The organism is Pedobacter frigoris, from assembly GCF_005116445.1.
In the GTDB taxonomy this organism is placed as follows: domain Bacteria; phylum Bacteroidota; class Bacteroidia; order Sphingobacteriales; family Sphingobacteriaceae; genus Pedobacter; species Pedobacter frigoris.
In genome coordinates, this window is the sequence record NZ_SWBQ01000005.1 from 1 (window position 1) to 57,671 (window position 57,671).

Below are 57,671 nucleotides of genomic sequence, written 5' to 3' on the forward strand. Positions count from 1 at the left end.
TCGAGCTTTTTGCAAAATACAGCGTATGCTTATAATGAGCGTGGCTGGCTGAAAGGTAGCAGTTCAGATCAGTTTAGTATGAAGCTGAAATATGATGATGTCACTGTTCCGCAATACAATGGTAATATTGCAAATCAGGATTGGGGCTCAGGAGTAAGTTTCACAAATGTTTATACGTATGGGTATGATAAATTGAACCGTTTGTTGAGCGGCAGCAGTACCGGCGTTGCGATGGCAGAGGTGCTTACGTATGACGTGATGGGGAATATCAAGACGATGAACAGGGATGCAGGAGGTGCTGGAACTTACAATTATACTGGTAACCAGTTGACCAGCATTACGAGCGGGCCGCTGGCAACAGGTACATATGTATACAATGGAAATGGAAATGCGACTACGGATGGAAGAACGGGTGTGGTATTGACCTACAATGTGCTGAATCTTCCTGCTACGGCGACCAAATCTGGATTAAGTTTGGCTTATACCTATGATGCATCTGGAAATAAGCTGAAGAAAGTAAGCAATGGAGTAACGCGGGAATATGTAAGTGGTATAGAATATAATGGAAGTACAATCGACATTATCCACACTGAGGAAGGTATTGCCAGGAATAACAGCGGCACTTACAGCTATGAATATAATCTTTCAGACCATTTAGGTAATGTGAGGTATAGTTTCCATAAGAATCCTTCGAGCGGCTTACTTGAACGCTTACAGAGTGATGATTACTATGCTTTTGGAAAAAGAAATTCAGGTTCTCCAGTTTCTGTAAATAATAAATATCTTTATAATGGCAAAGAGGTTCAGGATGAACTTGGTGAGCAATATGATTACGGGGCGAGATTCTACGATCCTATAATTGGAAGGTGGAATGTGGTGGATCCGTTGGCAGAGAAAATGCGGAGGCACTCTCCTTATAATTATGGGTTTAATAATCCGATAAGGTTTGTGGATCCGGATGGGCGAAGTCCTGAAGATAGTACTGATGATCCAGGAAAAAGAGTAATAGTAACTATCACAGCAGTTAGCACAATAAAGTTAAATAATGATTTAAAGAAAGCAACTGGCGTACCGGCAGCTTTATTACGTGAAGCCACTGGTGACAAGCTTGTCAGTTCTACTACATTTAGCGCAACTGTTGGAGACGGAAAAGTTTCTGATGCATCGATAAGTAGAGAACATTCAGTTTTGCCAACACATCCTGGTGGGCATAAAGTGCCATTTGGACTTGGAGAGGGATTGGACCCCACGAAAAGCAATCAGGGTAATGTTATTCAAGGAGAAAACGGAGTTGTCGGATCAGTTTCCAAATATGAAGCCCAGATAGGTACTGCAGGTCAAATAGTAGGAAAGACTTTTGTGCAGATGCAGTTACCATAACTCAAACTATAGGTATAGCCCTAGATCCAAGTGGCAACGTAAAAATATCAACCAATGCGAGTACCTTTCCTTCAACGAATTATAATATATCAATAACTACAATTAATGAAGATGGTACCAGTTCGAATAAAGCATTTACAACTACATTTACACAGTCTCCTGTTGACAAAGCAACTAAGCATTCTACGTTTTCAACTGCTCAAAAGCCTCAGGTTATCGATTATAATATTAATAGGCAAAAAAAATGAAAAGACTTAACCTTATAGCAGTAACAATTATGAGCCTGCTGTTCTCGTGTTCTAATAAAAATATTAAGGAAATTATAAGTGAAAATCTAAAAAAAACTGAAAATTGGAAATTAGGTGACGATATTCCTTCTTTCCTTTTAGAAAATGAGTATTCCAACACCTATTATCATGAACTCTATGAGTATGGTGGATTAGCAAATGTTGCATTAATTAATCAAATTAAAGACAAAGATCTTTTGCTATCGATAATCGGATCTTGTAATCAAATTATTGATAGCAAACCCAGGATGCAAGTACTGGAAGACATTGACTTTGGAGAAAATCGACTTTTTGATATGCTGTATAATTATTCGACCCGTCAAATCGCAATATTACGGTATAAGATTTTATATGGTCCAAAAGAGCTAGCAACACAAATAGAAAATTTGAATCCTGTTTGTAAAGGATTGAACTTAGACACAATGAGATTAATAAACAGTATTAAATATTCCGAAAATCAGCAGGCATCTCTTGGGTTTATTATTGATATTGAGCGGACAAAATTAAATAAACCATTAAAAGTGGATACGTTAAAAATGGAGAAAATAGCATCTCAGGTTTTGTTTGATGCCTCAGCAAAGTTGACATTTAAGAAAATAGATTTGATTTCTAAAGAGATGATTAATTCAATAGTGGAGTTAAATCCAAATGATACTTTTAAGATTGATTACACGGGGCCATATATTTTCGATACGGATATCGATCGGCTCACGATTAGTAAAGGAACCAGAAGTGTAAAACTATCTTTTCGAATACGCAAAGTTTATTAATGATTGCCGAGTAGCTATTTGAAAAAGGGAGTTTTAAGAGAATTGGAAATTGTGAAATAGGACAATATCAAATTATAGAAAACATCGCCCGTTATGATGAGGTCGATTTTTAAACAAAAATGTTCATTTAAAAAATATAATTGAATTGTGAAGCCCGGGCAGATATCCGGGCTTATTCATTTGATTTTATCTTCTTGGAGATCCTGACAGAGTTGCCAATGGCAGATGTTTATAGCGGTTTCATATCTTGATTCCGGATCCATTACCAACAACGTTAACTTTAGTGTGAGATCCTAATAAATTTGCTTCTCAATTTTTTGAGGTCAAGGTGACGCGCACGAGTTCATGAAGGAGTATTAATTATGCGTATTTGTCAAAAAGATAAGCGTTTTTGGCTTACTTAAAGGCGGTTTTCAGATAAATCTCACCTCTGTTTCCTCAGCTCCTTCAGCCCAATTACTGCGTTTATTACTCATTTAAAACGTTTGCATAAAATAAATAATTCTGATTTTTTGTGGTTATATCAGTTTAGTTTACTTAATTTCGGGCGATTAATTTTTTAACTATAAAATATGTGTGGAATAGTTGGTTACATCGGCCATAGGGATGCCTGGCCTATAGTACTAAAAGGACTTAAACGATTAGAATATCGCGGATACGACAGTGCTGGTATTGCACTCATCACCGATGAGGGCCTGAATATTTACAAGAAAGCAGGTAAGGTACAGGAACTGGAAAACTTTGCCGAAGGTAAAAACCTGTCTGGTACAGCAGGGATAGGTCACACGCGCTGGGCTACCCATGGGGCTCCGTCTGACAGGAATTCACATCCTCATACTTCCAACAATGGAAAATTATCCATCATCCACAATGGAATCATAGAAAACTATGCTACGCTTAAAGAAGAACTTCAAAGTCGCGGTCATGAGTTTAAAAGCGATACCGACACAGAGGTATTGGTTCACCTGATCGAAGACATTTATATCTCTGAACAGATCGATCTTTTTGAAGCAGTAAGGTTAGCGCTCAATGAAGTTACCGGAGCTTATGCCATTGTGTTGATGGATGCAGAACAACCTGACCAGCTGATCGCTGCAAGGAAAGGCAGTCCGATGGTGATCGGTGTGGGCGACGGTGAATATTTTATCGCCTCGGATGCAACGCCGATTGTTGAGTATACGAAAAACGTAATCTACCTGAATGATAACGAAATCGCTTATGTAAGGCGTGACGAACTGGTGATCAAGCGCCTCGATAACGTAGTGCAGACCCCTTATATCCATGAACTGGAATTGAAGCTGGAGATGCTGGAGAAAGGTGGATATGAGCATTTCATGCTGAAAGAGATCTTTGAGCAGTCACGTTCTATCCGTGATTGTATGCGTGGCCGTATCTATCCCAATGAAGGAAAAGTACAACTGGGCGGAATCAAGGAATATGCAGATAAACTGAAAAATATAGACCGCATCATCATCGTTGCATGCGGTACTTCGTGGCATGCGGGACTGGTTGGGGAGTACCTGATCGAAGAATATGCAAGAATCCCCGTAGAGGTGGAGTATGCTTCTGAGTTCAGATACAGGAACCCGATCATTACTGAGAAAGATGTCGTGATCGCCATTTCTCAATCGGGAGAAACAGCAGATACCATGGCAGCTATAGAAATGGCTAAGGAAAGAGGAGCAACTATATTTGGCGTTTGTAATGTGGTTGGTGCCTCTATTCCGAGGCTTACTCATGCCGGTGTTTATACCCATGCCGGTCCTGAGATAGGCGTAGCCTCTACCAAAGCTTTTACTGCGCAGGTGACTGTGCTTACGCTGATGGCATTTTATATGGCGCAGCAAAAAGGTACGCTGACCAATTCAAAACTGGTTGAGCTACTTACTGAGCTGGACCTTATTCCTGAGAAAATAGAGAAGGCACTGAAGTCGGACACAATGATCAGGGAGATCTCTGAGAAATTTAAAGATTCGAGAAACTGTCTTTTCCTTGGAAGGGGCAGTGGATTTCCGGTAGCACTGGAAGGTGCATTGAAACTGAAAGAAATCTCCTATATCCATGCAGAAGGATATCCTGCGGCAGAAATGAAACACGGGCCAATTGCCCTAATCGATGAGGAAATGCCTGTTGTAGTGATCGCGACCAAGAATTCTTCTTATGAGAAGGTAATCAGCAATATTCAGGAGGTGAAAGCCAGAAAGGGTATTGTGTTGGCTATTGTCACTGAAGGCGATACTGAAGTGAGAAAAATGGCAGATTATTGTATTGAAATCCCAGATGCAAGCGAGGCATTTTTGCCTTTGCTGGCTACCATCCCCCTACAATTATTATCGTACCACATTGCAGTACTGAGAGGCTGTAACGTAGATCAGCCAAGAAATCTGGCAAAGTCGGTTACAGTGGAATAAAAAATAAAAATAAGCAGCAGCCTGAAATAGGGCTGCTGCTTATTCAAATGGTACTTGTGCAAGCCAAAATCACTGAATGTTTTGGTGAAGTATTGAGCAAACAGACCAGATAGGAGGGTTATGTGCTGAAAGTATCTCAAAAAAGTATCGACATCAAGGCCAATACCAAGGCGGGGATCGTTTACGCCATGCAATCGCTGCTGCAAACGCTTCCTCAGGTGAGAACTAATGCCGCCCTGACGGTTCCGGTAATGGAGATTACAGATTATCCGAGGTTCAAATGGAGAGGGATGCACCTGGATGTGAGCCGTCATTTTTTTACGGCAGATATGGCACCTTGTTGATGATTAGGGCTGGAGAATAGAAATAAAAAAATACCCTGAACTGACGAAAACCGGAGCCTGGCGGGTAGATCAAAATGACAAAGTATGGGGCGACAGACCTCAGGCAAAAGCAGGGGAAATACCTTCTTATGGAGGATATTATACAAAGGATCAAATCAAAGAAATTGTGGCTTATGCTGCGACAAGGAATGTAACTGTGGTTCCAGAAATAGAAATGCCCGGGCATGTGGCGTCAGCTATCGCTGCTTATCCTTCTTTGAGCTGTAGCCAGAAGCATTAACTACCGATGACAGGAGGTAACTATACCGGTATGTCATCCAATTACTGTGCGGGCAATGAGGAGGTATTTAGTTTTCTGACCAATGTGCTGGATGAAGTTCTTGAATGTCAGGCCAGGATAAAAGATGAGCACCTTAAAGATGAAAATGAGCTGCAAAGTTATTTCATCACAAGAATGGGAAAGTACCTGATCGGTAAAAAAAGAAAGATGATCGGTTGGGATGAAATCCTGGAGGGTGGACTGGCTCCTGAAGCGACTGTGATGAGTTGGAGGGGGGAAGCTGGCGGTATAGAAGCGGCTAAAATGAAGCATGATGTGATCATGACTCCCGGTAATCCGGTTTATTTTGATACCTATCAGGCTGGGCCTGCCGGGGAGCCTGTAGCCATCGGCGGCTTCAATACTCTAAAGAAAGTATACGATTATGAGCCGATACCAAAGGAATTAAATAAAGACGATGAAAAGTATGTATTGGGCGCACAGGCGAATGTTTGGACAGAGTTTATCACCACTACAGAGCATCTTGAATATATGGTTTTGCCGAGGATGCTTGCCCTTGCGGAAGTAGTATGGTCTCCTAAAGAGAACAAGGACTTCGTAGATTTCAGCAAGCGCCTTCCTTATCATTTCAGAGGTTTTGAGCAGAAAGGGTTTCATTACAGTCCGGGTAATTATACCGTGGTTATAAAACCTTTTTCGCAAAATGGTAAGTTGCTCGTAGATCTTTCCTCAGAAATGCTGAATGCAGGTATCTACTACACTTTGGATGGTTCTGAGCCAACATTGGAAAGCAATAAATACAGCAGTCCATTCCCTATAAATTCTTCCGCGCTATTGAAAGCCTCGATAGTTTTGAATGGAAAAGTGATGGGCTACAAGCCCGCCGAGCAATCATTCGTGATGCATAAAGCGGTAGGTAAGGATGTGAAATATGCAAATCCTGTAAACAGGTATTATCTGGCAGATGGACCCAATTCGTTAACCGATGGTGTAAAAGGAACTAGTGCGGTAGGTAAATATTGGCATGGCTTTAATGGGACTGACCTGGTTGCTACTATAGATTTGGGTACAGACCAGAGGATTAAAACCGTTAGTTTGGGTTGCCTGCAAAATTACAACGACTGGATTTTCCTGCCTCAGCAAGTGAAATTTGAAATGTCTATAGATGGTGTAAACTACACCGAACTTGCCATCGTCAATAACACAATACCTGTGGATCAAAAATTCTCTATCAAAGATTTTAAAGCCGAGTTTCCGGAAAGAAAAGCGAGGTTTGTGCGGGTAACTGCTAAAAATCTTGGTGTTTGTCCTCCAGGTCACAGCGGTGCAGGAAAACCAGCCTGGTTATTCGCCGATGAGATCGTTGTGAATTAAGATTATAGAATATTTCCGGAAAGTTATATCTATTGTGTTGGTTTTTAGTAGATTGTCGAAAAATTGAACCGAACGATGGAAAAGGAATGGAATGATGAGGATTGGCATGAGCTGGCCAGTCAGTTAAGTGAACCACAAGGTGATGCAGGAATAAAAACCGGAGAAATGATGGCCTCATCAAACGAAAATATGATCTTTCGAACGATAGATTTGCTTGGACTGAGAGCGAATGAAGAGGTCTTGGAGATAGGACATGGTAGTGCCAGCCATTTGAGCACCCTGATGCGTAAAGCATCTGGTCTTGAATATACTGGTATCGATATATCGCTGACCATGATCGAAGAAGCAAAACGCATCAATACAGCTTTTATTGAATCCGGCTCAGTATCTTTTTATCTTTCCGACGGTTTGCATATCGACTTTTCCGATAACCAGTTTGACAAGATCTTCACCGTAAATACATTGTATTTTTGGAAAGATCCAGAGGCTTACGCAAAAGAGATCTATAGGGTGTTAAAACCAGGAGGACGTTTCTGCCTGGCTATCGCAACTAAAGACTTTATGGAAAAGCTGCCATTTACTAAATGGATCTTTCAATTGTACGACAGGCCGATGGTAGAAGAACTGTTAAGTGCCGCAGGTTTTTCTATTCAATCTGTTGCAGAAGAGAAGGACTTCGCAGTCAGCAAAACAGGAGAACAGGTAGAAAGAGACATCATCATTGTCACAGCCGGTAAATGATACACTGCTACAAACGCGGAGTAAACATAAACCCGAACCCAACAAAATCTGCTTCTGTTTTATGCACGTAGATCTTGGCCTGCACTGCAGCCCAGTCCAGCAGGTTATACTTCATGCCGGCGGTCCAGTAAGTATGGTTATCGCGGTAACTGTTGTAATGTAAATAGTAACCATACTTTACCATCAGGGCAAGTTTACCCATCCAGATGTCAGGTCCGAGGGCCATTCCGACACGCCAATGGTCGTAGGAAGTGGCGTAGGACTGATAAGTTTGTCCGAAATTAGCAGGGTCGAAAACAGAATGGTAATAGACTGCGTCAACACCGGTGCTCAGTGCCAGGATAGGATTTAAGCGGTAGTTGTATCCGGTGTAAAGCCCTGTTCTGAAGTAACCATCTTTACTTTGATATACCCCTCTTCTTCCTATATTGACTCCAATGTCTACACTATGTTTCTTATAGCTTTCTTCTGCACTGCTGATATTTTCAGAAGGCTTAGCGGGAGTATTTAGATATTGTATGATGCCAAGGCTCAGACTTGAGGAGTTGATCCCGTTGTTAGGTACACGAAATGCCGCGTTGGAATAGTGGAGCACATCGATCCCTGCAGCTAATTGTGTGGCAGGACTGAGGGCTGTTGTTACTTTTAACGATGCCCTTGAAGTAAAATTGATGTGGCCACCTATAAGCGGGTTCTGATTGGTGAAGAACGTTTCCCCGGCATAACCCAATCCAAACGCTGGAGAGAACAGGAATTCAGTTTTACCTGCTTTTAATAAGGAAATATTTAACCCGCCCAGTAAGGCATATGAATCTCCAAAAAGGCCTTTCCTGGCATCCCCGTCTATTTTAATATTGCTCATATTCTTGTAATTGAATACGACATCTATGCTTTTGAGGTGCATGGCTTTCATCCATGCTGTGGGATTATTTTCGGTGTTGATGTGGTACAATAACTCTCCGCCGTAGGCCGTTCCGGTCAATTTATGCTGTGCTGTAAAAACTCCTACAGAAAACTGCGGACTAAACTCTATGCTGTTTTTGGGTTCTTCCTGCGCTTTAATTGTAAAAGCAGTTGTCAATAGAATGAATACTGTTGATAAAGGTTTAAACATGGATAAAAATAAATAATATTGCAGTTCTTTTAGTAACTTAAGTTGAATTTAAATCCGCTCATAGAATGAAAAAATTTTATACTCTTTCATTTGCCTGCTTAATGGCATGTTTTTGTTTAAATGCAATGGCACAAGAACAGCCGGGCTTACGTGAGCGGGCTGATCAGTTGTACAGAGAATATAAATATGCAAATGCCTCAAAAATTTATCTGAAACTTACGGATAATAAAAAGCCAAGGCTTCAGGATATGGAAAGACTGGCGGAGTGTTACCGAAAGATGAACAATTATGAGGATGCAGAGAATTGGTATTCGCGGGTAGTCGCTGTGCCGGAAAGCAAGCCTGAAAACTTGTTGTATTACGGGGAAGTCCTAAAAACCAACTCGAGGTATGATCAGGCGAAAAAAGTGCTTCAGGATTATGCAGCAAAAACAGGCGACATGAAACGTGTAGCGAATGATATTTCAGGATGTGATTCAGCCCAGGTGTGGATGGCATATCCAACACCACACAGCATAAAAAATGAGGCTACTGTAAATACCACCAATGCAGAATTCTCTGCTTTTCCGATCGGTGATAAGATCTATTATACCGCAGAGCCTAATGAAAGCATTTTAAGTAAAACCTATGGCTGGACCGGCAATTCTTTTCTTAAAGTTTATACAGCCGGGCGTGCTGCCGATAATACACTTTCTTCAGCTGCGGTTGCGGGAAATGACATCAATAGCGAAACTTACCATGTAGGTCCGGTCGTTAGCAATAAAGCAGGTGATGTATTGTTCATTACCAGGACATATCCCGGAAAAAATGGAGAACTGAGCAAGGAAAACAACAACAAGTACAAAACCAATAAACTGGAGTTATATATTCAGAAAAAAGTAAATGGAGCGTGGTCGAAGCCGGAAGCTTTTGCCTATAATGATGTAAAAAAATACTCCGTCGGACATGCTTCTTTGTCTCCGGATGAAAAGATACTTTATTTTGTTTCGGATATGCCCGGCGGACAAGGTGGTACGGATATATGGTATGCCCAACTTGGTGCCGATAGTAAGTGGGGAACTCCGGTAAATGCCGGGAATCTAATCAATACGCCAGATAACGAAATGTTCCCCTCTTTCGGTACTGATGGGACATTATTCTATTCAACAAACGGGTTGCCTGGTATGGGTGGACTCGATGTTTTTAGCTCGAAAGGAAAAGCTGCTCAATGGAGCAAACCACAGAATCTAAGGTATCCTGTAAATTCCGCGGGGGATGACTTTGCTTTTATTGCTAATGAAAGTTATACTTCAGGTTACCTTTCTTCCAACAGAAAAGGGGGGAAAGGGAATGATGACATTTATTCCTACAGTTATGTGAAACCACGCATAGTTCTGGCATTAGCCGGAATAACCTATAACAAAAAGACTGGCGAAAAACTTCCTGATGCTGCGGTAACCTTGTATAGCGGAGGTCGGACCATCGTAGCAAAACAAACGAGCCAAAGTGACGGCACTTTTTTCTTTGAACTGGAAAAAGCTGCTGACTATAATGTTTTGGCTTCTAAGACTGGTTTCTATGCAGATTCAGCAAAGGTTAGCACCAGAGGTATCGAAAAATCGGATACCCTGCATGTATCTTTATACCTGAACCCACTATTTGAGAAAGGAAAGATCCTGGCCCTTGAAAACATTCACTATGATTTTGACAAGGACAATATTCGTCCTGATGCAGCAAAAATATTGAATGAACTGGTGCGTACGATGCGGGATAATCCAACCCTTAGCATCGAGTTGGGCAGTCATACTGATTCACGTGGCGTGGATATCTACAATCTTGACCTTTCTCAGCGTAGAGCAAGGTCTGTTGTCAATTACCTGGTTTCCCGTGGTATTGCGCGCGACAGGATGGTTGCTAAAGGATATGGTGAGACGATGCTGCTTAACCGTTGTGCAAATGGTGTGAAGTGTTCAGGAGCAGAGCATCAGGCTAACCGGAGGACAGAATTTAAGATTCTTGAATACTAAAAACTCAAATAGGCTATAAATGAAAAAGGGGAATGTGATTAAACATTCCCCTTTTTTATGGGATTGACTTGCTTATGAAGCAATAGTCGCGGTAGTTCTGCCTACAGCAATCTTCTTAATGGTCGCAATAATTGCATTGGTATCATAACCACAAAGGTTCCAGAGTTCCGCTTGCTCACCATGTTCTACAAATTCATCAGGAATACCTAAACGGATTACCTGAGCATTATATTTGTGATCTGCCATGAATTCCAATACTGCACTACCCATACCGCCCTGCAAGCAGCCATCTTCAACGGTGATGACATTCTTGTAGCGGGTAAATACGTCGTGCAATAGCGCTTCATCAAGAGGTTTTACAAATCTAAGGTCGTAATGAGCCGGATGTATGCCTTCGCTGTTTAGTTCTTTACAAGCTTCTACAGCAAAATTACCGACATGACCGATGGTCACTATCGCTACATCCTCTCCGTCACATATCTTCCGGCCTTTACCAACCTCGAGAACTTTTAGCGGACGTTTCCAATCTACCAACACCCCGTTTCCTCTTGGATAACGAATAGAAAAAGGCCCCATATTTTCCGTCTGCGCTGTGTACATCAGATTTCTGAGTTCTTCCTCATTCATCGGTGCTGCCACTTTCATATTCGGGATACTGCGCATGTAGGCCAGGTCGTAAGCGCCATGGTGCGTAGCGCCATCGGCTCCTGCGAGACCTGCACGGTCAAGACAAAAAACAACGTTTAAGTTTTGTATGGCTACATCGTGGATCACTTGATCATAAGCCCTTTGCATGAAGCTGGAATAGATGTTGCAAAATGGAACGAGCCCTTGCGTGGCCAATCCCGCAGAAAAGGTAACCGCATGTTGCTCCGCAATGCCCACATCAAAAGCGCGGTTTGGCATCGCTTTCATCATGATGTTCATAGATGAACCCGAGGGCATCGCAGGTGTTACACCCACAATCTTTTTGTTTGCCTCAGCCAGTTCCACAAGGGTATGGCCGAAGACATCCTGATATTTAGGGGGCTGTGGCTTCTCTACAGGAGATTTTTTGATTTCGCCTGTAATTTTATCGAACAAACCAGGGGCATGCCACTTGGTCTGGTCTTTTTCTGCCAGCGCAAAGCCTTTGCCTTTTACTGTTACACAATGCAGCAGTTTAGGGCCGGGAATATCTTTAAGGTCTTTGATTACCTGGGCAAGACGTACTACATCATGGCCGTCAACGGGACCAAAATACCTGAAGTTTAAAGCTTCGAAAAGGTTGCTCTGCTTCAATAAAGTACCTTTAATGCTCTTCTCAATCTTCTTCACAAACTTGTGCGCGTTAGGCCCAAGCTCCGAAAGTTTGATCAATACGTTAGAGATGTCATCCCTAAAGCGGTTATAGGATTTTGAAGTGGTAATGTTTGTTAAATATTCTTTCAGTGCACCGACATTAGGGTCGATGGACATGCAATTGTCGTTCAGGATGACCAACAGGTTTGAATTCTCAATTCCCGCATGGTTCAATCCTTCAAATGCCAATCCGGCCGTCATCGCACCATCACCAATTACTGCGACGTGCTGACGATCTGTTTCTCCCTTGTAGTGAGAAGCAACAGCCATGCCCAATGCAGCTGAGATAGAGGTTGAAGAGTGGCCTACGCCAAAGGTATCGTACTCGCTTTCGCTGATTTTAGGGAATCCGCTGATTCCGTTTAATATCCGGTTTGTATGGAAAACAGATTTGCGTCCGGTGAGTATTTTATGTCCGTACGCCTGGTGGCCAACATCCCATACCAATTTGTCATAAGGTGTGTTTAATGCGTAATGAAGTGCTACAGTGAGCTCAACAACACCGAGACTAGCCGCAAAATGTCCACCATTTACACTCACAACATCAATGATGTACTGACGCAGTTCTTTACAGATTTGCTCCAGATCTTGTTCCTTATACTGCTTTAAATCAGTAGGATAGTTGATGTTTGTTAGTAATGGACCATTAATGTCTTCCATGCAGTAATTTATCGAATAGAAGTACAAAGTAAGGTATTTTGTTGCCAAACTAAGAAGGAAAATCGTTAATTTTACAAAAATATACTTCGATAAATGACTAGAGATACTTTAATTTTTGATTTGATTGACAGGGAATTGGACCGTCAGGAAAATGGACTAGAACTGATAGCTTCAGAAAATTTTGTAAGCAAGCAGGTAATGGAAGCTGCAGGTTCTTGTTTAACTAACAAATATGCTGAAGGCCTTCCGGGCAAGAGATATTATGGCGGATGCCAGGTAGTTGATGAGGTGGAAACCATTGCTATTGAGCGTGCAAAGCAGCTTTTTGGTGCAGAATGGGTAAATGTACAGCCGCATTCAGGAGCACAGGCAAATGCAGCAGTGATGCTGGCAGTAATTCAGCCTGGCGACAAAATACTAGGTTTTGACCTGTCACACGGCGGTCATTTAACTCACGGATCTCCGGTTAACTTTTCAGGAAAACTGTATCACCCCTTGTTTTACGGAGTAAAAAAAGAAGATGGATTAATTGACTATGCAAAACTTGAAGAAGTAGCATTGGCTGAGCGTCCAAAACTGATCATTTGCGGTGCATCTGCTTATTCGAGAGAATGGGACTATGCATTTATCCGCAGTGTGGCAGATAAGATAGGTGCATTGGTGCTTGCAGATATCTCTCACCCGGCAGGTATGATTGCAAGAGGTTTATTGAATAACCCGCTTCCTCATTGCCATATTGTGACTACTACTACTCACAAAACCCTTCGCGGTCCACGTGGTGGTATGATCATGATGGGTAAAGATTTTGAAAACCCATTTGGATTAAAAACTCCTAAAGGAGAAACCAGAATGATGTCGTCAGTATTGGATATGGCAGTTTTCCCTGGTACTCAGGGTGGCCCTCTGGAGCACATCATAGCTGCAAAGGCGATTGCTTTTGGAGAAGCATTGAGCGATGAATACCTGACCTACATTACACAAGTTAAAGTCAATGCCCAGGCGATGGCTAAAGCTTTTGTTGCAAGAGGTTATGGCATCATTTCAGGAGGTACAGATAACCACCTGATGCTGATCGATCTCCGCAATAAAAATATAACAGGAAAACTTGCTGAAAATGCGCTTGAAAAAGCAGATATTACGGTAAATAAAAACATGGTGCCTTTCGACGATAAGTCGCCTTTTGTAACTTCAGGTATCCGTGTTGGTACAGCCGCTATCACATCAAGAGGCTTTAAGGAAACAGAAATGGAAACTATTGTTGATCTAATTGACCAGGTAATTACCAATGCCGAGGATGAAGAGAATTTAAAACAAGTGAAAGCGAAGGTAATTGAGCTGGTAAACCGTTTCCCATTATACAAATAAACCGGGGTTTACTAAAAAATAAATGTCATCAGAGAGCAGGAATTCATCAGCCAATGAGGATGAGCGTATTAAAGCTTTGCACAGGTATGGTATATTGGACACGCCGAAAGAAAACGAGTTCGATAACATTACCAAGCTGGCCACGTTAATCTGTAATACGCCCATCGCCTTAATCACAATGGTTGATGAAGACCGGCTCTTTTTTAAATCCATTACGGGAACCCAGGAACAGGAGATCTTACCTGAACAGTCATTCAGCTGGTTTACCATACTTGGAGACGACGTCCTCGAGATACCTGATATTTCAAAGGATGAGCGGTTTAAAAACCATCCCGGAGTAATCGGTAGTCCCAATGCCCGGTTTTATGCTGGCGCACCATTAATTGATGAGCATGGACATAAACTTGGTGTAATTGGCGTCTTTGATGTTGTGCCCAGACAACTTACAAATGATCAGAAGGAGGGGCTGAAAACACTTTCCCGGGAAATCATTACTCATATTTCACTAAAGCAAAAAAGTGCGGAGTTAGCGGCCAAAACGCAGCGCTTTGAAGACCTGCTCAATATTTCTACCGTATCTCCCGAGATCCATTGTATCCTTGATTATTTTGGCAACATATTGTTCATCAATGATGCGGTAACTACCATACTGGAATATACTGCAGAAGAGGCTACGGGGCTAAGCATATGGAATTTCTGCAATAAAGAGGACATCAATAGCGTTGTAAAATACATTGAAGATGGGCTTAGAAATAAGCAGAAGCAGTTTAATGTAGACTTTAGAATCGTTAGCAAGACAGGAATAATCCGTTGGCTGAGTTGGAGTATGGTCGCTAAAAACGGCAGGTGGTATGCTTACGGAAGAGACATTACAGACAGCAAGAGGGTAGAAAATGACCTGATGAAGCTATCTTTTGTGGCCAGTAAAATTGATAGTGGTGTAGTACTCAGTGATTCCAATAACCATGTAACCTGGGTCAATGCCGCATTCGAAAAGATCACTGGTTTTACCCTAAAGGATCTGAAAGGCAAGCGCCTTGGCGATCTTATAGCCGGGCCTAAAACAGATGCTCAACTGCTTGAAAGAGCGAGACAGCTGTCTAAACAGAATCAATCCTTTACAGTAGATCTTCTTGCTTATAGAAAAGATAAGAAACCCATCTGGCTCTCAGTGTACAATACCGTGGTATTGAATGAGAAAGGCAGCCTTGAGATGGAAGTGGAGATCATCATTGACATCACTGATAAAAAGAAAGTAGAAGAAGAACTTCAGGTGCTTTCGCTTGTTGCCAGTAAGACCAATACCAGTGTCAACATTTCTAACCGTTATGGCAATACCACCTGGGTCAACCAATCGCTGGAAAAACTAACCGGATACACGCTATCAGAGCTGCAAGGTAAAAAGCTAGGCGATATTTTGTCGACGGATGCATCCGAACATGCCATTATTGAAGCCTCCAGGAATAAAGCTCAGAATAATGAATCCTATTCAATAGAAGTAAAGGCAACTACAAAGGAAGGAAACCATGTATGGTTGTCGGTTTCGAACACCCCTATTGTCAATGAAAAAGGAGAGCTGGAGAGACAGATTGATTTAATTACAGACATCACCCAGCGTAAACAGGTAGAACAGGAGCTGATCACTGCTAAGGAGCAGGCTTTGCAGCTAAGTGAGGCAAAGGAAATGTTCCTTTCGGTAATGAGCCATGAGATCAGAACTCCGCTCAATGCGGTGATAGGGATGACACACCTGCTCCTGGACAATGATCCTAAAGCATCCCAGATAGATGACCTTAATATTCTTAAGTTCTCTTCCGAAAACCTGCTCAATATTATCAATGACATTCTTGATTTTACGAAGATCGAAACCGGTAATATGGTGCTTGAATCTATTCCTTTCAGCGTAAAGGCTTTAACCGGGGATATCGTAAATTCATTACAGGTAAATGCTGCAATTAAGGAAAATAGGCTAAGGCTTGACTTTGACGACCATGTTCCGGAAACCATAATGGGCGATAAGACAAGGCTGTACCAGGTTTTGATGAATTTGCTCGGTAATGCTATTAAGTTTACTGATCATGGTGAGATTACGCTAAAGGTTGGGCTTGCCACGGCAGCCTGTGAAAAATATGCGCCTATATATTTTGAAGTTAGTGATACCGGAATTGGTATTCCACAGGATAAGCAATCTTATATCTTTGAGACCTTCACCCAGGCAAAAACGGATATTTCAAGAAAGTATGGCGGCACGGGGCTTGGCCTGGCGATTACTAAGAAACTTCTAAAACTATACAATTCGGACATCGAGGTACAGAGCCAGGAAGGCAAAGGGACCACGTTTTCTTTTGCAATCAATTTTGATAGAGTGGCAGTTGTAGATGCAGCTCAAAAGGTAGTTGATACTGCCGACATTTTTGCAGGCAAAAAGATACTCGTGGTGGATGACAACGAGATCAATACACTGATTGCAGGTCGTGTACTGGGCAAGTGGGGGTTTGTGCTGGATTTTGCTGCCAGCGGGCATGAGGCTATTGAGAAAGTAATGAAAAACACCTATGATCTGATATTTATGGATATTAAGATGCCGGGGATTGATGGTTTTGAGACTACTGGTATCATCAGGGAATTACCCGGGCATTATTTCAAGTCGGTTCCGATTATTGCGCTGACAGCTTCGACTCTGCAGGATGAAAACAGCAAATTTAAAGCTTCGGGAATGAATGGACATATTCTGAAGCCTTTTAAACCTGAAGAAATCAGAAATATCATCACAGCCTACTTTTCTTAGTAGTATGGCAATCAATAAGTTTTATGGGTTTTAACGTATTTAAAGCGTCTTTTTGCCTGGGAAATCTTTAAATGATAAAGGGCCGATGTCCCACGAGAGTGGAAGTATCGACCCTTAAATTAACGCTCTCGGAACAAAGGAAAGAAAAATATTTGAATTGGCAAAATAATCTAGTTTTATTTTTGCTGATCGGGAAGAATATTTTTGTAATGCCTTTCCTTGGAATTTAAAGGGGCATAAAGTAGCTGAATAAATACACTTAAAAAGTAAAGGGCCGATACCTCTTCAAGAAAATATCGACCCTTACCATCTAAATTAACGCTCTCATCAATATAAACGAGCTTATTCTAAAAATGTTTTATTCAGGTGTATATTTTTTAAAAAATTATTGCTCATAACACCCTAACGTGGGTGTCTGATTTCGTAGCAGGCCATTTAAATCCTTATTTAAGTAGAGATTAAAATAAGGGTCGGCAGTTAAATCTGCACCTTTTTTCAAGGCAGTGCCATGGTTTGACAATCCGAATTCATATTTGCCGGAGTTGATAAAGCCGGGGTCAGTATTCAGCTGGTTATTATTGCCACTGTAAGCCTGCAGACTTGTTCTGATGATGTTGTTCCTGATGTCAGTATCAATGGAGCCCGTAGCTTTTTTGTCTATCAAAAACTCCTCCGTCAGGCTGCCCCAGATAATGTTATTCACAAATACTGCCTTTAAGTCTCCGGATTGACTGTTTTTCCCGAGATCACTCAGATAAACAGCAGGTGTTTTACGGGCAACTACGGGATTATAGCCCCCAAATGTATTTTGTTTGAAGTTGTAATTACCACCTGATGCGCCATAAAGTAAGTATTGTCCACAATTAAAGAAAAGGTTGTTGAAAGCAGCAACAGATGTTCCATATCCGGCTATTGCAGTGATGCTCATATTCTTTACCACACTGTTGCTAAGCAGTAATTTTGGTCCGCCATCCTTGCTTAGAGAATCTGCCGTGATGCCGACGATGGCATTTTTTATCGTGCTGTTGAGAATTCTGGAATTGATACTGCTGCTGTAAAATTGAATGCCTATCCATTGACCAGGTTCCTCAGCATAACTGTTTTCCATGCGGTCTCCTGCAAATAAAATAGGTTGTGTCACCTTCCCTTGCGCGTTGAGTGATCCACGGACTAACATCGCAGCTCCATTGTGAAACAGGACTTTAGTTCCCGATTGTATACTTAAGGTGACATGGGGGGCGACCGTGACAGATTTGTAAATAATGTAAGGCAATGTACTTGTCCAGGTAGTATTACTGCTAATCACCTGCCCGTTTATAAAAACGGCATTCTGTCCATAGGCTATTAGCTGCACTGTCTGTTCATTCCCATTTGTATTAAAGAGGATAGAATCCTGGACGATGAATGGCTGACTCTGATTGTTTGGATTGATGGATACCTTGATGAAAATATTGATAGAATCTTTACTGCCGATTTCAATATTGTCCCTTTGATTTACAGGCTGCCCATTAATGATCAGGCTGAAAGGAGAATTATCGCCACCGCTCAATCTGATATTACTGATGTTGATGCCTTTGTGGTGTATATTATAGATTTTTATCCTTTTATTCGTAGAACCAACCGCAGTAAACACGGTATCAAATAGAACGGTATCCGATGAGAAGGCCAGTTTTGCGTCTTTATCTGTCGTGATGTCATCAGACTTGCGGCAGCCTGTAAGCGCTATGATGATCAGGAAGATGAATGTCAGAAGTATCCGCATAAGACAAACTTATCGAAAAGTATTCAATCTGCAAATGCGATGGTTGCAATACTCAGCTTGCCGATCCCGTGTCTATACAATTCCATTGCACAGGCTTCTATGGTCGCGCCTGTTGTGATCACATCGTCAACCAGTAAAACATGCTTCCCCGCTAGAATAGCTGGGTCCGAGATGCCAAATACCTCTTTCATATTCTCATATCTCTTGTACCTGCTTTTCCTGGTCTGGGAGCTGGTGGCTACTTTTCTGATCAGACAGCCTTTAGCGACAGGGATATTCAGTGCTGCTGATAATCCATCTGCAATGCACATACTTTGGTTATAGCCGCGCTCTTGTTCTTTCTTTTTGTGCAACGGTATGGGAATGATCAGATCTATTCCCTGGTAATGAGGATTGCTTATTAGTTGTCCGGCCAGTATAGTACCCAGCTTAACACCCAGGCCTTTTTTTCCTTTGTATTTTAAATGGTGTATGAGATTCTGAACTGAATTGCCTTTCCTGAAATGCAATAATGCCATTGCCTGATGGAAAGGGATTCTTCCCCAGAGCTTTCTGGCTACTTTATTGTCTTTGTAAATGTGGTGGTCGGTATAGGGAAGGTTGTGTATACAAGAAGTACAGATGTCGCCCTCGCCATGGTGCAAAAGCGTGCTGCAGGCACAACATAGTTCAGGGAATAACAGCCCTGTAAGATCCTGTAACAGGATTAAAATTGCATTGAAGAATTTCACCCGCTAATTTAGTCCATTTTATCAGCAGGGTGGTTGAAATCGGGAAACTAATTTTGGTTTTTTACAGCAAGTTGTCCGCAGGCCGCGTCAATATCCTTACCGCGGCTTCTTCTGATATTGGTATTGATGCCCTGGCTTTTCAGGTAATTTGAAAACGCATCAATTTTATCCTCTTCAGCATTGATGAAATCAGCGAATTGAATGGGATTATATTCAATCAGGTTCACTTTACATGGTACATGCTTACAGAATTTGGCCAGCTCCATTGCATCCTCAATTTCATCGTTGAAATTATTGAAAACAATGTATTCGTACGTGATCGGATTCTTTGTTTTTGAGAAATAGTACTTTAAAGATTCAGCGAGTGCCTTTAATGAATTCTGCTCGTTGATCGGCATGATCTCATTGCGCTTTTTGTCATTTGCAGCGTGGAGGGAAACCGCCAGATTGAATTTTACGCCATCATCACCAAGTTTTTTGATCATCTTAGAAATGCCGGCTGTAGAAACAGTAATGCGTTTGTACGACATGTTCAGTCCATCGGGTGCAGTAATGCGTTCAATAGACTTCAAAACATTGGCATAATTGAGCAAGGGTTCTCCCATGCCCATATATACAATATTTGTCAGCGGGGCTTTGTAATTAAGCTTTGCCTGCTGATCTATCAGGACTACCTGATCATAAATCTCATCAGCATTTAAGTTCCGCTTGCGGTCCATATAACCCGTAGCGCAAAACTTGCAGGTCAGGCTGCAGCCTACCTGGGAGCTTACACAGGCAGTCATACGCTCTTCCATGGGAATCAATACTCCCTCTACAATGTTGCCATCGTAGAGCCTGAACGTGTTTTTTATCGTATGATCATTACTGAACTGAGAATTATTTACCTCTACCACATTGATGGAATAGTTTTCATTTAGCTTGGCACGCAGCTCTTTAGAAAGATTACTCATTTCTTCAAAACTACGGGCAGACTTTTCCCAAAGCCACTGGTAAACCTGTTTGGCTCTGTAGGAAGGTTCTTTCATGGCAGTAAAGTGCTGTTGCAGTTGTGCCAGGTCAAGCGAACGGATATCGGTTTTCTTTGTAGGAAGCATTTCGCTGCAAAGTTACCAAAAAAAGATTATTTAGTTGCAGGATTGATATTCCTGACTTAAGCATGAGTTATTAGCGCTTTGGACTCTTCACTTTTGCTCCCGGAGCGCCAGATCTGCCATTGCCTGGTCTTACCGATCTTTTGCTTGGTCCGCCGGCTTTAAACCAGTCTCCGCTACCTGAAGCAGCTTTTGATCCACCCGCCGCTCTTCCTCCTGAAGCTGATTTAGGTGCAGACTTACCTTTTCCTCCAGCTGGGCGGTCGGCACGGCTAACCGTAGCATTTTTTCCTGCAGCTCTTGATCCAGCACTTTTACCAGCAACTTTGGGTCCTGATGCTCTGCCTGAAGACCTACCAGGTGTTACGTTCTCCATGAAGTCATCTTCTTTTGGAGCTTTGGCTTTTTTGACTACTCTTTTTGGTGCTGCGGAGGCCGACTCAGAACTCGATTTGGCTACCATGTTGTAGATTTCAGTTTGCTCTTCGGGGGTTAGCTCACGCCATTCACCCACAGGAATCCCTTTGACGCTCACGTTCATGATGCGTACACGTTCCAGTTTAACCACCTCAAAACCAAAGTGCTCACACATGCGTCTGATCTGCCTGTTCAATCCCTGGATCAGGGTTATTTTAAATACAGAAGGACCTTCTTTGGTCACTTTGCATTTTTTGGTCATCACCCCAAGTACGGGAACACCTTTGGCCATCCCCGTTAGAAACGATTCTGTTACCGGCTTGTTTACCGTGACGATGTATTCCTTTTCGTGATTATTACCAGCCCTGAGGATTTTATTAACCAGATCTCCATTGTTCGTTAGGAAGATTAATCCCTGAGAATCTTTATCCAAACGACCGATAGGAAACACCCTTTCGCTATGGTTTACATGGTCTACAATATTGCTTTTTACGCCGGCTTCGGTAGTGCTGGTGATGCCTACAGGCTTGTTGTACGCAATTAAAATAGAATTTTCAACTTCTTTTGGTTCGATGGTCTGCCCGTTTACAGTTACGATATCCCCAAAGAATACCTTATCACCCACCTTTGCCTTTTTTCCGTTGATATATACATTGCCTTGCTCGATGTACCTGTCGGCCGCTCTTCTTGAGCATAGACCGCTTTCACTTATGTATTTATTTAACCGGGTTGTAGAATCAGACATGGGTAATGGAGTTATAAATTGATTTCTTTTTTTACAAAGGAATCAATTTATAACCATATATGCTATCAAAATATTTCAAAGCGTAGTGATATCATAAAGAAAGCAAGGTCATTCTCAGTACAAAATGACCCCACTTTAAAATAGAAAGGATGATATTAAAGACCCATTTCATCAGCACTTGGTCCATAACTCCCTGGAATGGGGATGTTCAATAAACGTAAATAAACTCCCAATTGGGCTCTATGATGAATAATTTGATTGATGCTCATCCGGATGATGTCCGCTTTAGGTTCTGTGGTATGAATTTGATCACCTGTTCTCAAAGTCCATGGTTTATCAAGTACGCTTTCATATTCATCTGTAAGCAAACTTGTTCCATCGGCCAGGGATTGTTCAAAATAAGCTAAAAGTTCTTCGGTGGTATTTAAATCCTTAGGAGTGTAGGGCGCTGTAGCAAAATCAAGTTCGTCAGTTGTCAGGGTCATCGTTACCCAAGCAGGCAATTCTGCGATGTGCGTAGCCAGGCTCTTGATCGTCATGCTTTTTGGGTGAGGCTGCCAGCTGAACTTGTCAGACGGGATACGCGCTAACATTTTGCGGGTGGTTACTGCTTCCTGTTCCAGTTCTTTCAGGTACGTTTTAATTCTGTTCATAATCTTTATTTGTTTGTATAGAACAAAGAAACGGAGGCCCACTGACAGCCCTATGGCAGTCTGAATTTAATATAGAAACTTTTTTATAAATGGTGGACTAATGGTGCACTCACCAGCCAGCAGGTACGAACTGAGTTAGTGGCTGACCGGAATCAATTTCATATAGTCATTTAATGGCGTATGATCTTTTTTTCGGAAAGGAATGCCATGATTCCTGATTTTGATAATTCTGGAAGCCCGGAAATCACGGTACTCCTCGCGAAGGTGACACCAGGCAATCAGGTGCCAGTTGTACGCATAAAATACTAGTCCGATGGCTTCAACTTCCCGTTTACTGGTTTCACCTTTGTTATTCTGGTAGTCAATTTCAATGACGAACTGTCCCGAAATGGCATTCTGTAACGTTGCCAGATGGTCAAACTCGTCATTCATCATTTCATGGTGCAGCTGAAACTTGATGCTTTCATTGAGCAGTTCCAGCTTTTCCTTTTGACCGTGCTTCAAGACTGCCTTGACCTTATTGAGCGCGGTCGTATAATTTGTGAAAATGGATTTATCAGCAAAGCGGGAAACCAGGCGTTCCATGATCAGCAGGGCATTGGCTTCATCCGAAGTAAATGAAACGGGAGGGAGGAAATAGCCCTGTACAATAAAATATCCTTTGGGCTGTTCAAAACTGATCGGCACTCCTTGTTCTATCAGTGCCTTTATATCCCGATAAACCGTACGTACACTCATTTGAAACTGGTCTGCAATTTTATCCGCAGTGATGTATTTTTTGCTTTGCAGCAAAATCAGTATTCCAAAAAGCCTGTCTATGCGATTCATCGAGGTCAATATTAATGATCAGATACAAATATATTTATTTTCTTTGCATCTATGATTTCTTACCTGTCAGCATCATATGTTTATCCAGTAACGTCCGGACCGATAAAGAACGGGGTTGTCGGAGTAGAAGAAGATGGCAAGATTACCGCAGTATTTACCGCAGAAGATGCCGCAGAAAGGCAAATTCAGGATGTTGTTACTTATGACGGGATTTTAGTCCCGGGTTTTGTAAACACCCATTGCCATCTGGAGCTTTCGCACATGAAGGCCAAAATAGCGGGAAAGAAGGGGTTGGTCGATTTTGTGAAGAATGTGATGAAAACACGCAGTGCTGATGACTATAGCATAGAGGTAGATATGCTAAAGGCAGATGTGGAGATGTTTGAAGGTGGGATTGTTGCTGTTGGAGATATTTCAAATCAAGCCATTTCAGCATCAATAAAAAAAGGGAGCCCTATTTACTACCATACATTTCTGGAGGTAATGGGCTTTAATCCGGCGACTGCAAAATTGTCGATGGACCGGGCATTGGAGTTTGAAGAAAAATTCGAAGACCTATCCCTTTCTATCGTGCCTCATGCACCGTACTCTGTTTCTTCAGCGTTATTTGATGCACTCAAAGCAAATTCAGTTGACAAAGCTTCGCTGGTTAGTATCCACAATCAGGAAACTGCAGATGAGAATGCTTTTTTTGAGGATAAAACCGGTAGCTTTTTAGATTTATATGAATTTTTGGGTCTGAATATCGATTTCTATAAACCATCAGGAAAAACATCACTTCAGACTTACTTGCCATTGTTATCGCCGGATAATAAGACATTGCTGGTACACAATACGTTTACTTCAATGGAAGATGTGAAGTTTGCAGAGGCTGTTCATCCTAATTTATACTGGTGTCTTTGTCCGCGGGCCAATATGTACATAGAAGACAGACTCCCGGATGTAAACATGCTAAAGGATGCAGGTGTGAGGATTACTCTGGGTACAGATAGCCTTGCGAGCAACAGAAAGCTCAGCATACTGGCCGAAATGGAGGTGCTGGCAAATAATTTTGATATACCAATGTGGGATTTGATTAAATGGGCAACTTGGAACGGAGCTGATTTTTTAGGTGTAACTGAGCGTTATGGTAGCCTGGAGCCTGGTAAAAGGCCGGGTATAAATTTGCTGGGGTATAAAGAAAAAAATGAGGAGGCTGTCCTGAATTTTAAAATGAAACGGTTATTTTAAAGATAACTGGTTATTTGATGTAACAGTATATAGTTTAGCATATAGATCTGCTGATATGAACAATAAGATTACTGCCCTTTTTGAAATTGAATATCCCATTATACAGGCCGGTATGGTTTGGTGCAGTGGTTGGAGACTGGCTTCGGCAGTGTCCAATGCTGGAGGATTAGGTATCATTGGTGCCGGGTCGATGTATCCGGAGGTATTACGTGAACATATTCAGAAATGTAAGATGGCCACGGCAAAGCCTTTTGGGGTGAATGTGCCTTTGCTGTATCCGAATGTTCAGGAAATCATGGAGATTATTGTAGAAGAAGGCGTGCATATTGTTTTTACATCTGCCGGGAACCCGTCTGCATGGACCGGATTCCTGAAAGACAAGGGAATTACAGTGGTACATGTAATAGCCAATACAAAATTTGCTTTGAAAGCACGGGACGCCGGCGTGGATGCGATAGTTGCAGAGGGGTTTGAAGCAGGTGGTCACAACGGAAGAGAGGAGACGACTACGATGTGCCTGATTCCAATGGTAAGTGCTGCGGTTAAGATTCCTGTGATCGCTGCTGGAGGCATCAGTAGCGGTGCCGCCATGCTTGCTGCAATGGCTTTGGGTGCGGATGCGGTTCAGATAGGATCTGCTTTTGCGGTAGCCGAAGAGTCATCTGCACATCCAAATTTTAAACATAAAATTATTGAAGCATCGGAAGGCGACACAAAGCTCAGGATGAAGAAACTGGTGCCGGTCCGTTTGCTGAAAAATGAATTTGCAGATGCCGTTGCCAAGGCCGAAGCGGAGGGAGCGGATAGTCATACGCTAATGAATATCCTGGGGCGGGCACGGGCAAAATTAGGTATGTTTGAAGGAAATATGGAGGAGGGTGAACTGGAGATCGGACAGGTTTCGGCAATGCTGAAGGAGATTAAGCCGGCAGCGGAGATCCTGCAAGAGATCTGGGAGGGTTTTTTGGAAGCGAGAGCACGTATTTTAAACAGTTAAACATCCCTATATTTGTAGGCTAAGGAATAGATTTTAAATGAAAATAGTACACAATAATATCAAAATAACCGGTAAAGTGCAGGCGGTTGGCTTTAGGGAGACGACCAAATATTTTGCGGATCAGGCGGGGGTTAAGGGCTTTGTGAGGAATGAAGCTGATGGTTCTGTATATATAGAAGTAGAAGCAGAACAGTGGGTGCTGGAATCTTTTGTAGAATGGTGCAATGAGGGGCCGGACAGGGCAAAGGTGGAAGGATGTGAAGTGACTGTAAGTGAAGAACTGAAACACTTCAAGGATTTTGTGATCTTAAAGAAATAGGATGTCGGCTATCAAAAGGTTCCTCGGGCAAACAGCGATCTATGGTGTGACAACCGTGGTTTCCAGGATGTTTAACTTTATCCTTACCCCTTTGTTTACTGGGGTATTTCAGCCAGGGATCTATTCTATTTTTACGAAGATGTATGCTTCTGCATCATTGATCAATGCGATATTGGCTTTTGGAATGGAGAGTACTTTTTTCAGGTACCTGAATAAACATGAAGATAAGAAGCAGGAGGTTTACAATAATTCTTTTTTTTGCATTGCCTTATTATCGTTGTTGTTTCTGATCACCGGGTTAGTTTTTACGAAGCCGATTGCGGTTCATTTTTCGGGCAAACCTGAGGAAGTAGCTGATTATATTAAATATGTACATTATTTTATTTGGTTACTATTTATTGATGCTATTTGTGTCATTCCTTTTGCAAAGTTGCGTGCGGATGAAAAGCCGATGCGTTTTAGTTTGATCAAGTTTTTGAATATTGGAACTTTTATTGGCTTTAACCTGATATTCCTGTTTGTTGTTCCCGCAATCATCAGAATAGGAGGGCCTGTGGGAGCATGGTTTGCATCGTGGTACCGCGAAGGATGGATTGGTTATGTATTCATATCTAATCTCATTGCAAGTGTGCTGACGTTGTTGCTGCTGATTCCTGAATTGCTCAAACTTCAGTTGAAGTTTGATAAAGGTCTGTTCGCTAAAATGGTTTCTTATTCCTGGCCGGTGCTGGTGGCCAATTTATCCTTTGTAATCAATGAAAACCTGGACAAAATGATTCTTGAGCCACTGGGTGTTTCAGCTTTTAACCTTGGTGTATATGGAGGGGTTTGCAAGATTGCGGTATTTTTGAGCCTTTTCATCACGGCATTCCGGCTGGGGGCTGAGCCTTTCTTTTTTAGTCATGCCAAAAATACCAATGCAAAACAGACCTATGCAACAATCCTGAACTATTTTGTGGTGGCGCTAGCATTGATCTTTGTCGGGCTAGTAGCAAATATTGAGATTCTTAAATATTTTATAAATAATAAGGCTTACTGGGTAGGACTGGAAGCTGTGCCGGTTTTATTATTCGGTTATGTTTGCCTGGGTATTTATAGTAACTTATCGATCTGGTACCGCCTATCCGACCAAACTAAATATGGACTTTATATTTCAGTAGTTGGTGCAGTTATCACTATTGTGCTCAATATTGTACTGGTTCCCAGATTTGGTTTTATGGGTTCGGCTTGGGTATCATTGCTGGCGTATTTCATCATGATGGTGATTTCCTATATTTTTGGGCAACGGAACTACCCGATTCCATATGATTTGAAGAGGATTTTAATCTATTTACTGGTGTCAGTGGTGCTGGTGATTTTATCATTTTGGGTATTTAAGAGGAATATAATTATTGGCAATGCCTTGCTGCTGGCTTTTGCAGGCGGAGTATTTTATTTTGAAAAAGATCAGTTGAAACTTATATTGAAGAAGAAATAAATTCAGGATGACGATAGAACAAAGCATGTTGAAGATAGGACAACTCAGGATGATGACAGCGTAAGTGAACGACAGGATAAGTGTGAACGATGTATAACAAATAGGATCAGGATTGAATAGTTAAAAGTATATTACTTAAGAAATGAAAATAAATATTATCAATAAATCCGGGCATGATTTGCCGCAATATGAAACCGCTCATGCCGCGGGTATGGATATGCGTGCTTTTACAGAAAATGAAATTACAATTAAACCTTTACAGCGTGTTTTGATTCCAACTGGTTTATATATTGAACTTCCAATCGGATTTGAAGCCCAGATCAGACCAAGAAGCGGATTGGCTTATAAGCATGGAATTAGTATTGTGAATGCTCCGGGAACAATTGACGCGGATTACAGAGGTGAAATAAAAGTATTGCTGGTCAATCTTTCTGATACTGATTTTGTTGTAAATAATGGAGACAGGATAGCCCAGATGGTGATTGCAAAACATGAGACCATTAGCTGGGAGGCTGTAGAAGAATTAAGCGATACTGCGCGAGGAGCAGGGGGTTACGGACATACCGGTAAATAGAATGTTATGAAATTGAAGTTGTTTTTATTTTTATTGTTTTCCTGCGGAATGAATGCATTTGCACAGCAGCCGGTGATCTCTGCTTTGGACAGCAATGTGATAAAAACACTTTTTTTTACTGGATTAAAAGAAAAGCTCAACGAGAACTACGAAAAGGCGGCTGAAAGTTTCAATAAAATATTGGCTATGGATGCCGGTAATGCTGCGGTTCATTATGAGCTGGCTGTGTTGAATTTCAGGCAGAATAAACTTTTGGATGCCGAAATTGCAATTAAAAAAGCAACATCAATCAATGCAGATAACAGTTGGTATTGGAAGCTGCTGGCAGAACTATACAAGAGAAATGGTAATATGGATGCGCTGGTAGGGGTATTTAATCAGATGATCAGATTGTCGCCGGATAATGATAATTATTATTTTGACCGGTCAAATGCCCTGTTGCTTGGAGGAAAAGTGGAAGAAGCATTGAAAGGTTATGATGAATTGGAACGTAAATTTGGTTCATCAGCAGAACTTACTGAAGCAAGAGGGCGGGTGATGGGAGACAAGCAGGATACACGCGGTAAGAAAAAGGATAATGTTAATGTAGAGCAGCAGCAATCAGTGGGCGAGCAAGATCCAAATGATCCTAAGGTAATGGCCGCACAGGCACAACAGCTTTATAAAAAAGGGGATTTGAACGGAGCCCTTGAACAGCTTAAGAAGGTTCTAAAGATTACAGACCAATTGTACCCGGTATGGGAACAGGCAATGGATATACAGATGAATCTGGGCTTATATAAAGATGTGCTGAAGATGGGAGATGGGGCATTGGCGGTATTCCCTAATCAGGCGATTTTGTATTACTATATGGCCTATGCGCAACAAGAAGAACGTAAATACGACGAGGCGTTGACGAATATTAAAATGGCCATACAGCTGGATTCGGAGAATATGATTTACCTGGAATGTTTTGGAGATATTTTGTCATTAAAAGGAGATGCAGCACAAGCTGTGGTACAATGGAAAAAGGTACAGGCAGGTGGCGGTGGTTCTGGAAAACTAAAGAAGAAGATAGATGAACGGAAATACATTAAATAAACTGGCTTTTGCTGCCATGATTGTCCTGGCCATGGGCTGTAAGACAAAAAAGGCCGTAGTGGTAGTTCCACCAACGGATACAACTACTGCTGTGAGCAGCAAAAAGATAGAGACCCTGAAGATGCTGAAAGAAAAAGACATGGTTTTCAATACTTTGTCTATAAAAGCTAAGGCGACGCTGGATATCAACGGGAATGTAAATAACGTGACCATGAACTTCAGGATGGTTAAAGGAGAAAAGATTTGGGTAAGCATTACTGCTTTTGCCGGGATTGAAGTGGCGAGGGCTTTGATTACGCCTGATAGTATCAAGGTGAAAAACAGCTTTCAGGGCGTTTATTTGAAGAAGCCATTTAGCTATGTGCATACCTATACTAATAAACAGGTGAATTTTGCGTTATTACAGTCCATTTTTTCAGGGAATACCATAGATGATTTTATGGTTGAGCAATCAGATCTTGAACAGCAAGATGGTGTTTGGGTACTTAAAGGAGAACAGGGTGATCTGGCTTACAATGTTCTTTTTAATACGCTTTTTAAAATAGGACAAACCAATTTAAATGATGTGAAGTCAGGGAAGGCATTGAAAGTTGTTTACGGAGATTATCAGAAAATAGACGACGTTCTTGTACCTTCTAATATTAAGATCAGTTCGATGGCGGGCACTCAGAAAATAGGGCTTACACTGGACTTTTCTAAGATAGAACGCAATGTTCCACTGGACTTTCCGTTTAATGTTCCTACTAAGTATGAGGTAATAAACTGATTTTTTTTAATACTTTTGGTGCAATGAAGCTAAGCAAATTCCTCTTATTCCTGTTTTTTGTATTGACCGCATCTGTTGCTGTAGCACAAAGCAGTGCAGAACTTAAAAGAAAAAAAGAAGCTTTACAGCGCGAAATTGATTTGTTGCAGAAAAATGCGAACAAGGCTGCGAATAGCAAAAAACTTACTTTGGGTGAGATTAAGTCCTTAAATGCAAAAATAGGGCTGATGCAGAGCAAAATTTCGGTGATTAACTCTGAGATTAAAAATCTAGATAACCAGATCCATGAGAATACGAATACCGTACATAACCTAAAGGGCCAGCTTGGCCAGTTGAAAAAGGAGTACGGTAGCATGATCAGATTTGCCCAGAGAAATAAGAATGCATATGATAAGATGATGTTCATCTTTGCAGCTTCTGATTTTAATCAGGCTTATAAGCGAATCAAATATTTGCAGCAGTTTGGGCAGTATAGGAAGAAGCAGGCGGATTATATACAAGGCAAGCAAAAGGACCTGAATTATAAAATCGTAATTCTGGATAAAAACCTGAAAGAGAAAAGTAGCCTGCTTCATGAGCAGGAGAATGAAAAGAATAAACTCGGAAAGAATAAATCGGAGCAATCGGTAGTATTGAATAGATTCAGTAAGCAGGAGCGGTTGTATAAGCAGGATATTGCCAGTAAACAGAAACAAGCAGCGCAACTGGAGAGAAATATAAGGTCTGCAATTGCAAGAGAAATTGCATTGGCAAAGAAAAAGGCAGAAGAGGAAGAGCGTTTGGCTGCAGCCAAAGCCAAGGCTGAAAATAAACCTGCCCCGACCACCGCTGCCGAAAAGTCCAAGGCATCAGGCGGCTACCTGACTGCGACCCCTGAATCTGCAAAACTTTCAGCTCAGTTTGAAGGTAACAGGGGTTCACTGCCATGGCCTGTTACTATGGCTACTATTACCCAGCGCTTTGGTAAATATAAAGTTGGACAAGCTCAAAATGACAATGATGGTATTGATATTGAAACTCAGGAAGGAGCGCCGGTGCGTGCAGTGTTTAATGGTACCGTAAGTACGGTGAACAGTGCAATGGGCGGTTATTTTGTACTGATCAGGCACGGACAATACTTTTCAGTTTACAGTAACCTTAAGTCGGCAAGTGTATCAAGCGGACAAACGGTTACTACCAGACAAAACATAGGTGTGGCGGGCCATGAGGACGGCAGGCCTATTGTTAAATTTCAGATATGGCGTGGTACAGTTCCTCAAAATCCTGAAGCATGGCTTGGGGGCAAGTAAATTGGCAAACAAAATAGTTATATTTGTATTAAATCAATAAAAACACGCAAGAAAATGTATACAGGGACGTTAGCAGATTTCATGGGGATGGGTGGGCCAGAGGTAATGCTCATTATGGTTGTTATACTTTTGTTATTTGGAGGTAAAAAATTACCTGAACTTGCACGAGGACTCGGAAAGGGGATGAGGGATTTTAAAGATGCGTCAGAAGGTGTAAAAAGAGAAATCCACAGGAACATTAATTCCGTAGGTATAGTTGATGATGTAAAAGATATGGTAAGTGATGTGAATGACAATTTACGTCATCATCCGGGAGATACGGATTCCTCGCAGGAATATTCAGGAACCTCATACGAAACGGACGAACCTAAACGCAATATCAATTTTGAGAAGGAAGGCATTGAGACTGCTGATCATTCAGCTGCCGAAAGTGTAACTGCTCATGATGATTATACGGAGAACACAAAAATAGAAACGGATAAAACTAAACTTTAAGGAAAAATATCATGTTAGATACAACAATAATGGCCTTAGGGCTGGGAGGAGCAGAAATTGCAATCATACTGGTGATCGTATTATTGCTTTTCGGTGGTAAAAAAATCCCTGAACTGATGAGAGGCTTAGGAAAAGGCGTTAAAGAATTTAAAGATGGAAAAGATGGTGTAGATGGAGATCCTGCAGATCAAAATCGTGCAAACACCAATAAACCTTTGTAGGTTTTATTAACCAATTTCTATAAACCTTTAATGTATTCTTGAATTTGAAGAAGTATAACTCCTTAACAGAGATACAAACCCTTATTGGTCAAAAAAAAATAAGTTTGCCAGGGTTATTAGACTATTATTTTGAGCAAATAGAAATGAATAAACACCTCAATGCTTTTAATGAGGTGTTTTTTTATTCTGCGGCTGAACAGGCAAAAGTTGTACAGCAGAAAATAGGCGATGGAATAGCCGGTAAACTTGCCGGTATGGTGATCGGTATAAAAGATAATATCTCCTATAAAGGGCATGAGGTTACGGCTTCTTCTAAGATGCTCGAAGGCTTTGTTTCACCTTATTCGGCTACAGTAATAGAACGACTGATACGGGAAGATGCGGTGATTATAGGACGATTGAATTGCGATGAGTTTGCAATGGGTGGTTCCAATGAGACCTCTTACTATGGTGTAGTGAAAAATGCGGCGGATACCAGTCGTGTAGCCGGAGGTTCATCAGGCGGTTCGGCGGTAGCAGTGCAGGCAGATCTTTGTCTTTCTGCATTAGGTACTGACACCGGGGGCTCGGTTAGACAGCCTGCAGCTTTCTGTGGTTGCATTGGACTGAAACCTACTTATGGCAGGATTTCACGTTATGGTGTAATTGCTTACGCTTCTTCATTTGACCAGGTAGGTACAATTACTTCATCAGTTGGTGACGCTGCCATTCTACTCGAAGTTCTGGCTGGCGCTGATGATTACGACAGTACCGTTTCAAAAAATGTCGTTCCGGCTTATGCCAAAGGATTGGGTGCTTTTGAAAAGAAGAAGATTGCTGTTTTAAAGGAAACTTTGGAGAGCGAAGTACTTGATCCGGAAATTAATTCAGCTATACTTAGTTCAATTGAGCAGCTAAAGGAACAGGGACATACCATTGAGTATGTTTCATTTGATCTTTTGGACTATTTAGTGCCGGCATATTATGTGCTGACTACAGCAGAAGCCTCCTCAAATCTATCTAGATATGATGGTGTGCATTATGGTTACCGCAACCTTGAAGCGTCAAACCTGAATGAATTGTATAAAAAATCAAGAGCTGAAGGATTTGGTGAAGAAGTAAAGAGAAGGATCTTGCTGGGTACGTTTGTACTGAGCGCAGGTTATTATGATGCTTATTATCAAAAGGCACAGCAGGTGAGGAGACTGATCAGGGAAAAGATGGAAGAATTGCTGAATAGATTCGATGTAATAGTAACACCGGTGGCCCCGACACCTGCATTTAAAATTGGAGAAAACATGGAAGACCCGCTAGTGATGTATATGGCGGACATATTTACGGTGCTTGCATCTTTGACCGGCATTCCGGCTATTGCTTTGCCTCTGGGCAATAATAGTGAAGGTTTACCGTTAAGTATTCAATTAATGGCCAGGCACTTCGGTGAAGAAGATTTGCTGGCGCTGTCCCATAATTTTTTAAACGAGCATGTAAGTTGAGTGCTCACATAAATTGCCTATGAACAAAAAAGTACTCCTGGTATCGTATTGCATCCTGGCTTTTATCGGCTTTTCTGCATCAGCCCAACAACCGGCTATTCTTTTAAATGATACAACTTCTGTACCCCAGGTAACAGAAACTCCTTTGTTTAGCAACTATAATTTTACTTATAAATCGAGATTAGATTCCATTCAGAAGATAGTTCCTCTTTCTTATAATGAGTATGTGCAGAAGTACATAGACATTTATAGTGGAAGAAAGGATATGATGGGCAGGATGCTTGGTCTGTCGGATTATTACTTTCCGATCTTTGAAAAGGCCCTAAAGAGTCTAAATATTCCTGAGGAAATTAAATATTTACCGATCATTGAATCGTCTATGAACCCCCATGCAGTTTCCAGAGTTGGAGCTACGGGTTTGTGGCAGTTTATGTTTGGTACCGCTAAGGGCTATGGCCTGAATATGGATAATTTCGTAGATGAACGTAAAGATCCTATACAGGCAAGTTATGCAGCGGCAGCATATTTTAGAGATGCCTATGAAGAACTAGGTGATTGGTTACTGGCAATTGCGGCTTATAACTGTGGAATGGGTAATGTGAGGAGAGCGGTTGAAAAAGCTGATTCCAGGGATTTCTGGGAGATCAGGAAGTACCTTCCACAGGAAACCAGAAATTATGTGCCTGCATTTATAGCTGCTGTTTACGTGATGAAATGTTCTGAAAAGCATCAGATCAGATATCAGCGCCCTTCGTATATAAAAATTACAGATACCATCCAGGTAAATAAGTTTGTATCTATTCCTGATCTGGCCAGAGCACTGAGTATGGAAGAGGAAGAGCTTTGTGCCCTGAACCCGAGCTATAAGAAGAAGATTGTGAATGGGACTGATTTATCGCCCAAGCGCATCATTGTTCCGAAAGTTAGCCTGGCAAACTTCGCGCAGATTTATGAACTATTGAACTCAGACGCAGACACAGATATGAATGTCATTCTGGCTTCGACTGATGACAGGAGGGTGATGAAAAAGGCAAGCGCAGCTAAAGCCAAGCCTTCTTACCTTTACCATAAGGTAGCCCCAGGACAAAGTCTGGGACTGATCGCCGATAAATATCATGTCGAGGTTCAGGATTTGAAGGTATGGAACAAACTGAAGGGGACTACTATAGTGCCCGGACAAAGACTAAAAGTGTTTAACAGCCAGGCTGAAAAGGGTGCTCTTAAGCGTGTAAGAGGCTAGTTTTCATTGGCTTGTTTTGCCTGTTCACTTTGTTCATATTCATCAATTCTGCATTTCTATTCGCTAATTCGGTGACCTTTTTTTATTTTAAGGCTAAATAAAAGAATTGTAACTTTGGCGCTTTACAATTGACCATTTTATGAGTAAAATAAATAGGAAGCAAGACGCTTTAGACTACCACTCCCAGGGCAGACCGGGGAAAATTCAGGTTATACCAACAAAACCGACGAATTCACAAAGAGACTTAGCACTTGCTTACTCGCCAGGTGTGGCAGAGCCATGTTTAAGAATAGCAGAAAATACAGAAGATGTATATAAATATACAGCAAAGGGCAATCTTGTTGCTGTAATTAGTAATGGTACAGCCGTTTTGGGACTAGGAGATATAGGTCCGGAAGCCGGAAAACCGGTAATGGAAGGGAAAGGACTTCTTTTTAAAATATTTGCAGATATTGATGTTTTTGACTTAGAGCTGGACACCAAAAATGTAGATGATTTTGTGAAGATCGTAAAGGCTTTAGAGCCTACTTTTGGTGGGGTAAACCTTGAGGATATTAAAGCTCCTGAGTGTTTTGAAATAGAACGCCGCCTGAAAGAGGAAATGAATATTCCTGTGATGCATGACGATCAGCATGGTACCGCTATCATTTCTGCAGCTGCATTGTTGAATGCATGCGAACTGCAGAAAAAGAAAATGGACAAGATCAAGATTGTGGTTAACGGGGCAGGCGCTGCGGCTATTTCTTGCAGCCGTTTGTATGTTTCTTTGGGCGCAAAGAAAGAAAATATTGTCATGTGCGACCGTTCAGGCGTCATCAGAGATACACGTGAAAACCTTGATGCGATTAAAGCTGAGTTTGCAACATCCAGAGATTTAAGCACACTGGAAGAGGCTATGAAGGATTCTGATGTATTTATTGGATTGTCTTCTGCAAATTGTGTTACAGCTGAGATGTTAAAGTCGATGACCAAAAATCCGATCGTGTTTGCAATGTCAAACCCTGATCCGGAGATTGCTTATGATCTGGCTATAAATTCGCGAAAGGATCTGATCATGGCTACCGGACGTTCTGATTATCCTAATCAGGTAAATAACGTTTTGGGATTCCCGTACATTTTTAGAGGCGCACTTGATGTGAGGGCAACCAGTATCAATGAAGCCATGAAAATTGCTGCGGTAAAGGCAATTGCTGAGCTCGCCAAAAAATCTGTTCCTGAGGCTGTGAACATGGCCTACAATGAAAAGAACATCAAATTTGGTAAGCAATACATCATTCCAAAACCAATGGACATGCGTTTGATGACCAATGTTTCTATGGCTGTTGCTAAAGCCGCGATAGAATCAGGTGTTGCACGTAAGATCATCACTGACTGGGATGCTTATGTAGAGGAATTGAAAGGCAGACTGGGTGGCGATGATGCGATTATGCGTGCAATTACTAACAAAGCTAAATCTGATCCTAAGCGAGTGGTATTTGCTGAGGCGGATAACTATAAAATCTTAAAGGCGGCCCAAATTGTTAAGGATGAAAATATTGCCATTCCTATCCTATTGGGTAATAAAGAGATTATCAAGAAAATCATTGAAGAGAATGCGTTAGATCTTGAAGGGGTTGCAATTATGGACCCGTTTGAGGAACCTGAACGTATGAATAAATACGCCAATTCTTTATACAAGAAAAGACAAAGAAGAGGTGTAACCTTGTTTGAGGCAACCAAGTTGCTGCGGGACAGGAACTATTTTGGTGCCTCAATGGTAGAATTTGGTGAGGCAGATGCAATGATCTCTGGCTTGACAAAGAACTATGTGTCGACCATTAAACCCGCTTTGCAGGTAATAGGTACGGAAGAAGGGGTGAATCGTGTGGCAGGTATGTACATGATGATGACTAAAAAGGGACCTGTGTTCTTTGGAGATACCACTGTTAACGTAGATCCAACAGTTGAGGAACTGGTTGATTTGACCTTGTTGCTGGAGCGCTCTGTAAGCAAATTTAACATACAACCGAGAATTGCTCTGCTTTCCTATTCAAACTTTGGATCTAATGAAGGCATTGTTCCTGAAAAGGTGAGAAAAGCAGTTAAGATCCTGCATGAGCAACATCCAAACATTATGGTAGATGGTGAGATGCAGGGTAATTTTGCGATCAACAACGAGTTGTTGAAAGACAACTTCCCATTCAGCAGGTTGGTAGATGCACCGGCAAACACTTTGGTGTTCCCTAACCTCGAATCGGGTAATATTGCCTACAAGTTATTACAGGAGTTAGGCGAGGCAGAGGCTGTAGGGCCTATTCTGCTGGGTTTAAAAAAACCGGTACACATTGTGCAGTTAGGCAGCTCAGTGAGAGAGATTGTAAACATGGTAACCATTGCGGTTCTTGATGTACAGGGTAAGGAGCAGGATGCGAATCCGAAAAGAGGAAGTATATTGAGAAGAATTTCTAAAAAATAAAATATGTTTGCATATATTGATGGTAAGTTAACTTTTAAATGTCCGGCTTATATAGTCGTAGAAGCCGGAGGAGTTGGCTATCACATCAATATATCATTGAATACATATAGCAGTCTGGCAGATGCCGAACGCTGTAAAGTGTATACGTGGCTTCATGTAAAGGAAGATGCGCATACACTTTACGGTTTTGCTGATGAAGGGGAAAGGAGACTTTTTCTGCACCTTATTTCAGTATCTGGCATAGGTCCGAATACGGGTCGGATGATGCTTTCCTCTATCACTCCTACAGAGATCCAAACAGCAATCGTGAATGGTGACCTGACGTTGATCCAGCGTATCAAAGGAATCGGAGCTAAATCTGCTCAAAGACTGGTGCTTGAGCTGCAGGATAAGTTGAAAAAAGAAGGAACAGGATCATTGATCGCTGCGCCATTAAATAATACAGTAAAAGAAGAAGCACTTTCGGCGTTAATGATGCTTGGATTTGCTAAACCAGCTTCGGAAAAAGCAATAGACAATGCGGTGAAAACAGGGGGGCAGGATTTGTCTATTGAGCAAATGATAAAATTAGCCTTAAAGAACCTATAACCACGTTTACCCTTGAAAAACATATTAGCGCTAATTCTCTTTTTAATGATCTTTTTGGGTGTAAATCATGCCTATGCGCAGGTTGTTCCCAAAAAAAATGCGGTTGACTCTACTAAAAATTCTTTTGGCTTAAAAGAAAAACAAAGATTAGGGATCAGGTCGTTAAATAATCCATTTTACCCTTTGCCGGACAATGTAAAAAGGGAGGTAACTTATGATGCCCAAAATAAAAGATATGTAATCAGGCAGTTGATTGGAGACAGGATACTGGGAGAGCCTCAATACCTGACCATTGAAGAATACCAGAGACTGGTAAACAGTGAGATCAAGCGTGGCAACTGGAGGGTACTTTCTAATGAAGAAATAGAGGATGTCAGGAGAACGGGTATTATTCCAAGTTTGAAGATCAACAGTAAGTCTTTTGAAAGAATATTCGGAGGTACAAATATTGATATTCAGCCAAGGGGGGAAGCGGAGCTTACATTTCTTGGGAGGATCAATAAGAATGAAAATCCATTGTTTAATGAACGTCAGCGTGTTCAGGGGAATTTTGATTTTAACCAGCGTATCCAGATGGATGTGATTGGAAATATTGGAACGAAGCTGAAGATCAACATGAATTATAATACTGAAGCTCAATTTGATTTTGAGAATCAGGTGAAGCTGGATTATACGGGTGGAGAGGATGATATCATTAAAAAAATTGAAGCGGGTAATGTCAGCCTGCCGCTGAATACCACTTTAATTAATGGTACACAGGCACTATTTGGGATAAAGACGCAGTTGCAATTCGGCAAACTGAATGTGAATACCGTTTTTACTCAGCAGAAATCCCAGTCCAGGGAAATTCAGATAACCAATGGAGCCCAGCAAAATGAATATAGAATTAGCGGGGATAATTATGAAGCCAATAAACATTACTTCCTGGCTCAGTATTTCAGAGATAACTATAATAAGGCACTGATAAATCCGCCGACGATAACTTCCGGCGTGATTGTGACGAAAATAGAAGTGTGGATTACGAACAAGGCCGGAAATACAAAAGATTCAAGAGACGTACTCGGTTTTATAGATCTTGGAGAAAATAAACCTTTTAATACCGGACAGCTGGCAGGATTGGGCTATTCTGCACTGCCTTCCGGGTTTTCCAACCCGCAGTTTCCGAGGCAATCGAATAACTTATTAGAATTGCTGCCGCAGGATGCACGGGAAACAAATTCAAACAGTGTAATTTCATTTTTCCAGGCTAATGGCGGTACGGATAATTTTGCCAAGCTCACTTATGCCAGAAAGCTTGAAGAAAGGGAATTTACTTTCCATCCTAAACTCGGCTATATTTCCCTGAACAATGCGTTAAATACTGATGAAGTACTTACGGTAGCTTATCGTTATACCTATAATGGAGTAGAATATCAGGTAGGAGAGTTTTCTACAGATGTGCCGTTTGATCAAGAATCGCCAAAGGTTTTGTTTACGAAGTTGTTGAAAAATGAAACTACCAAAACCAATCTTCCTACATGGGACCTGATGATGAAAAACATCTATTCCATTGGCGGTTATCAGATCAGTCAGCAGAACTTCAAACTGGATATTTTCAGAATAGATGAGAAAACAGGCATTGAAAGACCTGTAATCACAGAGGGTGAAAAACTAGACCAGTTTAGAAGACCGCTGAAAGACAAACCCTGGATACAGGTAGGTGGTCTTGATCAGCTGAATCAGCAGGATGAGCAAAAGCCTGATGGTATTTTTGATTTTGAAACAGAGAATAATCCTTTTAATGCCAACGGGAATAGCAACGGCGCTTATAATTCCTTTGGAAATAGCGGTGTGAATGGAAATACTTCGACCAATACGACTAACAATTCGGCAGTGATGCTGACAAACACCAGAAATGGATACATCACTATCGATCCATTAAACGGCAGAATTATTTTTCCGTTGATCGAGCCATTTGGAAAAGACCTTGCAGATCAGTTTTTGCCAACCGAACAGTCATTTATTGATAAGTATACCTATACAGCATTGTACGATTCTACAAAGGTGATCGCACAGCAGTTATTTACCAAGCAAAACAGATACATTATAAAAGGTAGCTACCAGTCTGAAATTGCTTCAGAGTTTAACCTGAACTCTATGAATGTTCCGGAAGGGTCTGTTAAGGTTTTTGCCGGTACAATCCCATTGCAGGAAGGAACGGATTATACTGTTGATACTCAGGGAGGGAAAGTTAAGATATTAAATACAGCCCTATTGGTTTCGGGTCAGCCAATCAGGATTACAACAGAAAACAATGAGTTGTTTGGTTTACAGCAGCGTTCTTTGTTTGGAACACGATTAGATTATAGGGTGAACAATAAGCTAAATCTGGGAGGTACATTTATGAGCCTTACCGAAAAGCCATTGACACCTAAAGTAAATATTGGTGAGGAGCCTATTTCGAATACAATATGGGGATTGGATCTGAATTATAGCTCACCTTCCAGATTCTTAACTAAACTGGTTGACAAGCTGCCTTTATTGTCGACCAAAGCCCCTTCTACGATCACATTTTCCGGTGAGTTTGCACAGTTGCTTCCGGGACATCCATCAGCACTGAATTTTGGAGGTAAGACGGGAGGCGTAAGTTATTTAGATGACTTTGAAGCGTCACGTTCGATTATTGACTTAAAGAGTGCGATTGCATGGCAATTGTCAGGTACTCCGCAGTTGTTCCCTGAAGCAAGAAACATCGACGACCTGAGCTACGGGTACAACAGGGCCCGTATTGCTTTTTATAATATAGACCCGACTTTTTATGAGAGAAATTCGGCGACATTGCCGACAAGCCTGAGAAATAATAAGACTGAGCTGTCTAACCATTATGTTCGTCAGATTATAGAACAAGAGGTTTTTCCATTTAAAGAAACCAGCACAGGACAGGCGATCATGCTGCCTACATTAGATGTGGCATTTTATCCTACGGTGAGGGGGCCATATAACTTTACGCCTACAGGATTTACGCCTAATGGCCTATTGACAAATCCAAGGTCAAGGTGGGGTGGTTTATTCAGAAGAATTGAAGCAAACGATTTTGAGGCTTTAAATATTGAGTTTATAGAATTGTGGGTGATGGATCCAAATATTTATAAACCGAATTCTCCGGGGGGTGATCTGTATTTCAATTTGGGAAACATCTCCGAAGACATCTTGAAAGACGGGCGTAAATCATTGGAAAATGGATTGCCTGCTGATGGTGACCCTTCGAAATATGATGAGACGAGTTGGGGCAGGGTGCCAAAATTACAACCGGTTGTCCAGGCTTTTGACAATGATCCCAACGCAAGAAGATCACAGGATATTGGTTTGGACGGATTGTCCAATGCAGATGAAAAGACAAAGTTTGCAACCATCATTAACCAGATTAAAGCGCAGCTAAATCCTGATGCTGCAGCTGAATTGGATAAAGATCCATCATCTGATGATTACTCTTATTACAGAAGCAGAGATCTGGATCAGGCAAATGCCGGAATTTTAAAGCGGTACCAGAGATATAATGGCCCTGAGGGAAATTCTAAAACACCTCAGCAAAGTCAGGAAGATTTTGGTGTGGACAATTCAGCTTCTACTTCATTGCCAGACGGAGAGGACATCAACAGGGATAACAACATGACACAGTCTGACGAATACTTCCAATATAGAGTATCTATGCGTCCGGGTGATCTGATGGTGGGGCAGAATTTTGTGACGGATAAAATTACCTCGCAGGTGAAACTTGCAAATGGACAAACACAGCCTGTGACCTGGTATCAGATCAGAATTCCGCTGGCCCAATATCAACAGAAAGTTGGAAATATACAGGACTTTAAGTCGATCCGTTTTGTAAGGATGTTTATGACAAACTTTGCGGATACAACTGTTTTGAGGTTTGGGAAAATCCAGTTGGTAAGAGGCGAATGGAGACAATACAATGCAAACAACGATGCTACGCAGGTAATAGCAGATCAGGCATTACAGCCGGCTAGTCCTGATAATTCTACTATTGAAGTGGCAACTGTAAATATAGAGGAGAATGGTAAACGTACGCCTATTCCTTATGTAGTGCCTCCGGGTATAGAACGCGAACGTGATTTTAGCAATTACCGGGGTGATACCAGACAGAATGAGCAGTCGCTGGCAGTGACCATCAGGAATTTAAGAGATGGTTATGGAAGAGCGGCGTTTAAAACTGCTTTAAACGATTTCAGATCTTATAAGCACCTGGAAATGTATATCCACGTGGAGGCAATGGGAAATACAATCCTTAACGATAATGACCTAAGTGCATTCCTGCGTATAGGAATGGATAACCAGGATAATTATTATGAATATTCGCAGCCATTAAAGGTGACCAATCCCGGGACCAGTGATCCGTATGCGATATGGCCAGATCAGAATAAACTTGATATTGAGCTGGAACTATTCCAGAACGCAAAACTTGCGCGAAATAAAGCATTGCTGAATGGGCTGCCATGGCCGATCAATATTCCTTTTGATTACATAGAAAACGGCAGGACGATTACGGTGAAAGGACAGCCTGACATGAGTAAGGTGAGGGTTTACATGCTTGGTGTTAAAAATCCTTTGAGGAATTCAGCAAGTCCGATTGGAGATGATGGTCTGGATAAGAATGCCCAGGTTTGGTTCAATGAGTTGAGACTGACAGAATTTGATGAAAGAGGTGGATGGGCTGCTACAGCCAGGATGAATGCGCAGCTGGCTGATTTTGCAGACGTAAATGTGTCGGGAAGTAAATCGACCATAGGATTCGGTTCATTGGAGAAACGGGTAAGTGAAAGAAACAGGGCAGATAATGTTTTCTTCGATGTTTCTTCGAGTATGGAACTGGGTAAGTTTCTGCCGAAGAAATTGGGTGTGAAGATACCTATGTTTGTGAGCTATTCAAGCCAGATCAGTACACCTCAATACGATCCGCGTACGCCTGATATTGAATTGAAGAAAGCGCTTGATGTGTCTACTAAGGCTGAGAAAAAAGAAATCCTTGAATATGCCCAGGATTATACCACACGTAACAGCATTAGCTTTACAAATGTGAGAAAGGAAAGGACTGACCTTGAGAAAAAACCGAAGTTGTGGGATGTGGAAAACCTGAATGCAAGTTACGCCTACACTAAGTTTTCTCACAGGGATTTCATCAACCAAAATAATATACAGCAGACTTACCGAGCGTCTCTTGCTTACAACTACGCTGGTCAGTCGAAGACCATTCAGCCTTTTGAGAAGATCATAAAGAGCAATACGCTGGCTTTGTTAAAGGATATTAATTTTAGCCTATTGCCAAACTCTATCAATTTCAGAATTGATCTGGACCGGTATTATTCTGAGAATAGTTTGCGAAACAATGATCCCAATAACTCGATCCCTATTAACACGACATTTAATAAGAATTTCTTAGTGACCAGAGTTTATGGTATTTCCTGGAATTTTACCAGATCTCTTACACTAGATTTTGATGCCACCAACTATTCTATCATTGACGAGCCGGATGGAAGGATTGAAGGCTTAAAAAGAGATACACTTTGGCAGAATTTAAAGCGTTTGGGAAGGACGACTGATTACAGCCACAATTTGAACGTTACTTATAACCTGCCGATCAATAAAATTCCCGGATTGGACTGGATGAACGTAGCTACCCGCTACGGTACCAGCTTTAACTGGCAAACCGAACCATTATCTACGCTAAGGAACCCATTGATTGACTTGGGTAATACGATCCAGAATTCAAGGGTAATTCAGATCAATCCTAATTTGAACCTTGCCAGTTTGTATAATAAATTCGGATTTGTAAGAAAGGCAGGCGCAGAGGGAGATAAACAGAGCGGATCAGGAGTTTTAGTTGGATTACTGACAAGTGTTAAAAATATTGTGGGTGCATTTACACAGACTAAAGGTATTTTCTTGCCGGGTTACTTACCTAAAACCAATTATTTTGGTATAGATAACGTGAGTGGTGCTCCTGGTTTGGGATTTGTATTTGGCAGTCAGCGTGACATCAGGAGCATGGCGGTAAATAATGGCTGGATCACCGCTGATACACTGCAGTCCCAGCTCTATATCAATACATTAAGAGAAGATCTGAGTTTTACCAGTTTGGTAGAGCCTATAAAAGATTTGACGATTACCCTATCTGCTAATAAAAACAGGACGTTGAACTATTCGACCAATTTCAGGTACGACAGGGACAGCCGGAACTTTGAGAATCTGAGTCCATTTACGACCGGCGATTATAGCGTGTCATTTATTACATTGGGGACTACATTTTCAGAGAAATCAGGAAGTACCGTTTCGAAGTTATTCAACCAGTTTATGTCTAACAGGCAAGTGATCTCTCAGAGACTGGGTGCCGGTAATCCAAATTCTGCGGGAAGCAGGGGAGGCTTTGCGGATGGGTATGACAAGAATTCCCAGGATGTGGTGGTATCTGCATTTTTGGCTGCATATACGGGAAAGGATGCGGGCTCTGTTAGTTTGAATTCGTTTCCTAAGATCCCTTTACCAAACTGGAGGGTAAACTATAGAGGGTTGACCAGGATAGGATTTCTGGCTGATAGGTTTACTTCAATTGACATTCGACATTCTTATCGTTCTGTATACAGTGTGAATGGCTTCAATTCATTGGTGAGGTATCAAGAGACTAATGGATATGTGAGCAGTAAAGATGTTAATGGAAATTTCCTGCCGACTTACCAATATTCGCAGGTGACTATTGCCGAGCAGTTTTCTCCTTTGATTGGAATAGATACCAGGTTTAAAAATAACCTTACTGCTAATTTTGAAATCGGTAAGTCAAGACTGCTGGGCTTAAGTCTTGCCAATAGTCAGTTGGCCCAGTTGTCTGAAAACAACATGGTTTTCGGATTGGGATACAGGACTAATAAATTCAGGTTCCCGTTTGGCTTGTTTAAAGGATTGAAAACAGACAACAACATGGACTTTAAACTGGATGTTGCGGTAAGGGATAATAAAACGGTTATTTACAGAGCTGATATTAGCGAGGCAGAGGTGTCATCAGGAGCGAAGAATATTACATTGAGACCAAGTGTGGATTACATCCTAAACCAGCGTTTCAATATCAGGCTTTTCTATGATTCGAATGTGACCAAACCCTATACTTCCCAGACTTTTAATACATCGTTCAGTAACTTTGGATTTAGTTTGAGGATTACACTGAATTAGGATTGTTATAGACACTCAGAATAATTACCTTTGAAGGCGCGGGACAAGATCTTCGCTGCAAAAAAATAGAATAAGAAATTATAAACTTAGACAAATGAATTTTCCATCAGAACTAAAGTACACTAAAGACCACGAATGGGTTAAAGTTGAAGGCAATGAAGCTCATATAGGTATAACTGATTTTGCTCAGCGTGAGTTAGGTGATATCGTATACATTGATATCAATACAGTTGGTGATGAAGTAAGCAAAGATGAAGTTTTTGGTACTGTAGAGGCTGTAAAAACTGTTTCGGATTTATTTATGCCTGTTACAGGTACAGTAGCAGAAGTTAATGCTGCACTTAATGATAATCCTGAGCTGGTAAACTCTGATCCATATGGAGAAGGATGGATGGTTAAGGTAACTGTTTCAGATCTTTCAGAAGTTGATGGTTTATTAGACGCTGAAGCATATAAAGCTCTTGTAGGAGCCTAATTAATGAATAAATTAAAAGTATTGAGATACCAGATCTGGGCCATTCTGTGGACTGTTGTAATTCTGGTTCTTTGCAATATGAAAATGCCTGCCAGCGATGGACCAGGCTTTTTTTTTGAAGGTTTTGATAAGCTGGTACATCTTGGGTTCTTTTTCATACTTACGATATTTTTATTGTACGGAAAAATAAATCACCAGCATAACTACAGCTTTCGCACGTTAACTATATTTAAGATCATTTTGGTTACCGCTGCATTGGGTGCGGGAATTGAGCTGTTGCAATGGAAAGTTTTTACTTACAGGTCTGCAGAATGGTGGGATTTTACATGCGATATGGCAGGTGTATTTATGGGCATATTCAGTTATATTCTTTTACATAAATCTAATTACAATGAGAAGACAGATTAGTTTACTTGTTTTATTGTTGTCTGTAGCTGTGCTAAGCGGTTGCGCGGTATTTGGAGGGGGATGTAAGTGTCCGAAGGTGAGCTATTCTACTTATCCAAAACCATAGGATTGTTACCTCGTTATTTGGATTTATTATAAATTAAGGCTAAATTGCGGACCTAGTAGGGTAAGGATTAAATAACAAATACATAGATGAAACTTTCGCAGTTAAACCCAGGAGAACAAGGAACTATAGTAGCATTTACGGACTTAGAGATGTCTGTAAAATTGATGGAAATGGGTTGCTTGCCGGGTGAGATTGTAGAGGTAGAACGTTTTGCTCCTCTTGGTGACCCAATAGCTATTCGAGTAGCTGGTTACCAACTTTGTTTACGTAAGAACGAAGCATCTATTATCATAATTCAGTAGTAATTTTGGCAAAAGATATTAAAATTGCGCTAGTTGGGAATCCCAATACAGGAAAGTCTACGCTTTTTAACCTGCTTACGGGACTGAACCAGAAAATCGGAAATTTTCCTGGTATTACGGTCGATAAGAAGCTGGGGTATTGTAAACTTGCCGAAAACAAGCAAGCTGAAATCATAGATTTACCGGGTACTTATAGCTTGTATCCAAAAAGTAAAGATGAGAGCATTGTTTTTCAGGTATTGGCAGATAAGAATAATCCCAGTCATCCTGATATCGTTGTGCTGGTAGCTGATGCTACAAATCTGAGAAGGAACTTATTGCTTTATTCACAAGTTGCTGATTTGGGCCTGCCGGTGGTACTTGTCCTGAATATGACCGATATGGCCAAAAAAGAAGGTATTGATATTGATATCAATAAACTTTCTGAAAGACTGGGCATACAGGTTGTAGCAATTTCTGCAAGAAGCAATTCAGGTATAGATCAATTGAAAATGGCTATTGGAAATACCACTCCGATTGCTACTCAAACAACTGGAGCAGATATGCACATGCTGGCTCCCGAAGCTATCGACCTGGTAAAATCGCATTTGAAAATAGATAATGATTACCTGGCTTTGCAGTTATTGCACCAGCATCAGCCATTAAATGTTTTTTCTATTGAAGATCATAGCGTATTTGAAAAAATAAAGAGCAGCCACAATTTTGAATCATCGAAATTGCAGGCTGCCGAAACTATAGCACGATACAGGTATCTTGGGACAGTTTTAAGTGGTGTTATTGAAGATACAGGTGCAGTCAAGAAGTTCGCTTTTAGTGATAAACTGGATGCTGTACTGACCAATAAATTTTGGGGATTCCTGATTTTTATTGCTATTCTTTTCTTCATCTTCAATTCGATTTTCTCCTGGTCTTCTTATCCAATGGAGCTGATTGAGTATTCATTTGTATGGCTTACAGAGTTTGGTCATCAGCATTTGCCTGAAGGCGTACTGACCAATTTGTTATTGGATGGGGTTGTTGCCGGATTAGGCGGAGTGGTAATATTCATTCCTCAAATCGCAATTCTCTTTGCCTTTATTTCTATTCTTGAAGACACTGGATATATGGCCAGGGTTACTTTCATGATGGATAAGATCATGAGGAAGTTTGGTCTTAGCGGCAAATCAGTGGTGCCAATGATAGGAAGTCTTGCATGTGCTGTTCCCTCTATCATGAGTGCCAGAAACATTGAAAGCTGGAAGGACAGAATCATCACAATTATGGTAGTTCCACTGGTGAGTTGTTCTGCCCGTTTACCAGTATATACGTTATTGATTTCATTGGTCGTACCCGAGAAAATGCTTTGGGGTTTTATTAACCTGCAGGGGCTGACGTTGATGGGGATGTACCTGATCAGCATCTTTGCTGCGGTTATTGTGGCCTTTATCATGAAGCTCATCATCAAGGCGAAAGAAAGATCCTACTTTATCATGGAACTTCCCGTGTATAGGATGCCAAGGTGGACCAACGTATTATACACCATGTATGAAAAATCCAAGACCTTTGTTTTTGAAGCCGGTAAGGTAATTATTGCAATTTCCATTATACTTTGGGTTTTGGCCAGTTATGGGCCGTCAGACAGATTTGAGAAAATTGATAAAAAATATGCTGCTATAGAAGCGCAAAAAGATAGTGTACAAATCAGTACCCTCGAAAGAGATAAGTCTGCTGAGAAGCTTGAAAATTCATATGCGGGCATTTTAGGTCATGTGATAGAACCTGCAATAAAACCACTGGGCTTTGACTGGAAGATCGGCATTGCGCTGATCACTTCTTTTGCTGCCAGAGAAGCATTTGTAGGAACAATGGCTACAATCTATAGTGTTGATGGAGGAGATGAAGAAGTGGCAACTATTAGGAATAAAATGCGTGGTGCTACAAATCCTGATACAGGACTTCCTGTGTTTACTTTTGCCACCGCATTTTCTCTGATGCTTTTTTACGCATTTGCGATGCAATGTATGAGTACGGTAGCCGTTGTTTACCGAGAGACGAAATCATGGAAATGGCCGGTGATACAATTGGTCTACATGACGGCAATGGCTTATGTCGCCAGTTTAATTGCCTATCAACTTCTAAAGTAATTTAGCTATCTTGGTTTTGTGGAAAAGGAGAACATCTTAGCACAATATATGCCTGCATCGGCAGCACCAATCATTGCGAGGTGGATAGACTATTTTCAATGCGAATTTAAGATATCTAAAAACCGGGCGACGAAACTGGGGGATTACCGACATCCTTTTAAAGGTGATGGACACAAAATATCAGTAAATAATAATCTAAACGGTTACGCTTTTTTGGTAACGACTGTACATGAGTTTGCTCACCTGCTGACCTGGAATGACCATAAAAACAAAGTGAAGCCGCATGGAGAGGAATGGAAGCGGAACTTTAAGCGGATGATGGTGCCTTTTATTGATCAGCAAATCTTTCCTGAAGATGTTCAAAAAGCCATTGTCAGTTATTTGAATAATCCATCTGCAGCGAGCTGTACCGATCTTAAGTTGTCACGCGCTTTAAAGAAATATGATCTTTCGACTGATGTTTCCCGTCTTGAAGAGTTGCCTTTAAATGCGGTCTTTAAGATTAAGGATGGAAGGCAGTTTAAAAAAGGCGAGCGACTTAGAAAAAGATATAGATGTTTGTGTCTGGACAATGGCAATATCTACCTTTTTAATCCACTGGCAGAAGTTACTTTAGCGGCGACCGGTACATAAAATGCCTCATCATTTTCGATTTTCCAATTCATATTCAATTTCTCCTCTTTAAATATGGAAGGATCGCTGGCCAGGCTGTCAGTTAATGCATCATTTTCGTTTACAAGTATCGTCGCGCTATAGTCGCTGGGGATTTTGCTTTTTAGCAAAATATATTTGGTATCTGGAGTAGAAATGAATCGGTCAAAGACCATTTCGTAATTGTTACTCCCTTCTATCATTTGATTTAACAAGTCGATTTTTTTCGTATAGTCGTCGGTGTTATTAGACATTTTGGACTGTTTAGTGTCGGCAAATGACATGCGCTGCAATTCTGCTAAAGAATGTCCAGTTCTGGCATCCTGCTTAAATGAAATATTATTTCGCAGATAAGTTCTTTTATCATCAAATGTGCTGCCATCAGATTTCATCAGCATCCGGTTTTCTTTGATGAGGATCAGGTCGTTATCTTTAAAATAGTATTTTCTTGTAATGGAAGAGAGGCCTTCATTTTTAATATGCTCTATCAGTAACTGCGGGATACCGTTCCATGTAAATCGTTCCACATAAGTATGTTCATTTTTGGTCTGATAAACGAGGCTGTAGTATTTCTCCATCTGTTGTTGGTTTTTGTCAATGGAATCCGCTAACTGAAGAATAGCACTATCCGTAAGTGCTTCAGTGGAGTTTTTATTAATCAGATCGGCCTGCGGATGCTTAGTCCCCTGGTTACAACCAAATGCTAATCCAACAAGTAGAAGAAATAGGAAGTAAAGTGCTTTTCTCATATCTGATTTGGGCGATTATCGTGCCAAGTACAGATTTAGTATGAAAGGAGTTTTGTGATGCTTTCTGAAAGTCGTGCTTTAGCCAAAAAGCTATCTTCCAAAGGCTTACTCATTGGTATAGCGGTGTCCAGACTGGCGCATCGAATCACCGGGGCATCAAGATGCTCGAAACAGTGTTCAGCAATCCAGGCAGCTATTTCGGCTCCAAACCCGCAAGTTAGTGTGTCCTCATGTAAGATCAATACTTTTCCGGTATTTTTAACCGCAGAGGAGACAGCTTCTTTATCCCACGGAACGAGACTCCTCAAATCAATTAAAGTAGCGGAGATGTCGGGATTTTCATCTAGATAGGACAGTGCCCAGTGAACACCAAATCCGTAGGTGACGATGCAGATCTGATGGCCATGTCTAATGACATTAGCTTTGCCAATCTCAATGGTATAAAATCCTTCAGGAACTAACCCGGTAAGACTCCTGTATAAGTACTTATGTTCGAAATACATTATCGGATTCGGGTCCTCTATGGCAGCTAATAACAATCCCTTGGCATCAGCAGGAAAAGCGGGATACACCACTTTTAAGCCAGGTGTTTTTGTAAACCACGCTTCGTTACTTTGAGAATGAAACGGACCTGCGCCTGTTCCCGCCCCAGCAGGCATCCTGATAACGACATCCGCTTTTTCTCCCCATCTGTAATGGGTTTTGGCAAGGTTATTTACAATCTGGTTGAATCCACAACTTACAAAATCAGCAAATTGCATTTCTACTATGGATTTGTAGCCATTTATGGACAAGCCGAGTGAGGCGCCTACAATAGCTGATTCACAAATGGGCGTGTTCCTTACCCTGTTTCTCCCAAATTCATTTATAAAGCCGTCTGTAATTTTAAAAGCACCGCCGTATTCTGCAACGTCCTGGCCCATAATCACAAGATTGCTATGTTTTATCATTGCAGTCCTGAGGCCATCGGTAATGGCATCTATATATCTGATGTTTTTTGTCTGTCCTTTAGGTTCATGAACTTCCTGCGCATGTGGGTAATACATGTCATTCAATTCCTGGTCTACATCAGCAAACGGCTCATTCTCACTGAAAGCACTTTCTACTTCAGTTTCTATATGGGCTTTAAAATCAGCTTTTATAGCTGATATCTTTTGTTCGGTAAGTATATTTTGAGCAATAAGAAAGTCTTCGTAATTCTGGACAGGGTCTTTTTTACTCCATTCATCAAACAATTCTTGAGGCACATATTTAGTTCCTGAAGCTTCTTCGTGACCTCTCATTCTAAAAGTGAGACATTCCACAAGTATGGGTCTGGGGTTTTTTCTTATCTCATTTGCGATAGACGTAATCGTGTCATAAACCTCTAATATATTGTTACCGTCAATCTGGAATCCTTCAATGCCATAACCTTTGGCTTTATCTACCAAGTCTTTGCACTTGAATTGTTCATTAACAGGAGTAGAGAGGCCATACCCATTATTTTCGATCAGGAAAATAACCGGTAAATCCCATACTGCGGCTACGTTGATGGCTTCATGAAAATCTCCCTCACTTGTGGCCCCCTCTCCCGTAAAAACAAGTGTAGCTTGTTTCCGGTTTGCAATCAGGTCTGCAAGAGCTATGCCATCTGCAAGGGCCATTTGAGGCCCAAGATGGGAAATCATCCCAATAATTTTATGTTCCTGCGTCCCGAAGTGGAACGATCTGTCTCGGCCCTTAGTGAAGCCGTTCAGCTTTCCCTGCCATTGGGCCATCAGCTTTTTCAAGGGAATGTTGCGGGTTGTAAACACACCAAGATTCCGGTGCATGGGTAGGATATATTCGGAAGCATGCATTGCAGCGGTGCTTCCGACAGCTATTGCTTCCTGACCTATACCTGAAAACCATTTTCCAATCCGGCCCTGGCGAAGCAGTATCAGCATCTTTTCTTCAATCATTCTCGGATAGAGCAATTGCTCGTATAACTCAAGCAGGACAGCATCGCTTTTATCTTTTCTGTTGAAGATCATTATTCCGGATAGTCTTAAGGGTTCTTGCCTTCTTTGTTCTTTTCTTCCCAAAGCTTTGCAAAAGACTTTGGAGAAATTACTGGCATAGTACGATATTTGCCCCATATTTTTTTAAATAGGGTTTTGAGGAAAAAGTTTTTGATCTTTCCTCCCAGGAGATCCATTCTGGATCTTTTCAGCATACCGATTTTCCAGATTTTCCAACCTATTTCTTCTGTTTTCGCATTGTCGTGCTGTGCAGCTGCATCACGCCTGTTCAGCAAAAGCATTTTGTGGATATCAATTTTTGCAGGACATACTTCAGAGCACTTTCCACATAAACTGGAAGCATAACTCAGGTGTTTAAAGTCCTTCATCCCCTTCAAATGAGGTGTGATAATTGACCCGATGGGTCCGCTATAGGTGGTATTGTAAGTATGTCCGCCAATGTTTTTATAGACGGGGCAGGCATTTAAGCAGGCACCGCACCTGATACAATAAAGACCCTGACGCTGTTCTTTCTGGGCAAGTAAGTTTGTACGTCCATTGTCGAGCAATACCACATACATTTCTTCGGGACCGTCTGTTTCTTCTCCTCTTCTCGGACCGCTTAAAATGGTATTATATACCGTTAAGTTCTGTCCTGTGCCATGGCTAGCCAGTAGCGGCCAAAACAGATCAAGATCTGCCATAGAAGGAATGATCTTCTCAATACCTACTATCGCAATATGTATTTTGGGAAACGTAGTGCACAATCTCGCATTTCCTTCATTTTCAGTTAGTGCAATGCTTCCTGTATCGGCAATTAGAAAATTACCACCGCTTATTCCAATATCAGCATTCAGGTATTTCTCTCTTAGCAGTTCGCGTGCTTTTTGCGTCAGTTGCTCAGGGGTAAAATCTATTGGCGTCCCAAATTTTTCATGAAACAGCTGTGCAATTTCCTCTTTGCTAAGGTGCATTGCTGGGGTAACAATATGGTAAGGGGGCTGACCTAATAGCTGAACTATATATTCTCCCAAATCACTTTCCAGGGATTCAATATTATTTTTTTCCAGAAATTCATTCAGGTGAATTTCTTCCGTAGTCATTGATTTGGATTTAATGACTGTTTTGCCTCCAACTCTGTTAATAATATTAAGGATTTCTTTTTGGGCCTCGTTTACATCATTAGCCCAGATCACCTTTCCACCTCTGCGCTGAAAATTAGATTCAAATTCCGGCAGGTATTTATCCAAATTCTCCATTACGCGCCACTTAATGGCATGGGCTTTCTTTTTGGAATTTTCTAAATTTTCAAACTTGGATAAACCACGTTCCACAGCAACGTTGTACTTTCCGATGTTGTGGTTGATGGTTTTGCGATGGCCTAAATCGAAAGCTTTCTCATCCGCCTTTATCAAAAATTCTTCAGCAATCTTAGTCATGCTCAAACTTAGAGAAAACTAAGGAAGTATTCAACAGAAATAAAAACATTACAAAATGCTGAGCATAAAAAAGCCTGCCGTTTAAGGGGGGCAGGCTTAATAGATATTTTCTATTTAGTTTTTAGGAGTACCGTCTTCGTTTTTATCTACACGGGGTCTTTTTAGACCATTGGCCAATTCCCATGCTGTAAAGTATACAAGCTTGGCTCTTTTCGCAAGCATTGGAAAATCTATTTTACTGATCTCGTCACTTGGCTGATGGTAATCTTCGTGAACTCCGTTGAAATAGAAGATCACAGGGATACCATGTTTGGCAAAGTTGTAATGATCAGAACGGTAATAAAATTGATTGGGATCAGTGCGGTTGTTATACCTTTCATCCAAAGTAATGTTTACATAATCCTTATTTGCTTTTTTGCCAATCTTATCAAGATCAGTACTTAGCATATCTGAGCCTATGATGTAAACAAAGTTATTGTCCGTAGCATGGTCTTTATCACCACGGCCAATCATGTCAATATTTAAGTTTGTAATCGTATTTTCCAGCGGGAAGATAGGGTGTTCAGAATACCATTCTGAGCCTAAAAGACCTTTTTCCTCACCAGTAACGGCCATGAATAAAATACTTCTTTTAGGGCCTTTACCAGCTTTCTTAGCTTTTGCAAATGCTTCTGCTACCATGAGAACTCCTGTAGTTCCTGAACCATCATCATCAGCGCCGTTGTTTATTTTGTCATCACCTTTAGCATTCGGGGTGATTCCGATATGGTCGTAATGACCGGTGATTACCAGAACTTCATTTTTTAACTTAGGGTCAGAACCCTCAAGGAATCCAAGCACATTTTCAGCCCTTACCTTTTTTTCTACCTTATTTGCTGACGCTGAAATGCTGATTTTAAATTCCTGACTGGCAGGTTTGCCGGTTTCAGAGATTTTCTTTTTAAGCGCATCAATGTTTGTATTTCCTGCAGAAAGAATTTTGTTGGCCAGGGTAGTTCCAATAGTCATCACTGCAAGACCTTGTGGATTGTTTAAACGATCCATGTTCTCTTTAGTTTTCATTACCATTTGCTCGGAAAGCAAATAGCTTTTCAGGTTGTCGGGCATATTGTCCATTGCAGGGTCGATTGCCAAAACAGCCAGGGCTTTTTGTTCAGTCAGGTATTTAACTTTGGCATTTAAAGCGGAGCTGGCGTTTCTTGATGTAGTTCCTGATGTGTTTTCTCCCTTAGGGTCGCCGGCTTTAAAAAGCAATACAACCTTTCCTGCTACGTTTTGACCCGCGTAATCATCATAACCATCTTTCGTAAGTCCATAACCGACGAACAGGATATCATTGGCATTGAAAGAAAAACCTTTTGCAGAAACGGACTGCGGCATGTTGTAAAAATCTTTTAAAGGTTCGGCAGGCTGTCCGTCTACAGTTAAGATCTGTGACAGACCATAAGTAACCATGTCAATCGACTGAAAATAATCACCATTTACAGGTCCTTTAAGTCCAATACTTTTAAAGTGATTTTTAATGTAATCAGCAGCCATCCATCCGCCTTTTTTACCTGTTTCTCTGCCCTCATATTCATCAGATGCCAACACAGACAAATGCTTGAATGCATTGTCTTTTGTAATGGTCTGACTAAATTTTACGGCATCTTTATTTTGCGCTACCGCCGTACAGCCCATTAGAAGCAGGGTAAGTGCGGTATGTAAAAAGTGCTTTTTTTTCATTTCTTTAGATTTTTAGCATGATATTTTTCCAACTCTTCCAGCATGTCTGCCACCTTCAAATTCCGTATTGATGAAAGTGGTAGCCATTTGTTGAGCAAGTTCCTCTGAAACAAACCTTGCAGGAATGCACAAAACATTGGCATTGTTATGTTGCCTGGCAAGTGCAGCGAGTTCATCCAACCAGCAGATCGCTGCGCGGATACCCTGGTGTTTATTTGCAGTTATCGCTACACCATTTGCACTTCCGCAAACCAATATGCCAAATGTGAATTCAGTGCTTTCTACAGCTGATGCTACAGGATGAGCGAAATCAGGATAATCAACAGATGCAAGAGAATGCGTTCCGAAGTCTTTTACCTCATAATTAGAGAGGTAAGATTTTAATAACTCTTTGTATTCAAAGCCAGCGTGATCTGCACCAATGGCAATCTTAATTTTTTTATCTGTTGACATTTTCAAAAATATATAGAATAATAACTATTAAACGTAAATTTTTTGTTAGGCATCTACCCTACGTACGCCGTAAAGTTCACTGTTCCTTTTTTTCTCAATATTTGCTGATATAAAGATACTTCCTTCATAAAGTAAGAACAGAGGAAAGGCCACCACCAGCATGGTAATGATGTCAGGGGTAGGGGTTACAATCGCCGCTATGATAAGTATAACGACAACGGCGTACCTTCTGCTTTTGCGCATAAAAGCAGGTGTCATCACTCCAATTTTCGAGAGGATATAAACCACTACAGGCAATTGAAATATCACTCCGGAGCCTATGGTCAGCGTTGATATTGAGGAAAGGTAAGATGTAATGGTAAAGGTGTTTTCAATATCAGAACTAACGGTATAATTGGTGAGGAAATTAACAGACAGCGGACAAATGATAAAATAGCCAAACATGAGACCTATGAAAAATAGCGTCGATGCAAAGAATACGAATCCGCTTGCAGATTTGCGCTCTTTATCATGAAGGGCAGGTTTAATGAAAAGCCATAATTCAAATAAAAGATAGGGGATACCCAGAATGATACCAACCATGACACATGAGTTGATCTGCAGTGTAAATTGCCCCGCCATCTCTGTGTTGATGATCTTTGCATCTATATGCGTGATACAAAAGTCTGAACTAATCAGGTTTGGAAATGCAGCGGTAAGCTTACACATCATCCTGTAAGTCCAGAAATCAGGGTTTTTAGGGCCCATGATCACGTCATGAAATATAAAATCGGAGAACCAGAAAGCACCCGCAGTAAATATAACTACAACTAAAAGCCCTCGTAACAGGTGTTTCCTCAGCACATCGATGTGGTCGAAGAAAGACATTTCAGCTTCTAATGTTTTCCCTTTTTCTTTAATAGCACTTAACAGGCCTTTTTTCTTAGTATCACTCATGTAAGTTATTTGTAAACAAAAATACCATTCTTGTTTTATTCAGAATGGTATTTACGTTTTAAATCTTATAAATAGTTTTTCAATTTGAATCTATTCTGAAAATTCGAAGGTTTCCATAAATTTCGTGGTAAAATTACCTGCTCTAAAGTTAGGATCTTTCATCAATTTTAAGTGGAAAGGTATCGTAGTTTTTACACCTTCAATTACGAATTCGCTTAAGGCTCTTTCCATGGTGCTGATTGCTTCTTCACGTGTTTGTGCAACACAGATTAATTTAGCAATCATAGAATCATAATTAGAAGGAATCTGATAACCTGCGTAAACATGCGTATCAACCCTTACACCATGACCACCAGGAGAGTGGAAATTGGTGATTTTGCCCGGACATGGTCTAAAGTTATTGAATGGATCTTCAGCATTGATCCTGCATTCAATCGCATGCATATCCGGCATATAATTTTTACCTGAAATTGGAACTCCGGAAGCTACTTTGATCTGTTCTTTGATCAGATCGTAGTTGATTACTTCCTCAGTTACCGGGTGTTCTACCTGGATACGCGTATTCATTTCCATGAAATAGAAGTTGCGGTGTTTGTCTACCAGGAACTCGATAGTACCCGCACCTTCATATTGTACAGCAATTGCTCCTTTGATAGCAGCATCACCCATTCTTTCTCTTAATTCAGGAGTCATGAAAGGAGATGGAGCTTCTTCAACCAGTTTCTGGTGGCGGCGTTGTATAGAACAATCACGTTCCGACAAGTGGCATGCTTTACCATATTGATCACCGATGATCTGGATTTCAATGTGACGTGGATCTTCGATATATTTTTCTAGATAGAGTCCGTCGTTACCAAAAGCGGCACCAGATTCCTGTCTTGCGCTATCCCATGCATTTTCAAAATCTTCATCTTTCCAAACCACGCGCATTCCACGTCCACCACCACCGGCAGTAGCTTTAAGAATTACAGGGTATCCCATCTCATTGGCCAATGCAATACCTTCTTTCACACTTTCCAGCAGGCCCTGGGAACCAGGGATAGTTGGAACACCCGCTTTCTTCATCGTTTCTTTAGCAGAAGCTTTATCTCCCATTGAATTAATTTGTTCAGGAGTAGCCCCGATAAACTTAATTCCGTAATCACGACAAACAGAAGAGAATTTTGCATTCTCAGATAAGAAGCCATAACCGGGATGGATTGCATCAGCATTTGTTAATTCTGCAGCTGAGATGATGTTTGGGATGCTCAGGTAAGAATCCTTACTTGGCGGCGGGCCAATACATACAGCCTCATCGGCAAAGCGAACGTGCAGACTTTCGCGGTCTGCAGTCGAATATACCGCTACTGTTTTAATGCCCATTTCCTTACAGGTACGGATGATACGCAAAGCGATTTCGCCCCTGTTGGCAATTAATATTTTCTTAAACATATATTTGATATAGTGTTATTTGCTTTAAGCAAATATTAAATTGGTTCTACTAAAAATAAAGGCTGGTCGTACTCTACAGGTGATGCATTGTCAACAAGGACTTTTACAATTTTACCTGAGACTTCACTTTCAATCTCGTTGAACAACTTCATTGCTTCAATGATACAAATTACTTTACCGGTAGAAACTTCATCACCAACATTTACAAATGAGGCTTTATCCGGTCCTGCAGAACGGTAGAAGGTACCGATCATCGGAGATTTAATGGTAATGTATTTCGAAGTATCGTCAACTGCAGCTACCGGTTTCACTTCCGCGGCAGGCGCAGCAGGTATAGCAGCCTGAACTGTAGCGGGAACAGGAGGAGCCATGGTGACTACTG

46 protein-coding genes (1 of these 46 running past the window's edge) are annotated in these 57,671 nt (G+C 41.2%); 30 read left to right on the forward strand and 16 right to left on the reverse strand.

The features are described 5' to 3' along the window. From FA047_RS16135 to FA047_RS16155, 7 genes are all read left to right on the forward strand, one after another. The coding region (locus FA047_RS16135; RefSeq protein WP_136837127.1) for an RHS repeat domain-containing protein at window positions 1-1,380 on the forward strand (1,380 nt) is incomplete at its 5' end. A 244-nt stretch (window positions 1,381-1,624) separates the two neighbouring features. Next, window positions 1,625-2,437, forward strand: coding sequence for a hypothetical protein (locus FA047_RS16140; protein ID WP_136837128.1), 813 nt, complete (start codon window positions 1,625-1,627; stop codon window positions 2,435-2,437). A 572-nt stretch (window positions 2,438-3,009) separates the two neighbouring features. After that, window positions 3,010-4,848, forward strand: coding sequence for a glutamine--fructose-6-phosphate transaminase (isomerizing) (gene glmS / locus FA047_RS16145; RefSeq protein WP_136837129.1), 1,839 nt, complete (start codon window positions 3,010-3,012; stop codon window positions 4,846-4,848). 122 nt (window positions 4,849-4,970) lie between these two features. Continuing rightward, window positions 4,971-5,192, forward strand: coding sequence for a glycoside hydrolase family 20 zincin-like fold domain-containing protein (locus FA047_RS20895; RefSeq protein WP_225872757.1), 222 nt, complete (start codon window positions 4,971-4,973; stop codon window positions 5,190-5,192). A 40-nt stretch (window positions 5,193-5,232) separates the two neighbouring features. Continuing rightward, a complete protein-coding gene (locus tag FA047_RS20900; RefSeq protein ID WP_262710000.1) occupies window positions 5,233-5,472 on the forward strand; it encodes a family 20 glycosylhydrolase in 240 nt (79 codons plus the stop codon). A gap of 6 nt (window positions 5,473-5,478) precedes the next feature. Then, a complete protein-coding gene (locus tag FA047_RS16150; protein WP_225872758.1) occupies window positions 5,479-6,846 on the forward strand; it encodes a glycoside hydrolase family 20 protein in 1,368 nt (455 codons plus the stop codon). Window positions 6,847-6,921: 75 nt separating this feature from the next. After that, window positions 6,922-7,587: a class I SAM-dependent methyltransferase gene (locus FA047_RS16155; protein WP_136837130.1), complete on the forward strand. Its 666-nt coding sequence runs from the start codon at window positions 6,922-6,924 to the stop codon at window positions 7,585-7,587. Window positions 7,588-7,594: 7 nt separating this feature from the next. Here FA047_RS16155 and FA047_RS16160 read toward each other — a convergent pair whose 3' ends face one another. Continuing rightward, complete coding sequence (locus FA047_RS16160; RefSeq protein ID WP_136837131.1) at window positions 7,595-8,701, reverse strand: acyloxyacyl hydrolase; 1,107 nt, start codon at window positions 8,699-8,701, stop codon at window positions 7,595-7,597. A gap of 125 nt (window positions 8,702-8,826) precedes the next feature. Between FA047_RS16160 and FA047_RS16165 the strand changes: the two genes are divergently transcribed. Further along, window positions 8,827-10,707: an OmpA family protein gene (locus tag FA047_RS16165; RefSeq protein WP_169304434.1), complete on the forward strand. Its 1,881-nt coding sequence runs from the start codon at window positions 8,827-8,829 to the stop codon at window positions 10,705-10,707. A gap of 72 nt (window positions 10,708-10,779) precedes the next feature. Here the strand turns inward: FA047_RS16165 and dxs are convergent, their stop codons facing one another. Continuing rightward, window positions 10,780-12,708: a 1-deoxy-D-xylulose-5-phosphate synthase gene (gene dxs / locus FA047_RS16170; protein WP_136837133.1), complete on the reverse strand. Its 1,929-nt coding sequence runs from the start codon at window positions 12,706-12,708 to the stop codon at window positions 10,780-10,782. A gap of 93 nt (window positions 12,709-12,801) precedes the next feature. On the opposite strand from dxs, the gene glyA reads away from it, so the two are divergent. Together glyA and FA047_RS16180 are read left to right on the forward strand one after the other, a co-directional pair. Next, entirely contained in the window at window positions 12,802-14,073 is a 1,272-nt protein-coding gene (glyA, locus tag FA047_RS16175) for a serine hydroxymethyltransferase (protein ID WP_136837134.1), read from the forward strand. Between the two features lie 22 nt (window positions 14,074-14,095). Continuing rightward, complete coding sequence (locus FA047_RS16180; protein ID WP_136837135.1) at window positions 14,096-16,861, forward strand: PAS domain S-box protein; 2,766 nt, start codon at window positions 14,096-14,098, stop codon at window positions 16,859-16,861. A gap of 385 nt (window positions 16,862-17,246) precedes the next feature. On the opposite strand, the gene FA047_RS16185 is transcribed toward FA047_RS16180, so the two are convergent. The 6 genes from FA047_RS16185 to FA047_RS16210 all read right to left on the reverse strand — a co-directional run bounded on the left by FA047_RS16185 (window position 17,247) and on the right by FA047_RS16210 (window position 23,091). Beyond that, entirely contained in the window at window positions 17,247-18,623 is a 1,377-nt protein-coding gene (locus FA047_RS16185) for a hypothetical protein (RefSeq protein ID WP_136837136.1), read from the reverse strand. 23 nt (window positions 18,624-18,646) lie between these two features. Then, window positions 18,647-19,354 (reverse strand): ComF family protein, encoded by a 708-nt coding sequence (locus tag FA047_RS16190; RefSeq protein WP_225872759.1) that lies wholly within the window; start codon window positions 19,352-19,354, stop codon window positions 18,647-18,649. Window positions 19,355-19,401: 47 nt separating this feature from the next. Continuing rightward, window positions 19,402-20,451 (reverse strand): 23S rRNA (adenine(2503)-C(2))-methyltransferase RlmN, encoded by a 1,050-nt coding sequence (rlmN, locus tag FA047_RS16195; RefSeq protein WP_136837137.1) that lies wholly within the window; start codon window positions 20,449-20,451, stop codon window positions 19,402-19,404. Window positions 20,452-20,521: 70 nt separating this feature from the next. Beyond that, a complete protein-coding gene (gene rluF / locus FA047_RS16200; protein ID WP_136837138.1) occupies window positions 20,522-21,610 on the reverse strand; it encodes a 23S rRNA pseudouridine(2604) synthase RluF in 1,089 nt (362 codons plus the stop codon). A gap of 155 nt (window positions 21,611-21,765) precedes the next feature. Continuing rightward, the gene (locus FA047_RS16205) at window positions 21,766-22,263 is read right to left on the reverse strand and encodes a DinB family protein (protein WP_136837139.1); all 498 of its coding nucleotides are present in this window, start codon (window positions 22,261-22,263) and stop codon (window positions 21,766-21,768) included. Window positions 22,264-22,398: 135 nt separating this feature from the next. Next, a complete protein-coding gene (locus FA047_RS16210; RefSeq protein WP_136837140.1) occupies window positions 22,399-23,091 on the reverse strand; it encodes a helix-turn-helix transcriptional regulator in 693 nt (230 codons plus the stop codon). 51 nt (window positions 23,092-23,142) lie between these two features. On the opposite strand from FA047_RS16210, the gene FA047_RS16215 reads away from it, so the two are divergent. The 20 genes from FA047_RS16215 (at window position 23,143) to FA047_RS16310 (ending at window position 48,559) form a co-directional block, all read left to right on the forward strand. Beyond that, entirely contained in the window at window positions 23,143-24,321 is a 1,179-nt protein-coding gene (locus tag FA047_RS16215; protein WP_136837141.1) for an amidohydrolase family protein, read from the forward strand. Between the two features lie 55 nt (window positions 24,322-24,376). Next, entirely contained in the window at window positions 24,377-25,318 is a 942-nt protein-coding gene (locus FA047_RS16220) for an NAD(P)H-dependent flavin oxidoreductase (RefSeq protein ID WP_136837142.1), read from the forward strand. 37 nt (window positions 25,319-25,355) lie between these two features. Beyond that, a complete protein-coding gene (locus FA047_RS16225) occupies window positions 25,356-25,637 on the forward strand; it encodes an acylphosphatase (protein WP_205943336.1) in 282 nt (93 codons plus the stop codon). A gap of 1 nt (window position 25,638) precedes the next feature. After that, entirely contained in the window at window positions 25,639-27,114 is a 1,476-nt protein-coding gene (locus FA047_RS16230) for an MATE family efflux transporter (protein WP_136837143.1), read from the forward strand. Window positions 27,115-27,256: 142 nt separating this feature from the next. After that, window positions 27,257-27,688 carry a dUTP diphosphatase gene (gene dut / locus FA047_RS16235; RefSeq protein ID WP_136837144.1) on the forward strand — a complete coding sequence of 144 codons (432 nt, stop codon included), beginning with the start codon at window positions 27,257-27,259 and terminating at the stop codon, window positions 27,686-27,688. A gap of 6 nt (window positions 27,689-27,694) precedes the next feature. After that, a complete protein-coding gene (locus tag FA047_RS16240) occupies window positions 27,695-28,768 on the forward strand; it encodes a tetratricopeptide repeat protein (protein WP_136837145.1) in 1,074 nt (357 codons plus the stop codon). Then, the gene (locus tag FA047_RS16245; RefSeq protein WP_136837146.1) at window positions 28,746-29,534 is read left to right on the forward strand and encodes a DUF4292 domain-containing protein; all 789 of its coding nucleotides are present in this window, start codon (window positions 28,746-28,748) and stop codon (window positions 29,532-29,534) included. Before FA047_RS16240 ends, FA047_RS16245 begins: the two co-directional genes overlap by 23 nt. Window positions 29,535-29,557: 23 nt before the next feature. Beyond that, complete coding sequence (locus tag FA047_RS16250) at window positions 29,558-30,823, forward strand: murein hydrolase activator EnvC family protein (RefSeq protein WP_136837147.1); 1,266 nt, start codon at window positions 29,558-29,560, stop codon at window positions 30,821-30,823. A 54-nt stretch (window positions 30,824-30,877) separates the two neighbouring features. Continuing rightward, window positions 30,878-31,318, forward strand: a complete 441-nt coding sequence (gene tatA, locus FA047_RS16255; RefSeq protein ID WP_136837148.1) for a twin-arginine translocase TatA/TatE family subunit — start codon at window positions 30,878-30,880, stop codon at window positions 31,316-31,318. An 11-nt stretch (window positions 31,319-31,329) separates the two neighbouring features. Beyond that, window positions 31,330-31,539 carry a Sec-independent protein translocase subunit TatA/TatB gene (locus tag FA047_RS16260; RefSeq protein WP_136837149.1) on the forward strand — a complete coding sequence of 70 codons (210 nt, stop codon included), beginning with the start codon at window positions 31,330-31,332 and terminating at the stop codon, window positions 31,537-31,539. 44 nt (window positions 31,540-31,583) lie between these two features. Then, window positions 31,584-33,014 carry an Asp-tRNA(Asn)/Glu-tRNA(Gln) amidotransferase subunit GatA gene (gene gatA, locus FA047_RS16265; protein ID WP_136837150.1) on the forward strand — a complete coding sequence of 477 codons (1,431 nt, stop codon included), beginning with the start codon at window positions 31,584-31,586 and terminating at the stop codon, window positions 33,012-33,014. A 19-nt stretch (window positions 33,015-33,033) separates the two neighbouring features. After that, the gene (locus FA047_RS16270; RefSeq protein WP_136837151.1) at window positions 33,034-34,254 is read left to right on the forward strand and encodes a lytic transglycosylase domain-containing protein; all 1,221 of its coding nucleotides are present in this window, start codon (window positions 33,034-33,036) and stop codon (window positions 34,252-34,254) included. 139 nt (window positions 34,255-34,393) lie between these two features. Beyond that, entirely contained in the window at window positions 34,394-36,709 is a 2,316-nt protein-coding gene (locus FA047_RS16275) for an NADP-dependent malic enzyme (RefSeq protein ID WP_136837152.1), read from the forward strand. Between the two features lie 3 nt (window positions 36,710-36,712). Continuing rightward, on the forward strand, window positions 36,713-37,297 hold the full coding sequence (ruvA, locus tag FA047_RS16280) for a Holliday junction branch migration protein RuvA (protein ID WP_136837153.1): 585 nt from the start codon (window positions 36,713-36,715) through the stop codon (window positions 37,295-37,297). A gap of 45 nt (window positions 37,298-37,342) precedes the next feature. Further along, window positions 37,343-44,512, forward strand: coding sequence for a T9SS outer membrane translocon Sov/SprA (sov, locus tag FA047_RS16285; protein WP_394347597.1), 7,170 nt, complete (start codon window positions 37,343-37,345; stop codon window positions 44,510-44,512). 94 nt (window positions 44,513-44,606) lie between these two features. Further along, window positions 44,607-44,987: a glycine cleavage system protein GcvH gene (gcvH, locus tag FA047_RS16290; protein WP_136837155.1), complete on the forward strand. Its 381-nt coding sequence runs from the start codon at window positions 44,607-44,609 to the stop codon at window positions 44,985-44,987. A gap of 3 nt (window positions 44,988-44,990) precedes the next feature. Continuing rightward, window positions 44,991-45,395 (forward strand): VanZ family protein, encoded by a 405-nt coding sequence (locus FA047_RS16295; protein ID WP_136837156.1) that lies wholly within the window; start codon window positions 44,991-44,993, stop codon window positions 45,393-45,395. 192 nt (window positions 45,396-45,587) lie between these two features. After that, window positions 45,588-45,803 carry a FeoA family protein gene (locus FA047_RS16300; RefSeq protein ID WP_136837157.1) on the forward strand — a complete coding sequence of 72 codons (216 nt, stop codon included), beginning with the start codon at window positions 45,588-45,590 and terminating at the stop codon, window positions 45,801-45,803. 5 nt (window positions 45,804-45,808) lie between these two features. After that, window positions 45,809-47,926: a ferrous iron transport protein B gene (feoB, locus tag FA047_RS16305; RefSeq protein ID WP_136837158.1), complete on the forward strand. Its 2,118-nt coding sequence runs from the start codon at window positions 45,809-45,811 to the stop codon at window positions 47,924-47,926. A gap of 18 nt (window positions 47,927-47,944) precedes the next feature. Beyond that, complete coding sequence (locus FA047_RS16310; RefSeq protein ID WP_225872760.1) at window positions 47,945-48,559, forward strand: SprT-like domain-containing protein; 615 nt, start codon at window positions 47,945-47,947, stop codon at window positions 48,557-48,559. Here the strand turns inward: FA047_RS16310 and FA047_RS16315 are convergent. The 8 genes from FA047_RS16315 to accB form a co-directional block, all read right to left on the reverse strand. Next, window positions 48,508-49,326: a hypothetical protein gene (locus tag FA047_RS16315; RefSeq protein WP_136837159.1), complete on the reverse strand. Its 819-nt coding sequence runs from the start codon at window positions 49,324-49,326 to the stop codon at window positions 48,508-48,510. The genes FA047_RS16310 and FA047_RS16315 overlap by 52 nt on opposite strands. 35 nt (window positions 49,327-49,361) lie before the next feature. Continuing rightward, entirely contained in the window at window positions 49,362-51,443 is a 2,082-nt protein-coding gene (locus FA047_RS16320; protein ID WP_225872761.1) for an alpha-ketoacid dehydrogenase subunit alpha/beta, read from the reverse strand. Next, the gene (locus FA047_RS16325; protein WP_205943337.1) at window positions 51,353-52,744 is read right to left on the reverse strand and encodes a LutB/LldF family L-lactate oxidation iron-sulfur protein; all 1,392 of its coding nucleotides are present in this window, start codon (window positions 52,742-52,744) and stop codon (window positions 51,353-51,355) included. The genes FA047_RS16320 and FA047_RS16325 overlap by 91 nt, the downstream gene beginning before the upstream one ends. 114 nt (window positions 52,745-52,858) lie before the next feature. Continuing rightward, window positions 52,859-54,469 carry a M28 family peptidase gene (locus tag FA047_RS16330; RefSeq protein WP_136837162.1) on the reverse strand — a complete coding sequence of 537 codons (1,611 nt, stop codon included), beginning with the start codon at window positions 54,467-54,469 and terminating at the stop codon, window positions 52,859-52,861. Window positions 54,470-54,481: 12 nt separating this feature from the next. Beyond that, window positions 54,482-54,922 carry a ribose 5-phosphate isomerase B gene (rpiB, locus tag FA047_RS16335; protein ID WP_136837163.1) on the reverse strand — a complete coding sequence of 147 codons (441 nt, stop codon included), beginning with the start codon at window positions 54,920-54,922 and terminating at the stop codon, window positions 54,482-54,484. Window positions 54,923-54,967: 45 nt separating this feature from the next. Further along, window positions 54,968-55,858, reverse strand: a complete 891-nt coding sequence (gene tatC, locus FA047_RS16340) for a twin-arginine translocase subunit TatC (protein ID WP_136837164.1) — start codon at window positions 55,856-55,858, stop codon at window positions 54,968-54,970. 90 nt (window positions 55,859-55,948) lie between these two features. Then, on the reverse strand, window positions 55,949-57,289 hold the full coding sequence (gene accC / locus FA047_RS16345) for an acetyl-CoA carboxylase biotin carboxylase subunit (RefSeq protein ID WP_136837165.1): 1,341 nt from the start codon (window positions 57,287-57,289) through the stop codon (window positions 55,949-55,951). A gap of 35 nt (window positions 57,290-57,324) precedes the next feature. Further along, on the reverse strand, window positions 57,325-57,671 hold the 3' portion of the coding sequence (gene accB, locus FA047_RS16350) for an acetyl-CoA carboxylase biotin carboxyl carrier protein (RefSeq protein WP_136837166.1). Its footprint extends 121 nt past the window's final position; the window shows 347 of its 468 coding nt (coding positions 122-468); the start codon falls outside the window, past its right edge — the gene reads right to left on this strand; the stop codon is at window positions 57,325-57,327.

Bases quoted from the DNA above. Each gene is read 5' to 3' on its own strand.
- FA047_RS16240 (WP_136837145.1), top strand. From the start codon at position 27,695: ATGAAATTGAAGTTGTTTTTATTTTTATTGTTTTCCTGCGGAATGAAT.
- glyA (WP_136837134.1), top strand. From the start codon at position 12,802: ATGACTAGAGATACTTTAATTTTTGATTTGATTGACAGGGAATTGGAC.
- glmS (WP_136837129.1), top strand. From the start codon at position 3,010: ATGTGTGGAATAGTTGGTTACATCGGCCATAGGGATGCCTGGCCTATA.
- FA047_RS16300 (WP_136837157.1), top strand. From the start codon at position 45,588: ATGAAACTTTCGCAGTTAAACCCAGGAGAACAAGGAACTATAGTAGCA.
- tatC (WP_136837164.1), bottom strand. From the start codon at position 55,858: ATGAGTGATACTAAGAAAAAAGGCCTGTTAAGTGCTATTAAAGAAAAA.
- dxs (WP_136837133.1), bottom strand. From the start codon at position 12,708: ATGGAAGACATTAATGGTCCATTACTAACAAACATCAACTATCCTACT.
- FA047_RS16230 (WP_136837143.1), top strand. From the start codon at position 25,639: ATGTCGGCTATCAAAAGGTTCCTCGGGCAAACAGCGATCTATGGTGTG.
- FA047_RS16220 (WP_136837142.1), top strand. From the start codon at position 24,377: ATGAACAATAAGATTACTGCCCTTTTTGAAATTGAATATCCCATTATA.
- FA047_RS16155 (WP_136837130.1), top strand. From the start codon at position 6,922: ATGGAAAAGGAATGGAATGATGAGGATTGGCATGAGCTGGCCAGTCAG.
- FA047_RS16140 (WP_136837128.1), top strand. From the start codon at position 1,625: ATGAAAAGACTTAACCTTATAGCAGTAACAATTATGAGCCTGCTGTTC.
- FA047_RS16260 (WP_136837149.1), top strand. From the start codon at position 31,330: ATGTTAGATACAACAATAATGGCCTTAGGGCTGGGAGGAGCAGAAATT.
- FA047_RS16180 (WP_136837135.1), top strand. From the start codon at position 14,096: ATGTCATCAGAGAGCAGGAATTCATCAGCCAATGAGGATGAGCGTATT.
- ruvA (WP_136837153.1), top strand. From the start codon at position 36,713: ATGTTTGCATATATTGATGGTAAGTTAACTTTTAAATGTCCGGCTTAT.
- tatA (WP_136837148.1), top strand. From the start codon at position 30,878: ATGTATACAGGGACGTTAGCAGATTTCATGGGGATGGGTGGGCCAGAG.
- sov (WP_394347597.1), top strand. From the start codon at position 37,343: ATGATCTTTTTGGGTGTAAATCATGCCTATGCGCAGGTTGTTCCCAAA.
- FA047_RS16315 (WP_136837159.1), bottom strand. From the start codon at position 49,326: ATGAGAAAAGCACTTTACTTCCTATTTCTTCTACTTGTTGGATTAGCA.
- rluF (WP_136837138.1), bottom strand. From the start codon at position 21,610: ATGTCTGATTCTACAACCCGGTTAAATAAATACATAAGTGAAAGCGGT.
- FA047_RS16275 (WP_136837152.1), top strand. From the start codon at position 34,394: ATGAGTAAAATAAATAGGAAGCAAGACGCTTTAGACTACCACTCCCAG.
- FA047_RS16165 (WP_169304434.1), top strand. From the start codon at position 8,827: ATGGCACAAGAACAGCCGGGCTTACGTGAGCGGGCTGATCAGTTGTAC.
- FA047_RS16330 (WP_136837162.1), bottom strand. From the start codon at position 54,469: ATGAAAAAAAAGCACTTTTTACATACCGCACTTACCCTGCTTCTAATG.
- rpiB (WP_136837163.1), bottom strand. From the start codon at position 54,922: ATGTCAACAGATAAAAAAATTAAGATTGCCATTGGTGCAGATCACGCT.
- FA047_RS16250 (WP_136837147.1), top strand. From the start codon at position 29,558: ATGAAGCTAAGCAAATTCCTCTTATTCCTGTTTTTTGTATTGACCGCA.
- gcvH (WP_136837155.1), top strand. From the start codon at position 44,607: ATGAATTTTCCATCAGAACTAAAGTACACTAAAGACCACGAATGGGTT.
- FA047_RS16295 (WP_136837156.1), top strand. From the start codon at position 44,991: ATGAATAAATTAAAAGTATTGAGATACCAGATCTGGGCCATTCTGTGG.
- FA047_RS16205 (WP_136837139.1), bottom strand. From the start codon at position 22,263: ATGAACAGAATTAAAACGTACCTGAAAGAACTGGAACAGGAAGCAGTA.
- FA047_RS16160 (WP_136837131.1), bottom strand. From the start codon at position 8,701: ATGTTTAAACCTTTATCAACAGTATTCATTCTATTGACAACTGCTTTT.
- accC (WP_136837165.1), bottom strand. From the start codon at position 57,289: ATGTTTAAGAAAATATTAATTGCCAACAGGGGCGAAATCGCTTTGCGT.
- FA047_RS16245 (WP_136837146.1), top strand. From the start codon at position 28,746: ATGAACGGAAATACATTAAATAAACTGGCTTTTGCTGCCATGATTGTC.
- FA047_RS16210 (WP_136837140.1), bottom strand. From the start codon at position 23,091: ATGAATCGCATAGACAGGCTTTTTGGAATACTGATTTTGCTGCAAAGC.
- FA047_RS16225 (WP_205943336.1), top strand. From the start codon at position 25,356: ATGAAAATAGTACACAATAATATCAAAATAACCGGTAAAGTGCAGGCG.
- FA047_RS16150 (WP_225872758.1), top strand. From the start codon at position 5,479: ATGACAGGAGGTAACTATACCGGTATGTCATCCAATTACTGTGCGGGC.
- dut (WP_136837144.1), top strand. From the start codon at position 27,257: ATGAAAATAAATATTATCAATAAATCCGGGCATGATTTGCCGCAATAT.
- rlmN (WP_136837137.1), bottom strand. From the start codon at position 20,451: ATGCTTCCTACAAAGAAAACCGATATCCGTTCGCTTGACCTGGCACAA.
- FA047_RS16215 (WP_136837141.1), top strand. From the start codon at position 23,143: ATGATTTCTTACCTGTCAGCATCATATGTTTATCCAGTAACGTCCGGA.
- FA047_RS16270 (WP_136837151.1), top strand. From the start codon at position 33,034: ATGAACAAAAAAGTACTCCTGGTATCGTATTGCATCCTGGCTTTTATC.
- FA047_RS16185 (WP_136837136.1), bottom strand. From the start codon at position 18,623: ATGCGGATACTTCTGACATTCATCTTCCTGATCATCATAGCGCTTACA.
- FA047_RS16320 (WP_225872761.1), bottom strand. From the start codon at position 51,443: ATGGGGCAAATATCGTACTATGCCAGTAATTTCTCCAAAGTCTTTTGC.
- FA047_RS16325 (WP_205943337.1), bottom strand. From the start codon at position 52,744: ATGACTAAGATTGCTGAAGAATTTTTGATAAAGGCGGATGAGAAAGCT.